Origin of the sequence: Pseudogemmobacter bohemicus (genome assembly GCF_003290025.1) — a bacterium.
In the GTDB taxonomy this organism is placed as follows: domain Bacteria; phylum Pseudomonadota; class Alphaproteobacteria; order Rhodobacterales; family Rhodobacteraceae; genus Pseudogemmobacter; species Pseudogemmobacter bohemicus.
The window spans coordinates 289,787-344,937 of sequence record NZ_QNHG01000002.1; the positions used below are offsets into that span (position 1 = coordinate 289,787).

The following is a 55,151-nucleotide window of genomic DNA, read 5'->3' on the forward strand; positions in this document are numbered from 1 at the left end:
AGGATTATGATGACAGAACGCCTTAACCTTTCCGATCTCAAGGCCAAGACCCCGGCCGACCTTCTCGCCATGGCCGAGGAGTGGGAGATCGAGAATGCGCCCTCGATGCGCAAGGGCGAGATGATGTTCCAGATCCTCAAGGAACATGCCGAGGAAGGCTGGGAAATCGGCGGCGACGGTGTGCTTGAGGTGTTGCAGGACGGGTTCGGCTTTCTGCGCTCGCCCGAGGCCAATTACCTGCCCGGCCCCGATGATATCTATGTCTCGTCCGAGATGATCCGTCAGTTCAGCCTGCGCACCGGCGATTCCATCGAAGGCGTGATCAAGGCGCCCTCGGAGAATGAGCGTTATTTCAGCCTGGTGAAATCGACCCGGATCAATTTCGACGATCCCGAGCGCGCGAAGCACAAGGTGCATTTCGACAACCTGACGCCGCTTTATCCCGAAGAGCGGCTGAAGATGGAAATCGAGGATCCGACGATCAAGGACCGTTCGGCCCGGATCATCGACCTGGTGGCGCCGATCGGCAAAGGCCAGCGTGCCCTGATCGTGGCCCCGCCGCGCACAGGTAAGACGGTTCTGTTGCAAAACATCGCGCGCTCGGTCGCGGCGAACCACCCGGAATGCTATCTGATCGTGCTTTTGATCGACGAGCGCCCGGAAGAAGTTACCGATATGCAGCGTTCGGTGAAGGGGGAGGTTGTGTCCTCGACCTTTGACGAGCCCGCGACGCGGCACGTCGCTGTTGCCGAGATGGTGATCGAGAAAGCCAAGCGGCTGGTCGAGCATAAACGCGATGTGGTGATCTTGCTTGATTCGATCACCCGTCTGGGCCGCGCCTTCAATACGGTGGTGCCGAGCTCGGGCAAGGTTCTGACCGGTGGTGTCGATGCGAATGCGCTGCAACGCCCGAAGCGCTTCTTCGGCGCGGCGCGGAATATCGAAGAGGGTGGTTCGCTGACCATCATCGCGACGGCCCTGATTGATACCGGCTCGCGGATGGACGAGGTGATCTTTGAAGAGTTCAAAGGCACCGGCAACTCGGAACTGGTTCTGGATCGCAAAGTGGCCGATAAGCGTGTCTTCCCGGCGATGGATATTCTCAAATCCGGCACCCGGAAAGAGGATCTGCTGGTCGATAAATCCGATCTGCAAAAGACCTATGTGCTGCGCCGCATCCTGAACCCGATGGGCACCACCGATGCCATCGAATTCCTGATCGGCAAGCTGAAACAGACCAAGTCGAATTCCGAGTTCTTCGATTCGATGAATACCTGATGATCGGTAGCTGATAAGGCGCCAGCGGGGTTGCGATGGCCGATACGATCTATGCCAGCGCGACAGCCCGCGGCAGAGCCGGCGTCGCGGTTATCAGGGTTTCCGGACCGGAATCCTTTGCCATAAGCAGGCTTCTGACAGGCGCGGCTCTAAAGCCGCGCCTTGCCAGTTTGCGCAACATCATGTGGCAAGGTGAGCATCTGGATCAAGGACTGGTATTGGGCTTTCTGGCCGAGGCCAGCTTTACCGGCGAAGAGGTGGTTGAGTTCCAGATCCATGGCGGTCTGGCTGTGGTCAATGCGGTGCTGCGGGCAATCGGCGAAACCGGGCTGGCGCGCATGGCGGAGCCCGGTGAATTCACCCGGCGCGCGCTGGATAACGGGATGCTGGATCTGACTCAGGTAGAGGGCCTCGCGGATCTTATTGATGCCGAGACCGAATCGCAACGGAAGCAGGCGCTGCGTGTGCTCTCGGGTGGGATTGGGAAAAAGGTTGATCAATGGCGTTCCCAGCTGATCCGTGCTGCCGCGCTGATCGAGGCGACGATTGATTTCGCTGATGAGGATGTGCCGGTTGATGTGACGCCAGAGGTGCGGGAGATCCTGACAACGCTTGCCGGGCAGTTGCAGCAAGAGGCTGCGTCCGTTTCAGCCGCAGAGCGGATTCGCGAAGGCTTTGAGGTGGCGATCATTGGTCCGCCCAATGCAGGGAAATCGACGCTTTTGAACCGGTTGGCGGGGCGGGAGGCTGCGATCACCTCGGAAATCGCCGGCACGACCAGGGATGTGATCGAGGTCAGGATGGATCTTTCTGGCCTTGCGGTGACCTTGCTGGACACTGCCGGGCTGCGCGAAAGCGAGGATCCGGTCGAACGCGAGGGGATTCGCAGGGCGGTGCAACGCGCCGAAGCGGCGGATTTGCGGTTGTTCCTGGGGGTTGTCGATCAGGGTATCGCGATACGGGATGGTGATATCACCCTGAACGGCAAGGCTGATCTTGGTGCGGACGGCCCTGGTCTTGCTGTGTCCGGTCTGACCGGCGAAGGTGTTGATTCGCTTTTGCGCGAGATTACCGCGCGGCTCTCGGAAAAAGTTGCCGGAGCCGGTATCATGGTGCGCGAAAGGCATCGCAGCGCGCTGCAGCAGGGTAGTCGGACGATTGGCAATGTCCTGAACATGCTGAACCATGGTTTTTTGCCCGAAATCGTGGCAGAAGAGCTGCGTCAGGTTTTGCGCTCGCTGGATAGTCTGGTTGGCCGCGTCGATGTCGAAGAGTTGCTGGGTGAAATCTTCTCCAGCTTCTGTATCGGAAAGTGAGGGTGTTTCACGTGAAACATTTTGATGTCCTTGTGGTTGGGGGTGGTCATGCGGGTGCCGAGGCGGCTGCTGCCGCGGCGCGGATAGGTGCCCGGACAGCGCTGGTGACAATGCGGGCGGATACGATTGGGGTCATGTCCTGCAATCCTGCGATTGGCGGCCTTGGTAAAGGGCATCTTGTCCGCGAAATCGATGCGATGGACGGGATTATGGGCCGCGCCGGGGATATGGCGGGAATCCAGTACCGACTTCTGAACCGGCGCAAAGGCCCTGCGGTGCAGGGGCCACGGACCCAGGCCGACCGCAAGCTATACCGCCAGGCCGTGCAGGAGTTGCTGTCGGCTGAGCCGCAGTTGCAGATCGTAGAAGGAGAGGCCGCCGGTCTCATTATCGACAAGGCATGCGTGATTGGGCTGCGGCTGGCGGACGGGTCCGAATTGCTTGCTTCAGCTGTTGTACTGACGACCGGAACCTTTCTGAATGGTCTGATCCATATTGGTGACAAAAGCCATTCGGGCGGGCGTGTGGGTGACAAGGCCTCGGTTGCTCTGGCGCAGCAGATCCGTGATCTGGGGCTCGAGACGGGGCGGCTTAAGACTGGCACTCCGCCCAGGCTCGACGGCCGGACGATTGACTGGGCAAGGCTGGAGATGCAGCCGGCCGATGACGACCCGGTTCTGCTGTCCTTTATGAACAAGATGCCGATTGCCAGGCAAATTTCCTGCGGGATCACCCATACATCCGGGGCCACGCATCAGATTATCCGCGACAATCTTGGCCGTTCGGCGATGTATGGCGGCCATATCGACGGTGTCGGTCCGCGCTATTGCCCCTCGATCGAGGATAAGGTGGTGCGCTTCGCCGATAAAGACAGCCATCAGGTCTTTCTGGAGCCGGAAGGCCTCGACGATCACACCGTCTATCCGAACGGCATTTCGACCTCGCTGCCCGCAGATGTGCAGGAGGCCTATGTCCGCACCATGGTCGGACTTGAGAATGCCGCCATTCTGCAACCCGGCTATGCGATTGAATATGACTATCTCGACCCGCGCGGGTTGAAATCGTCGCTTGAGGTCAAGGCGCTGGAAGGGCTGTATCTTGCGGGTCAGATCAATGGAACCACAGGATATGAGGAGGCTGCGGCCCAGGGCATGGTTGCCGGCCTTAACGCGGCCCGGGCGTCGAAGGGCAGGGAATCGGTGAATTTTTCGCGCAGCGACAGCTATATCGGCGTGATGATCGACGATCTGATCACCCGTGGGGTGACTGAACCTTATCGTATGTTCACGTCCCGCGCCGAATATCGGCTCAGCTTGCGGGCGGATAACGCCGATCAGCGTCTGACGCCGAAAGGGCTGGAGATTGGCTCGGTTCGCGAGGCGCGGGCGCGGGCCTTTGGTGAGAAGATGGAGGCATTGGCGGCGGTTACCGATCTGCTGACAGGCGCCAAATTCACCCCGAAAGCGCTCTCAGCGGTGGGAATCACCGTCAGCAAGGATGGCGCTCGGCGCTCGGCCTGGGATCTGATGGCTATGCCTGATTATGACAGGTCGGTGTTGGATGGTCTTGTGCCCGGGCTTGCGGCACATCCGGAACCTGCGCGTTTGCAGGCTGAGATCGAGGCGCTTTACTCGCAATATTCCGACCGCCAGGCCGCTGCCGCAGAGGAGCTTCGTCGCCACGAGGCAATGAAGATTCCAGCCGATTTCGACTATGCTGCTCTCTCGGGGCTATCCGCAGAGCTGACGGGAAAATTGCAGCGCAAGCGGCCGGAGACCATTCAGCATGCGCGCCAGATCGAGGGCATGACCCCGGCTGCGATCATGCTGTTGATCGCATCGCTGCGAAAGGGCGCAGCCGGCAGACTGGCTGGGTGACGCTTGGACAGGGATCTCTGGTTACAGCTGGGCACCAGCCCGGAATACATTGAAAAGCTTCGTCTTTTTGAGGCTTTGACACAGAAATGGACACAGCGGATAAACCTGATTGCCCGTTCGACAACCGGCGAGATCTGGTCGCGGCATATCGAAGATTCGGCACGGATCTTTCTGCTGGCGCCGGGTCAGCCCCGGCTCTGGGCGGATTTTGGTTCGGGTGGCGGATTTCCCGGGATCGTTGTGGCAGCTTTGCTTCAGGATCGCGGAGTTTCGACCCGGGTAACCCTGGTAGAATCGGATCAGCGCAAGGCAACATTCTTGCGGGAAGCGGCGCGTCAGATGGCGCTTTCTGTTGATGTAAGGGCCGAGCGGGCCGAGGCAATTGCGCCGCTTGGGGCAGATGTTGTGTCAGCCAGGGCGCTGGCCCCCTTGGATATGCTTTGTGCGATTGTCGAGCGCCATGGCTCGCCCGATACAACCTGTCTTTTCCCGAAAGGGGAAAGCTGGGCTGACGAGGTTGCTGCGGCACAGAAAAACTGGTCCTTCGATCTGGAGGCGGCAGACGATCCGGGGCATAAAGGATCAGCCACCCTGAAACTGAGGACAGTGCGCCGTGCCAGCCGCGATTCCCAAGACTGACGCCATGCCCTTTCCGGCCCATGTCATTGCTGTTGCCAACCAGAAAGGCGGCGTTGGCAAGACCACGACCGCGATCAATCTGTCGGCTTCGCTGGCTGAACGGGGGCTCAGGATTCTGCTGGTCGATCTGGACCCGCAGGGCAATGCCTCGACCGGCCTTGGCGTTGCCACCAATGACCGAAAACTGACCACTTACGACCTGATTCTCTCTGACGGAGCACCGGAGTCTATTATTCAGGCGACGTCGGTTAAGAATCTGTGGATCAGCCCGGCAAATTCCGACCTTGCATCGGCCGACATTGACCTTGTGGCCAATGAAAAACGCAGTTTTCTGCTGCATGATGCGCTGCGGCACCCCGAAATCGAGGCGATGGGCTTTGATGTGGTGCTGATTGACTGTCCGCCCTCGCTGTCTTTGCTGACGGTGAATGCGCTGGTGGCGGCAAACTCGGTGCTGGTGCCGCTCCAGGCGGAGTTTTTCGCGCTGGAGGGACTGTCGCAGCTTTTGCTGACGGTGCGGGACGTGCGGCGCTCTGCCAATCCGGATCTGCGAATCGAGGGTGTGGTCCTGACCATGTATGATGGGCGCAACAATCTGGCGCAGCAGGTCGAGAATGACGCACGCGAAAACCTTGGTGATATGGTGTTCCGCACCATTATTCCGCGCAATGTGCGGCTTTCCGAGGCCCCGTCTTATGCCAAGCCGGTGACGGAATATGATCCGGCGTCGCGCGGGGCCGAGGCTTATCGCGCGCTTGCCGAAGAAATCGCCGCGAAACTGCGGTCCTGAGAACTAGAAGAAGAGGCAGAGCATGGAACGCAAAGGGCTTGGGCGTGGTCTTTCGGCATTGATGTCGGATGTGAATTTGCGTCCCGAAAGCGAAGGGCCGCGCCGGGCGGATACAAAGCTGCCTGTGGTCAAGTTGCAGCCCAATCCGGATCAGCCGCGCAAGGATTTTGACCAGGCGGCCCTTGAAGCGCTGGCCGATTCGCTGCGGCAAAAGGGTGTGATCCAGCCGCTGGTGGTGCGTCCCAGAGGGGATATTTACGAGATCGTCGCCGGTGAACGGCGTTGGCGCGCGGCGCAGATTGCCCAGCTGCACGAAGTCCCGGTGGTTATCCGGGAGCTCGACGATACCGAAGTGCTGGAAATCGCGATCATCGAGAATATCCAGCGCGAGGATCTGAACGCGATTGAAGAGGCACTGGGTCTGCGGCAGCTGATCGACCGTTTTGGCCATACGCAGGAAAAGGTTGCTGAGGCGCTGTCGAAAAGTCGCAGTCATGTCGCAAACCTGCTGCGGCTGCTGAATCTGCCGGATGACGTGCAGAAGATGGTGCGTGAGGGCGCGATTTCTGCGGGCCATGCACGGGCGCTGATCAATGCGCCGGAGCCGCTACGGCTGGCTCAGACGGTGGTAGCGCGCGGTTTGTCGGTGCGGGAGACCGAAAAGCTGGTTCGCGACGCTCAGGAGCCGGCGAAGGCAGCTGCGCTGGAGCGGAATAGCCCGCGTGAGAGCAGCAAGGACGCCGATACGCGGGCGCTGGAGGGTGATCTCTCGGCGCAGCTGGGTATGAGCGTCCGCATTGAGCATAAGGGGCAAGGCGGAAATCTGGTGATTTCCTATCGCGATCTGGAAGAGCTGGATCTGCTTTGCCAACTGTTGTCCTCGGGCCCTTCTGGCCTCGCCCGCGACTGATCAGGCTTCGGACAGTTCGAGAATCAGCCGGTTCAGCAAAAGCCGCCCTGTTTCAGTCGCGGCCAGTTGGTCTCCGGCCAGTCTGATAAAGTCATTCTGTTGCAGATCGTTGATTTTGCCCATGTTCAATGAGCGACCAAGCATCCGTGTATAGCGTGGCATGGACAGGCCCTCTGTCAGACGCAGGGACATCATCAGATATTCCAGCGCCTGATCCTGAGGTGAAATTGTTTCACGTGGAACCTCGCCGCGGCCGGTCTTGCGCAGCGATTCCAGCCAGAGCTCGGGTGATTTGTGGCAAAGGGTGGCATGGCGCCGACCGGCGAGGGTGAGCCGCCCATGGGCGCCGGGACCGATGCCAAGATAGTCGCCCATCCGCCAATAGGTCAGATTGTGTCGGGATTCTGAGCCCGGAAGGGCGTAGTTGGACACTTCATAGCCCATTAGCCCGGCATCGGCGCAGAGCGCAGTGGTCAGGTCATACATATCCGCCGCCAGGTCTTCGTCTGGCAGCCCGCGCAGCTTTCCGGCATCGTATAGTCTGGCGAAGACCGTGCCCTCTTCCACCGTCAGCTGGTAGAGGGAGATATGATCTGGACCGCGGGCAAGAACATGCCGCAGCTCACCGCCCCAGGAGGCAAGGTCCTGATCCTGGCGGGCATAGATCAGATCACAGGAGGTGCGGTCAAACAGGCTGCGCGCCAGATCAAGCGCGGCCAGCCCTTCGCTGGCGCTGTGCTGGCGGCCAAGCCGTCGCAGATCATGGTCGTTCAGCGCCTGGAGGCCCAGCGAAACCCTGTTCACGCCTGCGCTGCGGTAGCCCGAAAAGCGTGAGGCTTCGACCGAGGTGGGGTTCGCCTCAAGGGTGACCTCGAAGTCATTTGTCATCCGCCAATGGCGCGACACGCGGTCAAGGATCGCGCCTACCGTGTCCGGGTCCATCAATGATGGCGTACCGCCGCCAAAGAAGACCGAACGCAGAATGCGGCCGCCAGTTTCCTCTGCGGCCCGATCCAGCTCCTGAAGATAGGCCGCCTTCCATTCTGCCTGATCTATGGCATTGCGAACATGGCTGTTGAAATCGCAATAGGGGCATTTTGCCTTGCAGAAGGGCCAGTGGATATAGAGGGAGAAGCCTCCCTCATGCCAGTCCTCTGCCGGCTCCTGTTTCACGTGAAACACTTTTCCATCATCGCGGCGACGGCCCGCGCCCGATGGCTGATCGCATTCTTGGTCGCAGCCGACATCTCACCGAAGGTTTGCGAATGGCCGTCGGGCTGGAACATAGGGTCGTAACCATGACCTTCGATGCCGCGCCTTGGCCAGATCAACTGTCCTGGACAGCTGCCCTCGACATATTCGTCACGCCCATCCGGCCAGGCAAGTACCAGGGTACAACGGAACTGCGCCAGACGAGGCAGCGGGGCTTGCTTCTCCTCCAGCAGCGCCCAGGTCTTTTCCATTGCCATGCCGAAATCGCGGCCATTGGGTGTTTCCGCCCAGTCGGCAGTATAGACGCCGGGCGCGCCATCCAGAGCATCGACGGTCAGGCCGGAATCATCGGCCAGCGCAGGCAGGCCGGTTGCCTTCGCCGCAAAATGGGCCTTGATGCGCCCATTGCCGACAAAGCTTGTTTCGGTCTCGGCGGGTTCACCAAGACCGAATTCACCGGCGGAAATGCAGGTCACACCCAGAGGCGCCAACAAGGTGCTGAACTCCTCCAGCTTGCCCTTGTTATGGCTCGCGATCACAAGCCGGTCGCCGGTGAATTTACGTGTCATGCACCGATGGCCCTCTTCTGGGCTTCGACCAGGATCGCAGTGCCTTTCAGGCCAAGGCCAAGCAGCGTGGTCAGGTCTTCGACCGCAAAAGGCGCACCTTCGGCAGAGGCCTGAACCTCAACCAGCTTGCCCTTGCCGGTGATCACGAAATTGCCATCGGTGCCGGCGGCGGAATCCTCGTCATAATCGAGATCCAGCACGCTCTGTCCCGCATAAATGCCGCAGGAGATCGCCGCGACATGGTCAAGCAGAGGATCGCTGGTCACGAGACCTTTCTGCATCAGTTTGTTCATTGCCAGCCGAAGCGCCACCCAGCCGCCCGTGATCGAGGCGCAGCGCGTGCCGCCATCGGCCTGGATCACATCGCAATCCACCGTGATCTGCCGTTCGCCAAGCGCCTGACGATCCACCACCGCGCGCAGGCTGCGACCGATAAGGCGTTGAATCTCTTGTGTTCTGCCGGATTGCTTGCCCGAAGCGGCCTCCCGGCGCGAGCGGGTATGGGTCGAGCGCGGCAGCATGCCATATTCCGCCGTCACCCAGCCCATGCCGGAATTCCGCAGGAAGGGCGGCGGCTTGTCTTCGATGGAGGCGGTGCAAAGCACATGCGTATTGCCCATTCGGATCAGGCAGGAGCCTTCAGCGTGAAGGGATACTCCGGTTTCAATCGAAACCGAGCGGAGCTGGTCGAGTTCTCTTCCCGAGGGGCGCATGACGGATCCTTTCAAAGATTCGCGGTCAGATATGCGCGGCCGGCCCCCGGATGCAACCCTGATCGCCGGCAGCCCGCATCACCGGCGGCAATCGGGGGCAGGCGGATTGACGGCGGGCGCTATTGGTTCTTAATTCAAAAGAAAGACGGGCCGGGATGTAATGGCGGACAGAAAAGAGCTGCTGGCGCAAATGAGTGACAGGTCGCGCGAAGTGTTCCGGCGCGTGGTCGAAGGGTATCTGGAAACCGGCGAGCCGGTTGGATCACGCACGCTTACCCGCAGCCTGAGTGAACAGATTTCGGCGGCGACGATCCGCAATGTCATGCAGGATCTGGAATATCTTGGCCTCTTGGACAGTCCACATGTTTCGGCCGGCCGGGTGCCGACGCAACAGGGGCTGCGGCTGTTTGTGGACGGGTTCCTTGAGATCGGCATGGTCGACCAGGCGGATCGGGCGCGGATAGACGCGACACTCAGCCGGGAAGAGCAGGATGTCGGCGCCGCGCTGGATCATGTTTCGGCGGCGCTGTCCTTCCTGACCGGCGGTGCCAGCATCGTGATGACGCCGAAGCACGAATCCGCGCCAATCCGGCATATCGAATTTGTCTCGCTCGCGGCGGATCGGGCGCTGGTGGTGTTGGTCTTTGCCGATGGTCAGGTCGAGAACCGGTTGTTCCAGCCCCCGCCTGGGCAGACCCCTTCCTCGATGCGCGAGGCGGCGAATTTCCTCAACGCCATGGCCGAGGGGCGGACGCTCTCGGATCTGCGGCATCATATCCGCGCCGAGATCACCACGCGCAGGCAGGAGGTCGATGTGCTGGCGCGCGAGCTGGTGGAAAGCGGGCTGGCGGTCTGGGAGAATGCCGGTCTTGCCTCGGAGCGGCTGATCGTGCGGGGGCGGGCAAACCTGCTGGATACGGCAGGCTCGGAGGATGTCGACCGCATCCGCAGCCTGTTCGACGATCTGGAACGCAAGCGCGATATCGCGGAATTTCTGGAACTGGCGGATGAGGGCGACGGAGTGCGCATCTTCATCGGCTCCGAAAACAAACTCTTTTCACTTTCGGGTTCAAGTCTGGTCGTTTCCCCCTATATGAACGCCGAGCGAAAGATTATCGGTGCCGTTGGCGTGATCGGGCCGACCCGGCTGAACTATGGGCGGGTGGTGCCGATTGTGGATTACACGGCGCAGCTTGTCGGTCGGATGGTTTCTGATCGCGGGCGCGGCTGAGGTGGAAACGGGTTTCGACCCGAAGGAATTGAGGAGTGGTTATGGCGCAGGAAGACAACGCCGCCCAGGACAATGGTGACGGGGCCGATTTGCCGGAATTCGAGGAAATCACGCTTGATGACCTGGAAGCGCTTCGGCTGGAGCGCGACGAGTTCCGTGACAAATTCATGCGCGCACTGGCCGATGCCGAGAATTCGCGCAAACGGGCGGATCGTGACCGGCGTGAGGCGGAGCAATATGGCGGCACCCGGCTCGCCCGCGATCTTTTGCCGGTCTATGACAACCTGAACCGGGCGCTGGCGGCGATTCCGGAAGAAAGCCGCGCCGCGTCAAGCGCGCTGATCGAAGGCGTGGAGCTGACGCTGCGCGAATTGTCCAAGGTGATGGACAAGCATGGCGTCAAGGCGGTGACCCCGGCTCTGGGCGATATGTTCGATCCGCAGATGCATGAGGCAATGTTCGAGGCGCCGGTGCCGGGGACGAAAGCGGGGCAGATCATCCAGGTGATGACCGAAGGTTTCCTGCTGCATGATCGCTTGCTGCGGCCGGCGCAGGTCGGGGTTTCCTCGACGCCGGGTTGATTTTCGGCCTGGCGCGTGGTGGGGGCCTTGCCCCCACACCCCCAGAGTATTTCAGTCAAGAGGAAGTCAGCTCATCAGGGCTTTGAGTTCGTAGACAAGATTGAGGGCCCCGATCGGCGTAAGCTGGTCGGGGCTTATCTCTTTCAGGCGGGCCTCAATTTCGCTCTCTTTTGTGGTCCGTGCCGGGGCGGGTGGCGGCGCCGCGCGGAAGAGGGGGAGGTCGTCGATCAGGGCGGCTTGTTTGCTGCCCTGGCGGTCGCCCTGTTCCAGCGCTTCGAGCACGGTTTTTGCGCGTTCGATGACCGAGGCGGGAAGGCCGGCGAGGCGGGCGACCTGGACGCCATAGCTGCGATCAGCGGCGCCGCGTTTGACTTCGTGTAGGAAGATCACCTCGCCTTCCCATTCGCGGACCGTCACGGTGGCGTTCTCGACTCCATCGAGTTTCGCTGAGAGCTGGGTCATCTCGTGGTAATGGGTCGCGAAGAGGGCGCGGCAGCGATTGACTTCGTGCAGATGTTCCAGCGTGGCCCAGGCGATGGAGAGCCCGTCCCAGGTAGCAGTGCCGCGGCCGATTTCGTCCAGGATGACGAGGGCGCGGTCATCGGCCTGGTTCAGGATGGCGGCCGTTTCCACCATCTCGACCATGAAGGTTGATCGCCCGCGCGCCAGATCGTCCGAGGCACCGACGCGGCTGAAAAGCTGGCTCACGAGGCCGATATGGGCGGCCCGGGCGGGGACGAAACTGCCGGCCTGGGCCATGAGTGCGATCAGCGCATTCTGGCGCAGGAAGGTCGATTTACCCGCCATATTGGGGCCGGTCAGCAGCCAGATCGCCGGGGAATTGCCGGTGGTCAGGTCGCAGTCATTGGCGACGAAGCTCTGGCCGCCCTGGCGGCGCAGGGCGCGTTCGACCACCGGGTGGCGGCCAGCGGTGATCAGGAAGGCGCGGCTGTTGTCGATGATCGGTTCGACCCAGTCCCCCTCGGCGCTGAGATCGGCAAAGGCGGCGCAAAGGTCGATTTCAGCCAATGCGCGCGCGGCGGCTCCAATCGGTCCGGCCTGGTCGAGAATTGCACGCTTCAGGCCTTCATAGTGACGCTTTTCCAGCTCCAGCGCGTGGTTCGACGAATTCAGAATCCGTGTTTCAAGATCCGAGAGCGCCACGGTGGTAAAACGCACCTGACCCGCCGTGGTCTGGCGATGAATAAAGAGGTCAGGATGGGCGCGGAGCTTGTCTTCATGGGTCGTGGTGACCTCGATGAAATAGCCCAGCACGTTGTTGTGCCTGATCTTCAGCGCCGGAACGCCGGCATGCTCAGAGTATTGCGCCTGCATAGCGGCGATCACACCCCGGCCTTCATCGCGCAGCTGGCGGGTCTCATCCAGTTCCCGGTCGAATCCGGTCGCGATGAAACCGCCATCGCGGGCCAGCAGCGGCGGTTCGGCGACCAGCGCCTCTTCAAGAAGGCCGACAAGGGTGTCATGACCGCTCAGGGCGCGGGCGGCGATTTTCAGCAGGGCGGGTGCGTCCTCCAGCTTTCCGACAAGACCGGTTGCCTGGGTCAGCCCGGCGCGGATGGCGGCAAGGTCGCGCGGCCCGCCGCGATCCAGCGCAAGCCGCGACAAGGCGCGGTCCATATCGGGGACGCGGCGCAGATCCTCACGCAGATCCTCACGCAGGCGGCTTTGGTCCAGCAGGTGGCGCAGCGCATCATGGCGGGCGCGGATCACCTCCAGATCGCGGGAGGGCGAGGAAAGCCTGCGCTCCATCAGCCGTGCGCCGGGGGCGGTGACGGTGCGGTCGATGGCGGAAAGCAACGAGCCCTCGCGGCCGCCCGACAGGCTTTGGGTGATTTCCAGATTGCGCCGGGTCGAGGCGTCGATCTGCATCGTGCCGCCAGGCAGTTCCTTGACCGGCGGTCGCAAAAGCGGCAGACGCCCCCGTTGCGTCAGGTCGAGATAGTCCACGAGGCCGCCCATCGCGGCGATCTCGGCACGGGAAAAACTGCCGAAGCCTTCCAGAGATCCGACCTGCCAGAGCGCGCAGAGCCGCTTTTCTGCGCCGGTGGAATCGAAACTGGCCCGGGCCAGCGGGGTCAGCGCGGCACCGGAATCCGTCACCAGGCCGGCGATTTCGCGCGAATCTTCATCCGGAACCAGCAGCTCTCGCGGTGAAAGCCGTGCCAGTTCAGGGCCAAGCCGCGGCAGTGGGCAGGGCATCACCCGGAACTCGCCGGTGGAGATGTCGCACCAGGCCAGCGCGCCCTCATCGCGCAGTGCCACAAAGGCAGCGAGGTAATTGTGACGTCGCGCCTCAAGCAGAGAATCCTCGGTCAGGGTGCCGGGCGTTACCAGCCGCACCACATCGCGTTTCACCACCGATTTCGAGCCGCGCTTCTTCGCTTCGGCCGGGTCTTCCAGCTGCTCGGCAATGGCGACGCGAAAGCCCTTGCGGATCAGCGTCAGCAGATAGCCCTCGGCGGCGTGATAGGGGACGCCACACATGGCAATCGGCTCGCCCTTGTGGAAGCCGCGTTTCGTCAGAGCGATATCCAGCGCCTCAGACGCCGCCAGCGCGTCGTCAAAGAACATCTCGTAGAAATCGCCCATCCGATAGAACAGCAAAGCACCCGGATTTTGCGCTTTGATTTCCAGATATTGCGCCATCATCGGCGTGACGGTTTCGTCTGACATGGTTCCCCCGGGCTTCCGTGCCGACCCTACAAAAACGAAGGCGTGACGAAAAGGCCATCATCCGGGCTTTTCATTTCATGCGCGGCAGGGCATGTGCAGGGTAACTTTAATTCGCAACATGGCCCCCCCGATGACCCGCTCCAGAACCACGCCGGAAGAAGCGCTTGCCTATCATTTCGAACCGCGCCCGGGGAAATATGAGATCACCGCCTCGAAACCGATGGCGACGCAGCGTGATCTGTCGCTGGCTTACAGCCCGGGTGTTGCGGTGCCGGTTCAGGCCATCGCGGATCGGCCCGAGACGGCTTATGATTATACGGTGAAGGGGAATATGGTCGCCGTTGTTTCGAACGGGACGGCCATTCTGGGGATGGGCAACCTCGGTGCGCTGGCGTCAAAGCCGGTGATGGAGGGGAAGGCGGTTCTCTTCAAACGCTTCGCCGATGTGAATGCGATTGATATCGAACTGGATACCGAAGACGCCGATGAGATCATCAAGGCGGTCAAGCTGATGTCGCCGACCTTTGGCGGCATCAATCTGGAAGACATCAAGGCGCCGGAATGCTTTATCATCGAGCAGCGGCTGAAAGAGATCTGCGATATCCCGGTCTTCCATGACGACCAGCACGGCACGGCGGTGATCTGCGCGGCGGGGCTGATCAACGCGCTGGAGATTTCGGGCAAGAAGATCCAGGATGTGAAGATCGTGCTGAACGGGGCAGGGGCCGCCGGGATCGCCTGTCTGGAACTGCTGAAAAGCATGGGCGCGCGGCATGAGAATTGCATCATGTGCGATACCAAGGGCGTGATTTACCAGGGCCGTACCGAGGGTATGAACCAGTGGAAATCAGCCCATGCGGTGAAGACCGATGCCCGTAGTCTTGATGAGGCGATGATCGGCGCGGATGTGTTCCTCGGCGTTTCGGCCAAGGGCGCGGTGACGCCGGAGATGGTGGCCTCGATGGCCGAAAATCCGGTGATTTTCGCGATGGCCAACCCGGATCCCGAGATCACGCCGGAGGAGGCCCATGCGGTCCGTGCAGATGCGATCGTGGCAACCGGGCGCTCGGATTATCCGAACCAGGTCAATAACGTGCTGGGCTTCCCCTATCTGTTCCGCGGTGCGCTGGATATTCATGCCCGCGCGATCAATGACGAGATGAAGATCGCCTGTGCCCAGGCACTGGCCAAACTCGCCCGCGAAGATGTGCCCGATGAGGTTGCGATGGCTTACGGGCGCAAGCTGTCCTTCGGGCGCGATTACATCATCCCGACGCCCTTCGATCCGCGTCTGATCTATGTGATCCCGCCCGCCGTGGCCAAGGCCGGGATGGATACCGGTGTCGCGCGGCGCCCGATCATCGACATGAAATCCTATGAGGCGAATCTCAAGGCACGGATGGATCCGACGGCCTCGATCCTCCAGGGCTTGCACGCGCGGGCGCGGCAGGCCCAGGCGCGGATGATCTTTGCCGAAGGGGATGACCCGCGTGTGTTGCGCGCGGCGGTGGCCTGGCAGCGCTCGGGCTTGGGGAAATCGCTGGTGATAGGTCGCGAAAGCGATGTGAAGGAAAAGCTGGAAGCCGCTGGCCTTGCCGATGCGGTGCGCGAGCTGGAGGTGGTGAATGCCGCCAATTCGCGCCATCTCGATCAGTATAAGGACTTTCTTTACAAACGCCTGCAACGTCAGGGCCATGACCGCCAGGATATTCACCGGATTGCCGCGCGCGACCGGCATGTCTTTGCGTCTCTGATGCTGGCGCATGGCCATGGTGACGGGCTGGTCACCGGCGCGACCCGGAAATCGGCGCATGTCCTTTCCCTGATCAACAATGTCTTTGACGCCAAGGCGGTTGATGGCGCGGTGGGGGTGACGGCGCTGCTGCATAAAGGGCGGATCGTTTTCATCACCGATACGCTGGTGCATGAATGGCCTGATGAGGAGGATCTGGCGACCATCGCGACGCGGGCCGCCGGCGTGGCACGCTCGATGGGGGTTGATCCGCGCGTGGCTTTCGTCAGCTTCTCGACCTTTGGCTATCCGGTGTCCGAACGCGCGACCAAGATGCATCGCGCGGTTTCGGTACTGGATAAACGGGGCGTCGATTTCGAATATGATGGCGAGATGACCGTCGATGTGGCGCTGAACCCCGATCAGATGGCGCATTACCCGTTCTGCCGCCTGACCGCGCCGGCGAATATCCTCGTTGTGCCGGCCCGGCATTCGGCCTCGATCTCGGTCAAGCTGATGCAGGAAATGGCCGGCGCCACCGTGATCGGCCCGATCCTGTCGGGGGTGAACAAACCGATCCAGATCTGTTCGACCTCGGCCACCGTCAATGACATCCTGAATATGGCGGTCATGGCGGCGTGCAAGGTCGGCTGATGGCGGAGCCCGATCTCTCAGCCGCCCTGGCCGAGGCGCTGCCCGAATTGCGGCGCCTTCAGCGCAAGGTCTGGGTCTGGATCGCCGGGCTTGCCGCTGGTGGCTGGACGCTGATCTGGTTGCTGACCGAAGAACTGACCAGGTTCAGCATCGGCGTGCCGGTGGTGGTGGTCCTGTTCATCACCTTTATCGGCAGCGCCAGCCACTGGCTGCGGCTGAAGCGTGAGGCTGCCTTGCTGCCTGCCGTCGCCTCGGCCTTTGGGCTGGCACATAAAAAGAAAGATCCTGAATTCATCGCGGATATCCCGGACCAGGTCTTGCCGCAGCAGGGCCATCTGCGTGAAATCGACGATGTTTTCGCGGGTGAGTGGGCCGGCCATGCTCTGCGCTTTGCCGAGATGCAGGCCGCAAGGCTGAAAGAGATTTCACCGACCAATGCCTCGACGACGGTTTTCAGAGGGTTGGTGATCGATCTGAGCCTGTCCGAGCCGTCCCCGCCGCTCCTGGTGGCTGACAAGCATCATGTGGCGCAGGGGCAGGGCAAGGGTGAGGGGATCAGCACTGGTGGAATGACATTGCGCGAAAGCCATGATCATCTGCGGGCGGAGTATGGTCTCTGGGCCATCGGGCAGGAGCGTGAGGGGGCAAGACGCGCGTTTCTGCGCCGGATTGTGGAACTCGGCCCCGAGATTTTCGACAGGCGCGCCTTTCTCGTTGCGGCTTTGCTGCGCGATCAGCGGCTCTGGGTCTCGCTCAGCTACAGGCGGAACTTATTCCGCGCGAGCGGGCTTTTCGCCGGGCGGAAGCGAATGATGGAGGATCTGCGTCAGACGAGCGAAGAGATCGGCCTTGTGCTGCGCTTCGCGACCGAGGCGCTGAAGGCAGAGCGGGGCCTGTCCGGTCCCGCCCTGCAAGGGGTGTATTAGGCCTTTTTCGCCACGCGGGCGTTGCGGGTGGCGATCAGGCGCAGGCGCAGCGCGTTCAGACGGATAAAGCCCGCCGCGTCTTTCTGATCATAGGCACCGGCATCTTCCTCGAAGGTGACGTGCTTCTCAGAATACAGCGTGTGATCCGACCAGCGGGCGACGGTGCGCGCGACACCTTTGTAAAGCTTCAGCTTCACGGTGCCCGAGACATGTTCCTGGGTCTTGTCGATCAGGGCCTGGAGCGCCTCACGCTCGGGCGAGAACCAGAAGCCGTTATAGATCAGCTCGGCATAGCGGGGCATGATCGAGTCTTTCAGATGGCCCGCGCCCGAATCCAGCGTGATCTGCTCGATGCCGCGATGGGCTTCCAGCAGGATGGTGCCGCCGGGGGTCTCGTAGACGCCGCGCGATTTCATGCCGACAAAGCGGTTCTCGACGAAATCCAGCAGACCGATGCCATGCTTGCCGCCCAGCTCATTCAACCGGGTCAGCATGGTCGCGGGCGACAGTGCCTCGCCATTCAGCGAGACGGCATCACCCTTTTCAAAGGTGATCTCGATGAATTCCGGCGTATTCGGCGCGTCTTCGACAGCCACGATACGCGAGGCGACGTAATCGGGCGCCTCTTCGGCCGGGTTCTCCAGTACGGTGCCCTCGGACGAGGTGTGCAGCAGGTTCGCGTCAACCGAGAAGGGCGCCTCGCCGCGCTTGTTCTTCGCAACCGGGATCTGGTTCGCCTCGGCGAATTCCAGAAGTCTGGTGCGCGACGACAGATCCCATTCCCGCCAGGGTGCGATCACGCGGATCGACGGATCCAGTGCGGCCACGCCAAGTTCGAACCGCACCTGGTCATTGCCCTTGCCGGTCGCGCCATGCGCCACTGCATCGGCGCCGGTGGTCTGGGCGATCTCAACGAGGTGTTTCGCGATCAGCGGCCGGGCGATCGAGGTGCCCAGCAGATAGAGCCCCTCATAGACCGCATTGGCGCGGAACATCGGGAAGACGAAATCGCGGACAAACTCCTCGCGCACATCCACGATATGGATGTTCTCTTCTTTGATCCCCAGCAGCAGCGCCTTCTGGCGCGCCGGTTCCAGCTCTTCGCCCTGACCGAGATCGGCGGTAAAGGTCACCACCTCACAGCCATATTCGGTTTGCAGCCATTTGAGGATGATCGAGGTGTCGAGGCCGCCCGAATAGGCAAGCACGACTTTCTGCGGCTTTTTCATGGAAGGGCTCCGTAGGTTTCGCAGGCGATTATCGCCAAACCCCCCGAAGAGCAAGCGAAGCGCGGCCGGATGGTGCCGGGCTATTGCGAAAATCGCAACTTTGCGCCAGGGCTTCTGCCATGACCGATTTTGCCCAAGCCGCCGAAGCCGCCACGCGTGAGTTGCGCCAGCTGTTCCCCGAAACGCCTTTGCTGCGCAACGAACATCTGTCGTCGCGTTACGGGGCCGATATCTGGCTGAAACGCGAGGATCTGACGCCGGTGCGCAGCTACAAACTGCGCGGCGCCTTCAACGCGATGCGCAAGGTGCGGGCGACGCAGCCGGATCAGCAGAATTTCGTCTGTGCCAGTGCGGGGAACCACGCCCAGGGGGTGGCTTTCGCCTGCCGGCATTTCGGAGTGAAGGGCATCATCTTCATGCCGGTGACGACACCGCAGCAAAAGATCGACAAGACCAGGGTTTTTGGCGGCCCGAATGTCGAGATCGTGCTGACCGGCGACTATTTCGACCAGACGCTGGCGGCGGCCCAGGCCTTTTGCCTTGAGCGCGGCGCTTATTTCCTGGCGCCGTTTGACGATGCGGATGTGATCGAGGGTCAGGCCAGTGTCGGCGTCGAACTGCTGGAGCAGCTGGGCCGGATGCCGGATCTCGTCGTGCTGCCGGTGGGCGGTGGCGGGCTGGCGGCGGGGGTGACCTCTTACCTGCATGAGGCCTCGGCCCAGACCGAATTCCGCTTTGTCGAGCCGCTGGGCGGCGCCTGTCTTGCCGAGGCCGTGCGCCATGGCGGGCCGCAAAAGCTGGCAAAGGTGAACAGTTTTGTCGATGGGGCGGCGGTGGCGAAACTGGGTCAGATGACCTGGGAGCGGCTGAAACATGTCCGGGCCGATCAGGTGCTGCTGGCGCCGGAGGACCGGGTCTGCATCACAATGCTGGAAATGCTGAATGTCGAGGGGATCGTGCTGGAACCCGCCGGCGCGCTGTCGATTGATGTGCTGCCGGAACTGGCCGATCAGATCCGTGGCAAGACGGTGGTTTGCGTGACTTCGGGCAGCAATTTCGATTTTGAGCGCCTGCCAGAGGTCAAGGAACGCGCGCAGCGCTATGCCGGGCTGAAGAAATATTTCATCCTGCGTATGCCGCAGCGGCCTGGCGCCCTGCGGGAGTTTCTTTCGATGCTCGGCCCGGATGATGACGTGACCCGGTTCGAATATATGAAGAAATCGGCGCGGAATTTCGGCTCTATCCTGATCGGGATCGAGACGAAAGAGCGGGGCGGCTTTGATGCTTTTACCGCGCGGATGGACGAGGCAGGCTTTGCCTATCGCGACATCACCGACGATGAGGCACTGGCCGAATTCCTTATCTGACCGCCTCTTCATCCAGCGCGGCGCGCAAGGCGAGTTTCGAGGCGTCATAGACCGCGAGGAAGATCACCGGATTCAGCGGTGTGATACGGCCACAGGCATTGCAGCGCTCGGCATCGTGGCAGATGCCGGCCAGCGCCGCGAGGCCGAGATTGAGCGCGCAGCCCTTCAGAAAATGCAGATCCTCGGCCATTTGCGGCCCAGCCCCGGCATTGACGATCCGGCTGATGACGGTATCGGTCTCATCGAGGAACAGATCGGTGATCGAGGCGAGATCCTCGCCGCCGATTTCTTCCATCAGCTCTTGCAGGCGGGCGAGGTCGATCAACCGGTCGAAATCCGGTGCCGGGTCGCAACTGCTCTGGCAAGAGGGCGTGACCCGCAGTGAAGAGGCGGGATCTGCCGCTGGGGCGATCAGGGCCATGGCTATTTCCTTTCGGGACAGAGTCGCTGAGGGCGCGGCTTTGGCCATCCTGCACGGGCCAGCCTTAACAGGAGGTAAGTGGCCGCGCATTTTTTCCGGTTTCATCTTCATCCCGGATTAACCCGCAGGGGTGAAAACTGCGGGTGATCATTTTTGGTGACCCTGTGGAATGGCAGCTTCAGACCGAGGGCGATTCGCCCGATGCCGGCGCAGACCGGAGGCAACCGATGGTGGACTCCATCGGCCGGGCGCCGCTTGTTCTGGTGGTCGATGACAGCCGGGCGCAGCGGCAATTGTCGTCGATGTATCTGCGGCGCTGGGGATATGAGGTGATGCAGGCCGCCAGCGCGGCCGAGGCGCTGGAGATCTGCGCCCGTGCGCCCGTCGATATGGTGATCTCCGACTGGATGATGCCGGGGATGAACGGGGTTGAATTCTGCCGCCGATTCCGGGCGCTGCCACGGGAGACCTATGGCTATTTCATCCTGGTGACCTCGAAATCAGATAAATCCGAGGTGGCGAGAGGGCTTGAGGCCGGGGCGGATGACTTCCTGACGAAACCCTTCAGCTCGGATGAGCTGCGCGCACGGCTGAGGGCCGGTCAGCGTATCCAGGACATGCAGGCCGAACTGGTTGGCAAGAAACGCGTGGTGCAGGAGACGCTGGGCGAACTGCAGCGGCTTTATGATGCGCTGGATCGCGACCTGATCGAGGCGAGGAAGCTGCAAAGCACGCTGCTGCGTGACCGGCACCGGAATTTCGGCGCCTCACGCGTGGCGATGATGGTGCGGACGGCGGGGCGGATTGGCGGCGATCTGGTCGGCTGTTTCCGCCTTGATGCGCGGCGGATCGCGGTCTGGTCGGTGGATGTCTCGGGGCACGGGGTTGCCTCGGCGATGATGACGGTGCGGCTGGGTGGCTATCTGTCAGAGGGCGCGCCGGATCAGAACATCGCCTTTACCACCGGCCTTGTCGGGCAGCGCCATATCCGCGGCCCGGCGGAACTGGCGGCGGCCTTCAACCGGCTGATGCTGGATGAATTGCAGGTCGAGCAGTATTTCACCCTCGCCTATGCCGAGCTGGATGAGACCAACGGCGCGCTGCGCCTTGTTCAGGCCGGGCATCCGCATCCGCTGATCCTGCGGGCGGGCGGCGGGGTGGAGCGGGTGGGCCAGGGCGGGCTGCCGGTCGGGTTGATCGAGGATGCCCGCTATGAGGAGATTTCGCTGCACCTTGCGCCGGGTGACCGGCTGGTGCTGATCTCGGATGGCGTCAGCGAATGCCCCGATCCTTCGGGCACGGAATTGGGGGAGGAGGCTGCGGCAGAGCTGATCCGGCGTGCCTCGAACCCCGATCCCGGTATCTTGCTGGAAAACCTGGTGGCCCTTCTGGCGGAATTCGCGGGCGTCGATCAGTTTCCCGATGATGTCTCGGGGCTTGTGCTGGATTATACCGGGCCTGGTTCAGCCCGCTGACAGCGCCAGCAACGCCTCATGGCGGCTGATGAAATCGCGGCGCACCTCGGCCGGCGGGCGCAGGCGGATCTCAAGCCCGCGCGCCAGAGCCGGATCGGGGCGGCCGAAGAAGCGGTTGGCCTCGGTCTCGGCAAAACCGGCGATCTGCACCGCCTCCAGCCAGGCCGAGATATTATCCGCCGCCTTGACCTGTTTCTTGATCGCGGCGGGCAGCGAGGCAGGCAGGCCAAAGCGCAGATGCACCGCCGCGGTCAGCCTGGTATCCAGCTCGCCATAGGCCGGGCCGACCGCCGCTTTGACCGGGCTGATCATATCGCCGATCACATATTCCGGGGCGTCATGCAGCAGCGCCGCCAGCTGCCAGCGCGGCGCGATGCCGGGATTGGCGCGGGTGAAAATCGTCTCGACCAGCAGCGAGTGTTCGGCCACAGAATAGGGCCAGTCGCCGCGTGTCTGTCCGTTCCAGCGCGCCACAAAGGCAAGGCCATGGGCGATATCGGCGATCTCGATATCCATCGGCGTCGGATCCAGCAGGTCAAGCCGGCGCCCTGAAAGCATCCTCTGCCAGGCGCGCGCCTGTTTTGCCGCCATTTCCGCCTCCTGCCGCGCAGATATTACCGGATCAGACCGCTGCGCCGCGTCGTTCCGGCTGTTACCGGCCACCTGTAAAAGCACCTTATTGCCCGCTTCTGTCGCCGATGGTAAGGGGGCGCCGACAAGGTTCAGGAGAGAAGAATGGCAACGGACTATATCGTCAAGGATATCGGCCTCGCGGAATTCGGCCGCAAGGAATTGATCATCGCAGAGACCGAAATGCCGGGGCTGATGTCCTGCCGTGAGGAATTCGGCGCGTCGCAGCCGCTGAAAGGCGCGCGCATTGCCGGCTCGCTCCATATGACGATCCAGACCGGCGTGCTGATCGAGACGCTGAAAGCTCTGGGCGCCGATGTCCGCTGGGCGTCGTGCAACATCTTCTCGACCCAGGACCATGCCGCTGCGGCAATCGCAGCCTCGGGCACCCCGGTCTTTGCCGTGAAAGGCGAGAACCTGGAAGAATATTGGGAATATACCGATAAAATCTTCCAGTTCGGCGGCGAAGGCGGCACCTGCAACATGATCCTCGACGATGGCGGCGACGCCACGCTTTACATCCTGATCGGCGCCCGCGTTGAGGCAGGGGAGACCGGGCTGATCGAGAACCCCGGCTCGGAAGAGGAAATCTGCCTCTTCAACCAGATCAAAAAGCGCCTTGCCGCGACCCCCGGCTGGTTCACCAAACAACGCGCCGAGATCAAGGGCGTGTCGGAAGAAACCACCACCGGCGTGCATCGTCTTTATGAGCTGCACAAAAAGGGCCAGCTGCCCTTCCCGGCGATCAACGTCAATGACTCGGTCACCAAGTCAAAATTCGACAATAAATACGGCTGCAAGGAATCGCTGGTCGACGGTATCCGTCGCGCCACCGACACCATGCTGGCCGGCAAAGTCGCGGTCGTCTGCGGCTATGGCGATGTGGGCAAAGGCTCGGCCGCTTCGCTGCTCGGCGCCGGCGCGCGGGTGAAAGTCACCGAAGTCGATCCGATCTGCGCGCTGCAGGCTGCGATGGACGGGTTCGAGGTCTGCACGCTCGAAGACGCGATTGCCACGGCGGATGTGTTCATCACCACCACCGGCAACAAGGACGTGATCCGGCTGGAGCACATGCACGCCATGAAAGACATGGCGATCGTCGGCAACATTGGTCACTTCGACAATGAAATCCAGGTCGCCGCGCTGAAAAACCACAAATGGACCAATATCAAGGATCAGGTGGATATGATCGAGATGCCCTCGGGCGCCCGGATCATCCTTCTGTCGGAAGGCCGTCTGCTGAACCTCGGCAATGCGACCGGCCACCCGTCCTTCGTGATGTCGGCATCGTTCACCAACCAGACGCTGGCCCAGATCGAGCTTTGGACCAAGGGGCAGGACTACCAACCCGGCGTCTATATCCTGCCGAAAACGCTGGATGAGAAAGTGGCCCGCCTGCATCTGAAAAAGATCGGCGTGAAACTGACAGAGCTGAAGCCCGACCAGGCCGCCTATATCGGCGTCAATGTCGATGGGCCTTACAAGGCCGAGCATTACCGCTACTGATCCGCACAACCTGCGGCATGCGCGCCCCGTCTCTTTCTGAGGCGGGGCGTCGTTTTTTCCCATTGCCGTTTGGGGCTGACCGCCTAAACTCTGCCCCGGCCCCGCAATGCGGGGATTTCTGGGAAAATAGCGAGGACAGCTATGGGCAAGCGGGATGAACTGATCGCCAAATATGCGGACGATCTGAAGACTAAATGCGGCGTGACGCCGGATCTCGACCTTCTCACCAAGGTCACCATCGGCTGTGGCCCGACCATCTACAGCGCGGATGCCTCGACCGTTGCAGCTTCTGACCCGGAAGAGCTGGCCCGCGTCAAGAACAACTTCCTCATCAAAAAGCTGGGCCTGGCCGACAGCGCCAAACTGGATGAGGGCATCAATGCCGCCATCGAGACCTATGGCAAATCCGAGCGCAACAAGTTCCGCGCCGTGTTCTATTATCTGCTGGTCAAGCATTTCGGCAAAGAAGCCGCCTATGCCTGACATCTGGTCGGGATTGTAACCGTATCAATCCGACAGATTGTCATTCCCGGAAAGCCGCGTCATGGTGACGCGGCTTTCTGTTTTCGCGCAGGTCGTCATGTCCACCACCAGTCAGAGCGCCGCCCCCGTGGAATCCACGGTCGTTCCGGTCGTGTTCGCCGTCTCAATGGGTCATTTTCTCAATGACCTGATGCAGAGCCTGATCCCGGCCTCTTTCCCGCTGTTCGAGCAGAAATTCGGGCTGAGTTTCACTCAGATCGGGCTGATCACCCTGGTGTTCCAGGGGGTTGGCTCGATCCTGCAGCCGCTGATCGGATTTTACACCGACCGCCGGCCGATGCCCTATGCGCTGTCGGTGGGGATGTTCTCGACCGGGATCGGCCTTGTCTCGCTGGCCCATGCGACCAGTTTCGCGATGATCCTGTTCTCGGTGGCGCTGGTGGGGCTGGGTTCGGCGATTTTCCATCCGGAAAGCTCGCGCATCGCGCGGCTGGCTGCGGGGATGCGGCCGGGCTTTGCGCAAAGCCTGTTCCAGGTCGGCGGCAATGCCGGCACCGCGCTCGGGCCCCTGGCGGCGGCCTTTATCGTGATGGCCCAGGGGCAGCTTTCGATCCAGCTTTTCGCCGGTGTGGCGCTGGTGGGGATGATTCTTCTCGGCGCGGTCGGGCGCTGGTATACCCAGGTCGGCGCCGGCCGGCTGGTTGCACGCAAGACCCGGCTGCGCACCGTCGTGCCGCTGCCGCCCGAGGTGGTTCGGCGCGGCATGTTCCTTCTGATCCTCCTGATGATGTCGAAATTCATCTACTCGGTCAGCTTCTCCAGCTATTACACCTTCTACCTGATGGAGCAGTTTAAGATCACCGCCGAGAATGCGCAGATCTGCCTTTTCATCTTCCTCTCTGCGGTGGCGGCGGGGACGATCATCGGTGGCCCGATCGGCGATAAGATCGGGCGCAGAAAGGTGATCCTCTGGTCGATCTTCGGCATTCTGCCGCTGACCGTCATCCTGCCCTGGCTGCCGCTGATCCCGAATGTGATCGTGGCCTCGGTTGCCGGGCTGATGCTCGCCTCGGCCTTCCCGGCGATGGTTGTCTATGCCCAGGATCTGATGCCGCAAAATACCGGCATGGTGGCTGGGCTCCTGTTCGGCCTGGCCTTTGGCATCGCAGCCATCGGGGCGGCGGCGCTTGGGGTGCTGGCCGATCAATACGGCATCATCACTGTCTATAAGATCAGCGCCTTCCTGCCGGTGATCGGCGTGGTAGCGATCTTCCTGCCCAATCCGCGCGTCACCCATTAAAGGTGCCGGCCCATTGAACGTGTTGGATTTGCGATAAATATTGGGCGCTTCGGATTTGCCCGGGGCGCCCATTTCTGTCACAGTGATCCTGTCGGCGGCAGAAGCCCGGGACCTCAGATTTCAACACGTGCGGGGAGCATGTGGGGTGGAAGGAGGGTCCCGTAGGGGTGCGGGGCCCTCCGCTTGGATTACGGATCAACGCCCCCCATGCGGCAGATGATTTCCCATTCCTCGGGGCTGACCGGCTGCACCGAAAGCCGGGTATTGTTCACCAGAACCATCTTTTCCAGACCAGGTGTCACCTTGGCCTCATCCAGCGTGATGAAGCGCTTCAGGGGTTTGATCGCCCTGATCCAGACGCAGTCCCAGCGGGGGTCTTCGGTGGTGCTGTCGGGTGTGCTTTCGCGGCAGACTTCGACAATGCCGACCACTTCCTTGCCGATATTCGAGTGGTAGTAAAAGCCGCGGTCGCCGATCTTCATCGCCCGCATATTGTTGCGCGCCTGGTAGTTGCGCACGCCGTTCCATTCCTCGCCGGTCTCGCCTTTGGCGACCTGCTGATCCCAGGACCAGGTGTCGGGCTCGGATTTGAAGAGCCAGTAATTCATCCGATCACCTTCTTCCATTCGCGGATGGTGACGGTGTCAAACAACCCGGCTTTGGCATAGGGGTCGGCATCGGCCCAGGCCTGCGCCTGCGCCAGATCGTCAACGGTCAGGATCACCAGGCTGCCGATCATGCCGCCATCCGCATCCAGAAACGGGCCAGCCATTTCGACAATGCCGCTTTCCGCGATCCAGGCCAGATGGGCGTCACGATTGGCCTTCCGCACCTCAATATGGCCCGCTTTGTCGATGCAGATCAGGGCTGCGCGCATGTCTCACTCCTGTTTCAGCGGGCGCGACATCAGTTCCCTGACCGCTTCTCCCAGATTGGTTTCGCCGGCGACCAGCCGCGCGACCATAGCGGTCACCGGCATGTCGATCTCTTTTTCCTGCGCCAGCCGGACCGCCGCGAGCGCTGTGGCGAGGCCTTCGACGGTGGCCTTCGGGGCCTCGCGCCCCTGGCCAAGCGCCAGCCCATGCGAGAAATTCCGCGATTGTTCCGAGGTGCAGGTCAGGATCAGATCGCCCAGGCCCGAAAGCCCCGCCAGCGTCTCGGCGCGCGCGCCGAGCGCCACGGCGAGCCGGCTCATCTCGGCATAGCCGCGCGTGATCAGCGCCGCGCGGGCGGAATCGCCGAAACCTGCACCGATCACCACGCCTGCGGCAATCGCGATCACGTTTTTCAGCGCGCCGCCCAGCTGCACGCCGGTTACATCGTCGCTGCGGTAAAGCCGCAGCGACTGGGTGGAAAGCAGATGCTGCAGCGCCTCGGCGCGTGGGCCGTCGCAGGCCAGCGTCAGCGCGGTCGGCAGGCCGCGCGCGATATCGACGGCAAAGCTCGGGCCGGTCAGCACGGCTTTGGCGGCCAGCGCGCCGGCGGCTGTCATCACCTCGGCCGGGCCTTGCAGAGTGGTCAGGTCGATGCCCTTGGAACAGGCGACAAGATCGGTGCGCAAGAGCTGCGGCGCATCTGACAGAAAGCCGCGCATCGCCTGCATCGGCATCGCCAGCAGCACCGCCTCGCACCTCGCGAGGTCTGACAGATCATCGTGGATCGCGATGCGTTCGGGCAGCGTGATCCCCGGCAGTTTCGCCGCCTCGCGGCTTGCTCGCATCGCCTCGCGCGCGGCGGCATCCCGCGCCCAGAGCCGCACTTCGCGCCCATCGGCGGCGAGCGTCACCGCCAGCGCCGTCCCGAATGCGCCAGCGCCTGCAATTCCGATCATGCCTTCGCCCCCCTTTTGCCAGATCCCAGCATCGGTGCGGCGGCCTCGTCAAGCGGCCAGCGCGACCGCGCCGGCATATCCGCACCATCGGCCGCGCCCGCCAGATGGAGCTCGATCCCGGCCCAGGCGATCATGGCGCCATTATCGGTGCAAAGCCGCAGCGGAGGCGCCAGAAAGCGTGCGCCTGCGCTTTCACAAACCGTCTCTAACCTTGCCCGAATGGCCTGATTTGCCGCAACGCCGCCAGCCACGGCCAGCACGGGCGCAGGGAAGATCTCCAGCGCGCGGCGGGTCTTTTCCGCCAGAACCGAGGCCACCGCCTCCTGAAATCCGGCGCAAAGATCGCGGCGATCCTGGAGCATCAGCCCGCCTTTCTCCGTGATGATCGCATCGCGCGCGCGCAGCACGGCGGTCTTCAGCCCCGAGAAAGACAGATCGCAGCCCGGCCGGTCCAGCAGCGGGCGCGGGAAACGGAAGCGCTTCGCATCACCCAGGGCAGCTTCGCGTTCGACATGCGGGCCACCGGGTTGCGGCAGGCCAAGGAGCTTTGCGATCTTGTCAAAAGCCTCGCCCGGGGCATCGTCGATGGTCGAACCCAGCCGGCGGAATGTCTCCGGCCCCTTGATCGCCAGAAACTGGCAATGGCCGCCCGAGACCAGCAGCATCAGATAGGGGTAAGCGATGCCATCGGTCAGGCGCGGAGTCAGCGCATGGCCGGCCAGATGGTTGACGGCGACCAGCGGAAGGCCGGTGGCGGCAGAAAGCCCGCGCGCCAGCATCAGCCCCGAAAGAAGCCCGCCGATCAGCCCTGGCCCTGCCGTCACCGCGATGCCGTCCAGATCCTGCATCCCCAGCCCGGCCTCGCGCAAAGCGGCTTCGACGGCATGGTCCAGCCGCTCGGCATGGGCGCGGGCGGCGATTTCGGGCACCACGCCGCCAAAGGGCGCATGGAGGGTCGCCTGGCCCTCGACCACGGAAGACAGGATCTCGGCCGCGCCTGTGGCATGGCGCCGCACGACCGCCGCTGCCGTATCATCGCAGCTGGATTCAATCCCCAGAAAGATCGTCGTTTCCGTCATGTTCCCGCCACGGTGCCTGGCTGTATCCGGGCCGCGCGGCTTGTGGCGCGGCCCCCGATGCAGGTAGCATTGGCCCTGGCATCAGACAATGCCGGAAGACAAAGCCAGCCAGGAGAGGCCCCGGCTCATGCCGCCCCAGATGATCCTGAACACCCGCCCCGAGCCGCAGGCCAGCCGTTTCGCCACTGAGCTCGGTACCGTATTCGGGGGGAGGGCCGAGGTGCTCACCGCGCCGCTGATGCGGGTGGAATTCCTGCCCCTGGCGGTCCCCAGGGGTGATTTCCAGGCGCTGGTTCTGACATCCGAGGCCGGAGCCCTGGCGGCGCAGCGGTTGCTGGATGAGGGTGAAACCCTTCCGAAACGCGCCTTCTGCGTCGGGGACCGCACGGCAGAAGTGGCCGATCAGGCCGGGTTAGAGACTGTTTCTGCCAGGGGCGATGCCGGCGATCTGGTGCGGCTGATCACCTCGCACCAGGCGGATCCGCTGCTGTATCTGCATGGCGAGGACCGCGCGGCGGATCTCCAGGCCGCGCTGGCGCCTTTGGGGCGGCGGGTGGTCTCGCTGGTGGGTTACCGCCAGCAGCCCCAGGCGCTGACTGTCGAGGCGCGTGCGGCGCTCGCCTCGGGTCGTCGGCTGATCCTGCCGCTTTTCTCGCCGCGCTCGGTGCGGATCTTTCTGGCGGAGGCGGGGGATATGCCGCTGGCGCATCTGCAGCCGGTGGTGATCAGCGAGAATGCGCGGCTGATTCTGCCCGAGCCTCTGGCCGCCCGGGCGGAACTGGCGGTGCGCCCCGACGGTCCGTCGATGATCGCAGCGATTGCGCGCTGCTTTCCTCCGCCAGTGACCTGAATCTGGGGTGAACTGCGGGTTGAACAGAGGGGCCCCTGGCGCTTACCTTGCAGGCTGATCGCCATGCGCTGATCGGACCTTGACTGGCGGAGTGACCCTGAATGGCAGAGGAAGAAAAGCCGGCCCCGGTTCCGGAAAATGCCGGAGCGGCAGTGCCCGAACCGGTGCTGGCGCAGGAGCCGCTGGCAGAACCCGTCGTTGAGCCAGCCCTTGCGCAAGAGGCAGGCGAGCCTGCCGATACGGGCATTCATCGCCCGCAGCCCCTTCGACGGGGCGGCTTTGTCGCGCCTTTTCTGGGCGGCGTGGCGGCCGCGGCGCTTGGCTTTGGCCTGTCGCATTTCAACGTCTTTGGCCTGCGCGCCGATCTCGATACCGCAGCGATCACCGCCGATATCGCGCGACTTGAAACACAGATCACCAGCCAGGCCGGGACCACCGCTGCCGCTTTGGCAAAGGCCGGGGACGCGGCGGCGGCGGCCAATTCTGCGGTCGGTGCGACGGATGAAAAGCTGGCTGCTCTGGTCACGCGGCTGGATGGCCTTGACCAGCAGATCCGCGCCCAGGCCGAGGCTTTGCCCGATGGAACCATCCCGCCCGCCGCCTTTGCCGCGCTGAAAGCCGAGGTCGATGCGCTGAAAGCCGCGCCCGCCGGCCCGCTGGATGCTGATGCCTTGCGCCAGCAGATCGAGGCCGGGCTTGATGCCCGCGCGGCGGAAGTCGCGGCCGAAGCCGAACGCACGGCCGAGGCCACCCGCCAGGCCGCCCTGCACGATGCCGCCTGGATCGCGCTGAACGAGGCGGTGAAGAACGGCCAGCCCTATGCCGATTCGCTGACGGCGCTTGGCGCGACCGGCGTGCCCGAGGCGCTGGCTGCCCATGCCGCGACCGGCCTGCCGGGCGTGACGCAACTGACCGAGAGCTTCCCCGAAGCGGCGCGCCTCGCGCTTGAGGCCTCGCTGCGCGCCGATGAGGGCGGCGGGTTCGGCGACCGCGCGCTGTCGCTTTTGCGTGTCACCACCGGCCAGCGCTCGCTGACGCCGCAGGAGGGGCCGGATCCTGATGCCGTGCTGTCGCGCGCCGAAGCTGCCGTGCAGGCCGGCGATCTGCCGGCGGCGCTGAGCGAGTTGCAGGGCCTTCCACCCGATGGTCAGGCTGCGATGGCCCCCTGGGTGGCGCAGGCCCAGGCCCGCATTGATGCCGAAGCGGCGCTGGCCGCGCTGAAGCCGTAAGGAGGGCATCATGCTCTGGTCGCTTGTCAAAATCGCCGTGTTTCTTGGTTTGGTGGCCGTGCTGGCTGTGATTGCCGGCGGGCTTTCCGAGACAGGGGGCACGGTGCGGCTCTGGGCCTTTGACCAGGAGTTCACGCTGAACCCGCTGGCGGCGCTGGTGGTGCTTTTGCTGGCGGTGGTGCTGGTCTGGCTGGGGCTGAAACTGGTCGGGCTGATCTTTGCAGTGCTGCGCTTCCTGAATGGAGACGAGACCGCGATCAGCCGCTATTTCGACCGAAACCGCGAGCGTCGCGGCTATGCGGCTTTGTCCGAAGGGCTGATCGCGCTGGCTTCGGGCGAGCCGAACACCGCGCTGGCCCGCGCCCGCACCGCCGAGCGCCTGCTGCATAAGCCGGAACTCACGCGCCTGCTGACCGCCCAGGCCGCCGAGGCCGCCGGCGATGGCCGCGCCGCGACCGAAGCCTGGAAGACACTTCTGGGCGATGAACAGACACGCTTTGTCGCCGTGCGCGGGCTGATGCGGCAAAAGCTGGCCTCGGGCGATACTGCGACGGCGCTGAAGCTGGCGGAACAGGCGCTGGCGCTGAAGCCAAAACATTCCGAGACCCAGGATGTGTTGCTGAAGCTCCAGGCCGAGGGCGGCGACTGGTCCGGCGCGCGCGGCACGCTGTCGCGAAAGCTGCGCTCGGGGGAATTGCCGCGCTCGGTCTATCGGCGGCGCGATGCGCTGCTGGCGCTGCAAGAGGCGAAGACGGTGCTGGATGAGGGCAGCACGATCGAGGCGCGCGAGGCGGCGATCGAGGCGAACAAGCTGTCTCCGGACCTGATCCCGGCGGCGGTGATCGCCTCGCGGGCGCTGGTAGCGAAGGGCGATTCCAGGGGCGCGACCCGGGTGCTGAAAAAAGCCTGGGAGGCGCAGCCGCATCCCGATCTCGCGGCGGCCTTTGCCGCGATTGATCCCTCGGAAACGCCTGAGCAGCGGCTGAAACGGTTCCGGGTGCTGCTGGCCTCGCGCCCTGACCACGAGGAAAGCCGGCTGACCGAGGCGGAGCTATTGCTGGGCGCCGAGGATTTCCGCGCTGCGAAGGCGGCGCTGGCCACGGTGCCGGTGGATCATCCGACGCAGCGGTCGCTGGCGATCCTTGCTGCGGCCGAGCGCGGCATGGGGGCACCCGATGAAGAGGTGCGCAGGGTCCTGACCCGGGCGCTGAACGCCTCGCGCGGGCCGGAATGGGTCTGCGACAAATGCGGCACCGTTCATGCGCAATGGGTGCCGATCTGCGCCTCGTGCAGCGGTTTCGACACCTTGTCCTGGCGCGAGCCCGAAGGCGTCCAGGGCAGCCGCCCCGCCAGCAGCGCCAGCCTCGCGCCGCTGCTTTTCGCTGCAAGCCGGCCTGCGGCCCTGTCCGATACCGTCTCATTGCCAGAACCCGAAGAGGCGGAAGTGATCGCTGCCAGCGATCCGGTGGTGTTGCCTGATGAAGCCGAGGATATCCCCGATCACACGGTGACCCCGGATGAAATTCTGCGCCGGGCCACCTGAGCGCGAAAAATGGGGCTACACAGCGGCGGGTTCCGATGCTATCAGCAGCCCGGATCGGGCAGCACCCTGATCAGCGCCGCTGTAGCTCAGCTGGTAGAGCACGTCATTCGTAATGATGGGGTCGGGGGTTCGAGTCCCTTCAGCGGCACCAGTAACTTACTGGAATACCAGCACAAAATGGCCGTCCTTCGGGGCGGCCTTTTGCTTTGGCAAAGTCATGGAACCACGGCGGAACCAATTCAGAAGCGAAGCCAGCTGGGGCGTGATCGCGAACATGTGAAGCCTTCGAGGTGTCTGCTGGGTCAGAGAAAGGCGAAGCCGCGCCCCTCATAGGGTGATGGCGTCACCTCATTGGCGATGATTCTGCCAACCGCCATTGCGGCCGCAACCGCTCCGTCGATCCTGCCGCGCGCCTTGGCCTTGGTGAACTTCTCATTCTCGTGGGCATCCTTCTCGCCCACCACGTTCCCGAAGCACATGCGCAGAAGCGGGCTGCCGCCGTGGCGGAACTGCCCAGACAGGATCGCCCGCTTCAGCTCCTTCACCGGCGCTGACATCGAGGCCATGCCCTGGCCGAACTGGTTTACCGTAAAGCCCTCTTCCTGAAGGGCTGTGTTAACTGCCGTCGAGTTCCAGCGGTCAATGACGACCTCCTGGACCGCGAAGCGTTCTGCCAGATCGTTCAGGTAGGAGATGACCGCCGAGTGGTCGACCACGTTGCCCGGCGTCAGGATGAGGTAGCCCTCGTCTGCCCAGCGCAGATAGTCCGCCTGATCCTTCTCGCTCTTCATGGCGATGTTCGCCTCAGGCAGGAAAAACATCGGCAGGACATCATAGCGGCGCGCCTCACCATCACCCTCGGCGAACACCGCAACGGCGGCGGTCAGATCCTCGACGCTGGAGAGGTCAACGCCAATCCAACACGGCCGCCCCTCGAGCGCTGTGACCGGCGTCATAGCCTCAGCCCTGTCATAAACCTCCAGAGCAAGCCACGGCTCGGCCGCCCCTTCCTGCCAAAGGTTCAGGTGAAACCGTTTAAAGTCGGCGATCTCAGACGGGAAATGTTCGATCCGGCGGGATTTGGTCTGAAGCTCCTCCATCGAGAGAAAGCCCGCCTCGATGGCCGGGTTTGCCATGCGCCAGCCCTGCTCGTCTCGCCAGTCCAGTTTCGGGTCGGCAGCCAGGATGATAGGTGCGAAGCTCGGGTCTTCGACCTCTCCGGTCGCCACCTTGTGCGAATAATTCCACATATCCCAAGCGAGCCCGCCCTGACCTTCGCCAGCGGTGGTGATGATCACGCTGAGAGGGTTCGAGCGTTTCACCATCGAGTCGGTCACGGTCTTGAATAGTTTGCGCCCCTCGGCGGCAGGCCATGCGTGGATCTCATCGGCAAGGAAGAATGAGACGTTCAGGCCATGCTTGGAATACGCCTCGGACGAGATTGCCTTGAGCGTGCTTTTCGACTTCGGATGGATGAGCGTCTTGCGGCTCTCGAGCGGACGGACACGCTGGCTAAGGGCTTCCTCCTGAAGCACGAACTGATGCGCTGAGTTGAAAGCGATTCCGGCGTTCTCGCGGTCGGCCGCCGCCATGACAACCTGGCCGCCTGCCTCGGTCTCCGGCCCCATGAAATGCGCAAGGCCCAGAGCCGCCGCCAAGGTGGTCTTGGCATTGCCCCGAGGAATCCAAATGCAGGCAATCTTCACGGCCCTGCCACCATCCTCTTTGGTGGGGCCATAGATGCGCCGGATAATGGCCTCCTGAAAGGGATGCAGGGCGAAGGCGCTGCCAGCGAAATCCCCCTCCCAGAGGGTGAGGTTGCGGACGAACCGGCACATGCGATCCGCCCGCCCCGATGGGTCGGGATAGAGCGCAGGATCGGGAATGAATATCGGCGAGCGGTCAGCTTTTCTGGTCATGTCTTCACCTGCGATCAGGCGAGAAGCCCATCGCCCCATTTGTCTTCCTTAGGAGATTCAGCAGGCTTCGAGCCTTTTCGATGCGGGGTCAGCCTCAGCTCGGCGGCCAGCAATCGGGCTTCACGCATGGCGGCGCTCTGCATTCTGAAGGCCGGATGAGGGGCCATTCCCTTTTCGGTCTGAACCATGCGGCCATCGCGTCCCATCATTTCCTCGGCTTCGCGCACCATGCCAGCGGCGACACAATAGCTTTCCAGCATGGCGGTGGTGTCGGGCGTCAGCAGATTCCGGCTAAACAATTCAGGTGCCGCCCGCTTCCATTCAGCCTTCGCCTGTGCTGTCAGCCATGCCGGTGCCGAAGGGCATTTTCCCCGGACTGAGCCCCCATCGATTGCGGTCAGTTTTGGCTTCCGGCCCTTCATCCCCAGAAATCCCATTTTCCAGATGTTTGCGCGCAAGATTGAGGCGCGGGTCCGGCAGCAGGAGGGTCAAATTTCCGATCCCCCCTGGCCGGTCGACCAAAGCCGCCGTCCTCAGTCGCGGTCTTGCGGTTGTGGCAGGAGGCGCAGAGCGGCTGCCAGTTGGACCGATCCCAGAACAGCTTCTTGTCACCCTTGTGCGGCACGATGTGGTCAACCACCGTGGCGACAGCGCCGCAGGAACAGGTCGGATGCGATCCGAGAAAGCCCAGCCGCGCCTTCTCCCACTTGCTGTCATAGCCGCGCTTGCGGGCTGTGGGGCGGGCAGCATCCACCCGGGCCTGAGCCGCAGCAGCACAGACAGGACAGCGGCGGCCGGTGAAGGACGGGTGACCGGCGGCGCAATGGCGGGGTGCAGCCCAGGGCATCAGAACCCCCAGACGCGATAGTTGCGGATCAGGTCATCCTCGCCCAGCGGTAGTCCAGCCACGCTCTCGCCAACGACCACGCTTTCACGGTTGGCGAAGAGATGGCCCACGCGGAGGAGGATGGCGGCGCGGATCGGCTCGGGCGTTACATTATAACTCGCCGTGAAGATTATGCTGGCGCTGTCCGCCTCAGGCCAGTCACCAACCGGATTGATCCGGGCGACATCGCCAATCCCCCTGACACGATACATGGCGGGGGCCAGCGCCTGCTGCTCGCCATCCTTGTCCAGATAGGTGATCGAGGTCACCTCTTGGCAAGGCGGCAGGGGAAGGGTGATAGTCCCACGCAATTCATCCAGATCGAGCCGCCACACCTGAGGCATGAGGCAGCGCCCCAGATATCCATCTGGCCCATCGAGGCGCCCCACGGCGGCGGCGATCATGGCGGCAATAGAGGTATCATCATCGTCGAAGTCGACGCGCAGATGAAGCTTAGCCTCGGCCAGTAGGACCGGCATCTCGACTGAAGGGGTGATCAGGTGCAGCATGGGGCATCCTCGTAAAGGGGAAGGGCCGGTCTCCCGGCCCCTCGGTATCAGGTGATGCTGGTGGCAACCTTCAGGAGCCTGATGGCCTCGGGCTTCACCACATCGCCACCGACACGGCGGCGGGCGTGGAACCGGGTCTGGCCGGTGGTTGCCAGCGAATAGGGATCGCGCATCACTGAAAGGCTGAGGCGATCCACGATGCGATAGCCCTGCTTCAGATCACCGAACATGATCGGCAGAGCATTCGCAGCGATGCTGGGCATATCGGGCAGCTCGACCACGGGGCGACCAAGGATCGTCGCCGGGTTCCCCTCGCTCAGGGCATCTCGCCACAGGTAATCACCGCCCGAATTCTTCAGCTTGCGAACCTCGCCGATGGTGGTGCGGTTCATGCCCCAGACCGCATTGGCGGCGTAGAAGCTGGGAAGCCCGTGGAAGAGGTTGATCAGAGCATCGGCATTGATCGCCGCCGCTGCACCACCTGCGATCTGGGGAATGTCGGTATCGGTCAGGATCCCGCCGGGTTGGCCGGTGCCGGTGCCGGTCACGAAAGCCAATCCCTCGAGCCGTCCGAACTCTTCGGCGAAATCAGCCGCCAGTTCGCCCTGGAGGTTATACTGGTTGTCCTCCAGCAGGGCGTTCGACACGTCGACGTAGCAGGCTGCCTCGTGCGGGGTGAGCGTGATCTCCCCATAGGTCGGCTGGGTCGCGGGACGGGCGCCGGTCTCGGTGACCCAGGCAGCGGTCAGGGTGCCGGTGCGCTTCGGCATCCGGGCTTCGCTGGCACCAATGGACATGACCCGGGCATGTTGGCGGATCGGCGAGAACTGAACGAGGTTTTTCACCACCTCTTTCACGAACTCGGTCGGGGCCAGATTGCCACCGCCGTTTGCCGCAAGGGTCAGGTTCTTCAGCTCGGCCCCAGCAGCGGCCTCGCCCTGGCGAACATAGGTGCCGAAGGCCTTGGCCTCGATGTTTTCCGGCTCGGCCGCTTTGGTCTGGATCAGGCCGGGGCGCGCCAGCTTCTGCTCGATGCGGCCCGCCGCCTTGGCGACATTGCCAACGCTCTCCTCCAGGGCCGTCAGCCGGGTGTCGATGCCAGCAACGGTTTCTTCCAGAACGCCCATGCGGTCATCGTCATTTTCCGCCTCGGGGGCGGCAGTCTGTTGGTCAGCCATGATGCTGCTCCTTTTGAAAGCCACCTTCGTGGCGGGGGTCTCGGCGGATGCCGATTTGACGCTGGTGATCCGGGCAGCAGATGCAGCGGGGATCGAGACCAGTGAGATTTCGATGAGTTCGATTTCCTTCAGGAGCCGCCCGCCGCCTGGCAGACGCTCGAAGTCGATGACGCGGTATCCGATGGACAGGCCATTGAGCGCCCCTGCTTTCAGAAGGGCGTGAGCCTCTCTGCCCTTCACCGTGTCGAGGACCAGCTGGCCGGTCACCTGAAGACCGGTTTCATCTTCCTTCAGATCGAGCCAGCGCCCGAGGGGCTGATGCGGATCATGCTGCCAGAGCATCAACGGCGCGGTGCCCGCTTCGCGATGAGCCTTCAAGCTGGCGGCATAGGCACCGGGGGCAATGATGTCGCCATGGCTGTCGGGCTTGCCGCCGAAGACAGAGGCATAGCCGGACAGAAGCCCGGCGCTGATGGTCTGAAACTTGGTCTCAATCTCAAGCCGCTCCATTGGCGGTCCTCGCATCTTCAGTGTTCAGGGGAAGGCGGAACTGATCACCGCCGGGATACGGGGTGCGGTTCTCGGAGGCCCTGATCTCGTTCGGGGAAAGCAGGCCGTTCGTGACAGCCTGGGCATAGGCGGCGAAGCGGGCAGCCAGATCGGCACGGGCCAGATCATCCGTCAGGAACTCAGCGAAATAGACCTTCCGTTCCTCGGGCGTCAGCAAGGCGCGGCGGATGCCGGCCTCCCAGATCTTCAGCCACGGAAGCAGGGTCAGGGACAGGAACTGCTGACCCATCGCCTCGGCATTGTTATGGGTAGCGCGTTCGAGTTCCTGAAGGAGGTGCAGCGGGATCCGGAACACACGGGCGATCTCGGCGACCTGATGGCGGCGAAGCTCGAGAAACTGCATGTCAACGGCTGTGAACTGAAGCGGCGCGAAATCCATGCCGTCTTCCAGGATCAGCGTTCGCCCGGCGTTCTCGCCACCGGCATGACCGGCGTTGAAGCTGTCGCGAAGCCGCTGCATCGCATCAGGCCCAAGGGTCTTGGAATATTTGAAAACGCCCGATGGGCGCGCGCCCTGCGAGAACAGCTTGCCCGCGTGTTGTTCCATAGCCATCGAAAGGCCGATGGCGTCCCGGGCCTGCATCACCGGCGAGAGGCCCACATTCGGCTCTGTGCCCAGGGTCTTCAGATGCAGGATGTCAGCGAAGGAATAGTCTCTAACACCGCTCTCCGAGCTGATTCTATAAGAAGGCTCCAGGGTCAGGCTGTCGGTCATAACCGTCACGGCGCGGGTGGGGATATGGATCAGTTCGGTGATCTGGCCGCCGCTGCGATTGATGAAGGCGAAGGCGTTTCCGTGCAGGCACAGGGCGGTCTGCATCGCCAGCCGAAAGTCGGCGGCATCGGTCCATTCATTGGCCATGCCGTTCAGGAGTTCCGCCAGCGGATGGTCGGAAGCCCGATCCTTCCCGCCATCATCGGTGCGGCGGTAAAGATGCAGGGGGAGCTGCGAAACGGATTCTGCCAGCACCTTCACGGAGGCATAGACCGTGGGGCAGCGGAGCGAGGATTCAGGGGTAACAGTCACACCGGCAGCGGATGGGGCACCACCGAAGAGCGCGATCAGTTCAGGCGAAGGCTGGGCAATGCCCGCCGATTTCCTTTGGGTGCCGGAGAAATGGAAAAAACGCCTTAGCATCACGCCCCCACGCATGACTGTTACAACATAACAATTTCATGCTTAGCCGGGGTCGGAAATAATATAACACAATGGCGCGCGGATCAGCTTTGCGCGGGCTTGTCCGGGCTTGCGGGAAGCGGCACCCAGCAACGGGTCAAGCCATTCCAGAGCATCCCGGTTGACCCATGCCTGTCCCAATCTGACAGCTCGGCCCATTGGGCCGGGGTCACCAGGCGGCCGCACCAGGTGCGCCAGAGGCCACCGAATGACTGTCCATAAGGGGAACAGTCAGCCGGGATACGGGGCTTCCGGTCTTCCCATTTAACCCTTTTAACCTCTTTAACCCCTTGGGGCGGACTGATGGGAGCGGGTGGAGGAGTATCAGGGATAACCGATTTAACCCTTTTAACCGATTTAACCTCTGCCGCCTCGAGCGGTGGTGGGGTTGTTGGGGTTAATGGGGTTAAATCGGGTGCCGCCTGTCCGAACTCTTGGGCGATGGTGAACCACTTGCTCATGGCTTCTCATGCAAGGCTGGGTTCACCACGAAGCGCCTGGACGGGCGTCCGCCTTTGGGCGCGCCGGGGGTGGGGACAAGACGGATCAGGTCACCCACAGCCAAAGCATCGAGGGCGGGATCGAGCTCGGCCTTCGTCGCGATCCCGGAGCGGTCGAGGCGAAGCACATCGGTGGTGCTGAACGCCTCCCACCCCTGTTCGATGATCAGGGCCGCCAACTTACGCCCAGCGCGATCTTCCTTGGCAATCGATCCATCGGCATAGGATCGGATTGCCATCGGCAGGAGGTAGGCCTCGATGAACCCAGCGGCCCGGCCAAAATGGTTAGGGCTGATCTCGGTCACCTCGGGCGCGCCAGCCAGCCAGTCCAGAACAGCGAAGATGAGCGACAACCGCACCGCCATGCCCGGCAGCTTGCCGATGAAGGACAGCAACAGGCCTTCGTGTTGGGCCTCCCAGTCCCGACACACCAACCGGAAGTCATTCAGGTGATCACGGGTCGGCTCCATGAAGGGGATGAACCACGGGCGCAGCTCGCCATCCTCATCGGCCACCATCGACAGCCCCACGAGGCGGCGAAGGGCGGATTCAATGAAGGCTGCATCCGGAACATGCTCGGGCCGCTTGATCGGCGCCGGGTTGGGCCAGATGGGGAGGAACCGGGCCAACAGGCCATCGTCATCGGTCTTCATCAGCAAGGTCTTCAGCTTGTCGGGCTGAATACCACCAGTGACGCCAATCGTCAGGCGATTGATCCAGACCGGATCACGCCCCATGCGCTCGACCGAGTATCCCTTTCCGCCATAGGCTTCGAGCCAGAACGGGCGGTCGCTACCACCGGAATATCTGGACATGTTGCCCAGCCAGCCAGACAATTCATCCCGGAAAACCAGGGTGCCCCGGGGCTGTCCGGCGACGATCACTGCCAGCTTTTCCGTGGTCGCATCGGCAAGGGCATAGCGCGGCATTATCGGCTCGGGGCCGGGATCGGCTTCAGCGGGCTTCTGCGGGATGTCGTCACCGTCACGGATGGCGGCCTTCACCGCCTCTTTCCACGCGGACTCAGCCAGCTTTGCCACCTCGGCCGCCGCTCGCCATGCGGTCAGCCTGCCCTCGACCTCCTGGCGGCCCTCACGCTCGACAACTTTCAGGGCAGCCATGACGGCATCAAGCCCCGGGCTTTTCCCGGCGCTCGGATTGCCGATGGCCATAGACCAGAGGATCGGCGGTTCAGACCAGCCCTCCCAGGGCGCGACCCAGCGGGTGTTGCCGAGGAGCGCGCCGGTGACGCTCAGAAGCGCCGCAACGACATAGTCGGCGGGCGCTCCCTTGGATTCCGCAGCCGTGCGTATCCAGCTGCACCACGCGGGTGGAAAGACCTGCTCAAGCGGCAGGGTGGGAGCCTCGGGCAAGATGGTGCGGAGATACCTCGGATCAGGCGCCCCCCACACGGGCTCTGCATCCCTCCTGCCGGGGTTGTCCCCAGGCGCGGCCCTATCATCCCGGCGGTCAGCAGGCCGGGTATTGGTCAGGCGTGCTTCCTCGGCATATTCCCGAACAGCGGTAACGAAATCACCGCTCTTCTCATGGTGAACATAGAGGTCGAATGCATCTCCATAGCGATGGCCATCCGGAGTGGCGCGACCGACACCGGCCGCTGCATCGCTGGAGGAAAGGCTGACCCAGTATTCGCCAAAGTCTTTGGTGGCATAGCTGCCCGAGGTCTGCATGGGGCTGCGCCAATCACGGGAGCGCCCGGCCTGCTGATATCCATAGCGGGTGAACAGGTCCGCAATGGTGTGGGCCTGATTGAAATGATCGACCGGCTTGGTATCCGATCCTGCGGGCGCATTGCTCGGGCGGCGTTCACGCTCTTTGCGGGCAAACTCTTGGGCCGCGCGGATCTGGGCGCGATTTTCTTCCCGACGAATGACCACAGGATTATCAGGATCCATGACAGCAGCCCGTCCGGCGTGCAGGCGGAACTCGTAGAACTCGCCCTTGTTGGGCAGATAGATCAACTGGCCAGGTCGGGCCAGCGCGCGATCCGGGATCAGCGTGCCTGCGCTCGCCGCTTCCAGAAGATCATAGAAAGCCATCATCGTGTCGCTGTAATCGGCGCCGGGGATGAAACCTTTGAGCGGGATCAGGGCGCGCCACTTCTTGTTGTCCTCAGTGGACGAGCGCGACGAATAGATCATGCACCGGGCGTCCGGCAGCACGGCATGGACGGTGTCCAAGATGTCGCTGAGCGCCAGATTGTTCTGGTCCACATCAATGGTTGCCCAGAAGAATTGCCCGTTCAAGCGCTGAGCCTCATGCGCGCGGGCATCGGAGCCATGGTAGGTCGACGGAATGAACCACCGGGCCTTGTCCTTCGGCACCGAGGGCGGGTTTTTCACCATGGCAAGGATCTGCTGCCCGTCCACGGTATTGTAGGGCTGACCGGCCAGCTTCGCGGGATTGGGACGGCCATCGCTCAGGGTCGGCACATGGGTATCGCTCTGGCCGAAGCCGCTGGCGAAGCTGAGAGCAGGTTTGGTCTGGGCATTCATGGCTCACTCCTCCGAGGTCGAGTCGCGGAGCGGGCCAAGCTTGCCCTGCGCCCAATCATCAACCGCCACCCGGGGATAGAGCGGGGTGCGGTTCACCTTCTGAAAGGGCGGGCCGCCGCCACGGGTCGCCAAGGTGGCCAGCGTGGAGGGTGCCATGATGATCCCATGTGCCAGCTCCAGATACTGGCTCACCTCGTCACGGCGAAGGCGGGGCTTGCGCAAGGCAGGCGGCAGGCTGATCGGGGTCGTTCCCGCAAGCGGGTTATTTTGCTCGATAGTCATTTGTTTCTCCGGCAGGAGGACGCTCGGGGAGGGCGCCTATTGGTGGTGCATGCCTAGAATCATGTGGTGGAGTAGTGAAAATCCAAAGAGGTTGATTTCAGTTATCCACAATTGCGCGACATAGGCAGAAACCCGGGCTCCTATTCGGCGTCCGGGGTATTCTCTTCTTTGAGTTCCGACACGATGCGATACAGCGGACCATCGACGGCCTTCTTGACCGCATCGGCAAGCAGCCGGTGGTCAATGATAAGGCAATGGAAGCTCCCGTCTTCGCTCAGCCGATCCGTGATGTAATTCAGATCACCGCACCGAAAGACGCTACCATAAAAATTATCCGAAGGCGGCAGAGGGGCAACCAGATAGCGGCTGTTTTCTGCGCCGTGAACTCGGCTGAACAGGATCCGCTGCTTGATGCTTTCGGGCATTTCATCGCCCTCAAACTCAAATGCACCCTCCAGCTCTCCGAACTCCCGATGCATCGGAAGAAGCGAAAGTCCGGCGATGCTTTTGGCCATGGTGAGGCTGAAACCACTGGCAGAGAGCATCTTGATGATCATCAGCTCGACGATCCCGTTGAGATCGAAAACCGTCCAGCCATCGCCCTGCCGTTCAGCAAGGATGCCACGGCGGCGCCAGTCACGTTGAACCGACACCGAGACGCCGGTGACTTCGGCAGCTTCCTTGGGCGAGAACTCCCGCCCGATAGTTGTGACAGTGTAACCCATGTGCGCCTCCTGATCGTGAGATCATCACACGGTTTTAAAAGCGTGTCAACGTCACACGGTTTTCATCACTCTGGGCGCCGGTCACCCCTCCCAGTCGGCATCATCGATTGGTGCCAACAGCGGCATCAGCATTGCCAGAACAGCTTGTAGGGGATGGGACTTGTAGAAGTGATCCCGCCCAAACACGATTTCCGGGTTCCAGTCGTGATCCGACGCCAGGACCAGCGACTGGACGATCCCGATGGCCGCCATGAGATTGTCGGATGGCGTGTGCATCCGGACCTCAGTGAATTTGAAGGTGCTGTCGCTCATGCCGCGGCCTCCGGGAGGTTGATGCTGTCGAGGTTGTGGTTCAGCTTCTCGGCCAGTTCACCGGCCACTTGGATGAGCGCGGTGACAGCCGTGCCTTGGCCCCGTCCCTCGTTGTCGAGGATGGCGATGGCCTCGATCACACCGCACAGGGTGCAGGACATGTCCTGTTGGTTCTGGATGTGCTGGCGAAGGGTGGTCATGCCCTGTCCTCCTTCTTCCAGATGCCCAGACCGCGCGCCCTCTCGTGGGCTTCGTTGCCATCGATGACGACTGCCTGCATTTCCTCTGCGACCTCCAGAGTGGTTGCGACACTCCCCAGCCTCACCGGATCGATGCATCCGCCTCCCCCATCGGCTTCGAGGGCGATCCTTGCCGTTCGGATCAGAGCGGCAACGACATAGGACAGATCACCGGCCCACTGCTCGGCCGGGAGACCTTTGAACATTTCGCGCCCAACGATCATGCTGCGCCTCCGATCAGCTTCTCGATCTGGCGGCGGGCAGCACGGACATAAGACCGGAACTCGCGCTCGGTCTGGCTATAGCCGCCCGGCCGTTCGCTGGCGTCCAGGGCGAGGGAAAGGCAGTCATGGGCCTCAGCGAGGCGGGCAGAAGGCAAGCCGGTATCGGCTGCCGAAACGCAGGTGCGCGGCATTGTCAGGACTCCCGATAGGGGTTATCAATACTAAAAGTATCATATTGAAGGTCGCGCCATGTCAATACTAAAAGTATCAATAGAGCAGGTTAAGGCCGCGCGTGCGCTGCTCCGCTGGTCGCAGTCGGATATGGCCGAAGCCTCCGGGGTGTCCCTCCCGACCATCAAGAGGCTTGAGGCTGCGACTGGCGCCATAGGCGGGCGAGAGGAGACAGGAACCATGATCCAGGCTGCCCTCGAGGCTGCTGGTGTCATCTTCCTGGCCGATGGCGAAGAAGGCCCCGGTGTCCGGCTTCGCAAGGAGCACTTCTGATGTTCTGGCGGCTCAAGATCCTCGTAGTTCGCCTAGCAATCGGGCTTGCGCTGAAACGCCCGACTCCGGACACCATACCGTTGTCAGGCGAGGACCAGCTGCGCGCAAGAAACTACTGCCGGGCTTATATCGGCACAGTTCACACTGATCTTTATATTGCGGTCACTGGGCGCTCGCGTAAGGGCGTGACCGGGCTGCTTTGGAATGGCACGGCCCAAGGGGGCAATGTCTCATCACTACAGAACAAATTCCTTCCGTCGTATCCCGTTGTAATTCAAACATATTACGGCGAGGCTGAGATCCACTACAGCCCAGGGGTATTCCTGCTTAGCCATGTCGTCCCGCTGTCTTGGCTAAACCTCTATCGAGGGAGGTTCCTTCAGTGGATGTTTAACCGAAAGCCCCTTGTGCGCCGTGAGCGCTATGATGTCCTGCGGTGGGCGTATGACCGAGGCCTTGCGCAAGGCACGACAGACATTAGCCCAGAGACCTTCCTGAAGGAAACGAGCAGCCTGCGCTGGATGCGGCACCCAAAGGGCGGCGAAACACTGCGCTACTACAGCCTCGTCTTCGAGTCCCTGCTTGGATCGGGAGACCTTCAACGACCAGCAGGGCAGGGCTACAGGTTGGCACCTCAAGCGCTCGCGACCCTCTCCCGACTGGAGGAAGACAACCGGCGGCACAAGGACAACCTCCGCCAGCAATCCATCATGGCTGTGCTGACCTTTGCTCTCATACTGGTGGGGCTTCCTGCGGCGCTGGATGCGGGGCGAAAGCTGATCCGGCCTGAAGTGGAACAGCGCGACGAGCAGGCCGTCCAAGGCAGCACCACCGCTCCCACCCAGGAGGCACCGGCGCCTGACTGAGCCGGTTAAAGGGGTTAAAAGGGTTAAATCGGTTACCCCTGATGCTCGTTCAGCCCCGGCTCCCTCCCTCTCTGGTGGGTAAAATAGGTTAAAAGGGTTAAATGGGATTTCCCGGTAACCCTTCTAACACCCCCCTCCGTCATCCCGGCGAGCGATGGCCAAGGCTCGTTTCGCGTTGAATAAAGGCCCTCGCCCCATATTATCGAGCCAGTAAAGACCACGCCCGCCCTGGAGCCACCATGACCGACGACACGCCCAACATTGTGCATTCTGGAAAGAGCCAGTCGGTGGTGGTCGACGGCCTTCGGTTCGACATCCAGATCTACAGGGGCGAGGACGAGAAGGACTGGATCCTTGAGGTGGTCGATACCGAGGGCACCAGCCACGTCTGGGAGGATCGGTTCGCCAGCGACCGGGACGCGCGCAACGAGGCGATCCAAGACCTAGAGAAGCACGGTGCCAGGGCGTTCATGCGTGGCGATGAGGCGGGGAACGTGGTGCCGTTCCGGCGGGGATAAGGCCGCGTAAGGCATGATTCTCACAGGCGGGGGCACCACGAGACCGCACCTCTTGAGACGTGTTGCCGTTGGATGTAACAAGAGTGACACTAGATCTTGTCAGATCTCATGCCGCTTCGCATGGTGTTGGTGCTGACGAGTCAAATGGATCACACTTTATGTATTCGCCGTGCGCTGTGTTGACACTTGTCAACGCTTTATTAGATAAGAAGGCATAGACGTTGACGAGACCAAGGCACCCGAACAAGCACATTGAAGCGGCGGTATCCTACGCGGAAGAACGCGGATGGATCTACAAGGCACCCGGCAGCAGTGCGCATGTGTGGGGGCGGCTTCTCTGTGCCTTCTCGGATCGTGAGGGCTGTCGCGTGTCCGTGAACTCTACGCCTCGGGTGCCAGAACACCACGCGGCAAAAATAACCAAGGCCGTGTCGGCCTGTGAACATGAACACTGCCCAGATAAGAAAGGGGGCCCAGAAGATGATCTATGACTTTGCGTTTGTAGTTGACGCTGACCCTCATGACGAGAGCTTCGAGGATCGCTTCATTGAGGCTGGTTGCGATGATGCAACCTTCTTTTTGCTGCGTGGAACTGCGACGATTAGCTTCGACCGCGAGGCTTCCTCCTACAAGGAGGCCGTATTTTCTGCATACCAGCAGATTATTGCAACCGGGTCGCAAATCTTGCGCTTTGAACCAGATTTCCTCGTGAGTGCTACGGATATCGCTGAACGCAGTGGCCTCACGAAGGCAGCAGTCAGCCTTTACATAAAAGGGGAGCGCAAAGAGGGATTCCCTGCCCCTAATGCGCGGTTTCATTCATCTACTCCCCTTTGGGACTGGGTCAAGGTTTCCAAATGGCTTGTGGAACACAAGCATTTGCCAATGGAAGCGTATCGCGAGGCTTTGATTTCCCGTATCATCAATGCTGGCGCACAGATCAATCAAGTGGATCCGGATTGCCAGTTTGATATTGCCGGAGCACTCGAGGCCGCTTGACCCACTACATTGTTCAAGCCGTCCAAAGCCCCAGATATTAATCTGGGGCTTTTTGCGTCCGGAGCACTACGTCCAACATCCCTGACCAGAAATGAACGACCCGATATGTTTTCGGCGCATCAAGCGGCCCAGTCCGGAAAGATCTCGCCCTCGACATCCTCACCCGCCAGCGCCCGCGCAATGACATCCGAGACGCGGTTCGCGGCCGAGACAAGCGCCACATCGGCCATATGGGCATAGCGGCCCGTGACGCTGCCTGCGGTATGGCCCAGCAGCCCGGCGATGGTGAACTCGGAATAGCCCAGGGTGGTGGCCACCGAGGCGAAGGTGTGGCGCAGGGTAGCCTATGTGATGATTCAAACTGATGTGCGAAATGGATTGCGCGCGCCTTCCACTGCCAGGTTCCCAAGCAGGTACAACAAAGGCACAGGGCATGTTGGTGACTGCGTTTATCAGGTCTATGGTCAGTTTGATGCCCAGAACGGTTTCGGCGCGATGCTGCGCGGCACCTTCTCCGGAACAATCCGTTACTTCCCTGAGCGTGAACAGTGGCGGACCCTAACATTGGACATAAATGGCTAGGGCTGCGCTGCGCGCGCGGGTTAGTGCACGGGGCGGCAAACACCACGCTGCTATACCGGCGCGGCTAAAGGGCCTGCTGTGCCGTACAACCGTTTAACATGGCAGGGTTTGGCCGGTTTAAGGGGTTATTGCAGGTAACGGCACATAGGTGGGCCTGCAAAACCCTTTATACCCTGCAAACCAGCAGGGCGGGTATCGACCCGCCCGACACAGTGCAGGCAGATATGGGTCAGAACGGACTATCCTGCGGTTCCTCCCCGCTGGAATCGCTGACCCTATACCGCTTTACCCCGGAAGGATCGTCGATACATCTCAGAACACGGCCTCCTACCAACCGGTCTTTGTGACGTGCGAGATACCGACCGATGCTTCTCGCGTTGAAAGTTTGCTTGAGCGTACGGTCGATAAGCGCCTGACGCAAATCAAAGACCCTCCCACGCGAGCTCTTTCCAGCCTCTTCGCTGATTTCCGCGAGTGTCACCGCTGCTCCGCCGAGCGCATCATGCCATAGCTCAAGCAGTTCAGCGAGGTCGCCCTTACGCGGATCATCCGCGATCACCCGCTCACGGGTCACAGTCGGATCATCCTCCCCCAACCAGACCAGCGACTCGCGGACGAGGTTCCAGTCTTCGAAAGACCCCATAGGAGTTAAAGGCTGCGGCTTGCCAGCCGTCACATAGGCCCGAAGCACGGTCAGTGCAGCGGCGACAAGCTGCGGGCGCATCCGCATGGCCTCGTCAACAGGGCTGAAACCATGTGCCTCCTGATCCGGCCGCTCCTTCCCCGTATCGATCCGGCATACGAGAGTGCGCCGCCCGAGATCCCCAACGACTTCCAGATTGTTGCCCGTGGCCATGACGAGGGCATTGGTCGGCAGGCGTTTCACCTCAGACTTACCAAGTACGCGCGAGGCGATAACCTCCTGCGTCAGCATTGAGCACAGAGTGTCACCGCCAAGGGGACGTTCGCAATTGTCGATGACCAGCACCGCATCGCCAGCCATGAGGACGCTGGCAAGGCGTTTTTCGTCCTCTTCCGGCGTCTTCCCCTGCGAGATAATGGTAGGCTTGTAGCCTGCCGCAATAACCCCAACTGTCTCACAGAGCAGGGTTTTTCCAGATCCGGCAGTTGGCGCATCGACAGCTATCAGGGGTGCTGATGGCAAAATGCGCCTCATCACCGCCGTCAAACAAGCGGAAAGCAGGACAGCCCGGTCAGCGCGGCTTGGAAACTTATACTCGCGGAATGGTGCGTAAAGGATTTCCAGAGCCGTCTGCGCGTCCAGTTTGCTCGGAGTTTCAGGGATCACGGGAAAGACTGTCCCACCGGGATCATAGAGTAAGCCGGAAACCTGATCGTAACCGGGCGTCTGCAATATCGTACCGTCTGCCCGAATGGTAGGACATGATACCACACCGCGCAGGACCGGCGCTCTCCACTCTCCAACCCGCGCCAGCAGGGCACTTGCATGGCTCACGGGTGGGTTGATCGGCCTGTTTCCAGACTCATTCTGAAAGTACCAATCAGCGGTGCGAGCAAAGTTTTCGCGCAGCCAAGCTCCGCTAATCGGATGAATCAGCAACGCACCGCTCGGACGGGACACACCATCCTTGCCTTCGCTAAGCGGCAATCTGAGAACCCGAACCAGATTCTCGCCGCGCTGATATACACCCAACCGACCCTTGAGCAGTGCCTCCTCAGCTTGATCCACTTCTTCCGGCAGCCGCCCACCCTGAACAAATATCTCCGACCGTCCGTCGCTGCGCTTGCCGGGTTTCGGTTCGGCCTGACCAATCCATGCCCGCAACGTCTGTTCGAGGCCTTGCAGGCCGAGGCGATTGCAGAGTTCAGGAAGACCCCACACGGGTTCACGAGCGGCTATCCGTTCACGCGTGGCTGCCGCTTTCCCTTTACGTTTCGATGCCTCCTCGTCCCCTGCCAAGGCCGCAACTTTCTCGGTCAGCAGGTCAACAGTTTCAACATCGAGACCCGCACGGACAAGCACGCCCGAGAGGATCATGCAAATCTCATCGCGCTGACCGGCACCAGTAGGATAGACTGCCGCAACGACCGAAAGGAAGGCGAGCAGGCCACATCGGCGCTTGAGATCGGCGGCCTCGATAGTGGGAATCACGGCAGGGCTATCAATCCACAGAACCCGTTCGCCGCTGGCCTGCACGACTTTGCGGCTTCTGGCCGGGTCTTCGGTCGGCGGCACGAGTTCTTCCCGCTGTCGATGGGCATGGGCAGAAGGTTACTTTTTGGCTGCCGATGGTCCTCGCCATCGACGAGCAGGCCAGCGCGATCTTCATCGAACCGCGCCGCAATCGTGGCTTGAACGCAGGGGGCCGCAGGTTCGCCTTCTCCATGATGCACGAGCGCATCCGTACGGCAGACGAGGACTTTGCCGAAGTGCGGTTGACCATCGCCCAGTTTGGCGACCCGTCCGATGATCGGCGCGCGGTCAGGCTCCACACGGATGAAGGGCTCGAACTCTACTCCCGCGAGGAGTTGGAGCAGATGGTGGCTTCGACCTATGAGATGTGGCGCGAGGTGCTGGAAGAACGCGAGCGCAAGGCGCGCGATCGTACGACGGGGACTGGCCCGCTGATCTGATGCGGTCTTGCAAATCGGCAGATGGCCCCTGCGAGACTATTTCTAAACCGTAAGGTCGCGTGTTCGAATCACGCTGGAGTGCAGATTTTCCTCTCAAGTGCTTGAAGAATTTCACCTTCTGGAGAGGCTTGAGAGCAGCGGAAGATCGCTGTCGTGCGAGGCTTTGGAGATTGTCGGTCTAACGTGCCCGATGTATTTCCTTCGTTGTCCTGCGTTCATGTAGGCTTCCGGCTTTTCATTTCTAAAGAACCGAGCCTGTACCACTCTACTTCCGACCACCAGCTCAATCGGCACATTCGAGTGGTTGAACAGCTCCAGCGAGACACACCCGCGAAAGCCAGGCTGGAACATCGAATTGATGCTTATGCCGAGCCGGTGGTAGCTGCTCTGCTGATGATGTCAGCATACACGTCTGAGGGCAATCCGATGTACTCAAGAGAGGTTGCTAGGACAGTCTGCCCGGGATGGACTAGGAAAACGTCACCGAGGTCGCGTCTGGTGGACTGAAAGAATGCTTCTGGCCCTGATCGGTTATTTTCCGGGTGTAGGCTGATACTGGGTCTTTGATTGAGGACCGAAACGAGGAAGTCATAGCCAAGGCGCAAGTCTACAGAGACCGCCCCAACCTGATCACCCCCTAGCAACGGGTCGATGAATATCTGTCCATCTTGCCCACTGTTAATCCTTGCCGTGAGCTCCTCTCTAGTTAGAAGTGACACTGTTCCATCTCTCTCTGACTTCAAAGTTGCGGATCGACTTTTCCACTAAGTCATTGACCGTCCTTTCGATCCCATGCACATCAACCCCATCGTCTATCCATGGCGCGGCACGGTTGTTAATCTGGTCAAACAGATAGTCCCAACCGCTAGGGAAGACGCCATAAAGCTCTGCGTCTTCTGAAAATCGGTAAGGCAGGACATCATTAAAAGGGGCTGCGAGGCTCGGCAATTTGAAGCGCTGGCTCAGCGCTGGCAGCTTTCGTACAGCCAACGTCGTTTGGAACAGACCAACCATCGGATCTTGCTGGCCGTTAAGAAAGTGCTCGATCACCTCGACACGTCTTGCTGTCGCGGGGTGGGTGTGGCTGGCCCCATGGTCTGGTGCAATAGCCAAAAGAGACTTCCTGCTGCCCTCGCCCGTATAGCAGGTGGAAAATAGGTCCGCAAAATGCTCCATCCGATGATTCAGATTTGCTTCTCGCCAGATTGCAGGATGCAGGTTTGCCGGAGGCGGCCCAGGCGGGGCGAGCAACAGGGAAAACTCAGATACTTTATAGTGGTGATCCACAAAGTGCCCAAGCTCATGAAAGAGCGGGATGCAGAATATTGGGCGATGCTTGAATGCCTCCGGCGCACCTATTCGGACCAAGAGGGGTGCATAACCATTTGTGTCGAATTTATCCAAGGCCCGCGCGATGTGCGACCAAAGGTCCGCAGGGTTGACGACCGTCTGGCGGGGTTTGAACGCAGCATCCGCGATTACTCCGAGGTGGTGGATTGCTGGCTGATGACCGGCAGTTTCGACTATCTCTTGCGCGTGGCGGTGGCCGATCTGGTAGAATTCGAGACCTTTCTGACCGGCAAACTGACCAAGGTGCCCGGGGTTGCGCTGATCGAATCCTCGATCCCGATCCGGCGGGTGAAGACGAAACTCAGCCGGATCAGCTGAGGGATTTTCGGGTCTCGGCCACGACATAATCAATCAGGCTGCGCACCTTGCGCGGCAGAATGCGCCCCTCTAGCCAGACCATCGAGACGGGAGAGACCGGGCCGTCATAATCTGGCAGCAGCCGCACCAGGCCCAGCGCAGCAAGGTCTGGTGCGGTGACGAAATCCGGGCAAAAGGCGATCCCCAGCCCGTCTTGCGCGAGGCCCAGCGCCACATGGGCCGAATTGACCATGAATCGCGGATGGATCTGGGCCTCGACCGTCATGCCCTGACGCGTCAGTGGCCAGAGCGCCGGGTCATGGTGGTTGGTATCGGCAATGCAGTCGTGATGCGCCAGATCGGCCGGGCTTGCCGGAATCCCGCGCCGCGCGATGTAATCCTCGGATGCGATCAGCAGGCTGGTGATGGTGCCGATCCGCCGCTGCACCAGCAGGCGCTGGCTGGAGGTGCCGATGCGGAAGGCCACATCCACCCCCTGCGCCGCCAGATCGGCATAGGCATCATCCAGCCGCAGGTCGATCACCAGATCCGGATGCGCCAGAGCGAAACCGCGCAGCAGCGCCTGTACATGGCTCTGTCCGTAAGTCACTGGCGCCGAAACCCTGAGATTGCCGGAAAGCCCGCGTTTGCCCTCGGAAATGCCGGCCAGCATTTCGTCGAACCCGTCCAGCAGCGCCGGGGCGCGGCGCAAAAGCTCCTCCCCCTCGGGCGTGGTGCCGACGCGGCGGGTGGTGCGCTGCAAAAGCCGGACGCCCAGTCGCTCCTCCAGCCCCGCCACATATTTCGACGCCAGCCGGTTCGAGATCCCCAGCCGTTCAGCCCCCTGTGCGAAGGAGCCGGCCTGCGCCGTGGCCACAAAGGCCCTGAGCCCGTCGAGAAAATCCATCTGCGCGCCCCATATTGGGAACATTTCGTTCCCACTCATTCCCAATATTCGCCATTTAGTTCTTAAACGCCGAGGAGCATATTCCCGTCAACAGGCGAAAGACTTCGCCCCTGGCATTCCGAAAGGAGAGTTGAAATGAGCTTCGCCAAAGCAATGCAGGACCTGAAAGACCGGCTCTCGGGGTCGGACCGGATGCCGCTGGTGTTTCTCGGCCACGGTTCGCCGATGAACGCGATCGAGGATAACGACTATGCCCGATCCTGGTCGGCTCTGGGTGAAAGCCTGCCGCGGCCTCAGGCGATCCTGGTGGTTTCGGCGCATTGGATGACCAATGGCACCACGCTGGTGGATGTGTCGCGGGTGCCGCGCACCATCCATGATTTCTACGGCTTCCCGCCAGAGTTGCACGCGGTGCGATACCCCGCGCAGGGCAGCCCCGAAATCGCGCAGGAGGTGATCAGCCTGCTCGCCAGCCACCATGCCGAAGGCGATGACACCTGGGGTCTCGATCACGGTGCCTGGTCGGTGCTGGCGCATCTTTACCCCGATGCCGATGTGCCGGTCTTCCAGCTGTCCATCGACATGTCGAAAGACCTCGACTGGCATCTGACCATCGGGCGTGACCTGGCCGATCTGCGCAACAAAGGCGTGCTGATCCTTGGCTCCGGCAATGTGGTGCATAATCTGCGTACCATGCGCTGGGGTGGCAAGCCCTATGACTGGGCGCTGGAATTTGACCAGTTCTTCGCCGACCGGCTGGAGACCCGTGACTTCGCGGCGATTGCCGACCGCGCAAAGATGGGCAGCCTTTTCCGCATGGCGCAGCCGACGCCCGACCATTACCTGCCCGCGCTGACCATTGCCGGCATCGCCGATGGCCGTGACCGGCTGAGTTTTATGAACACCTCGATCGACATTGCTTCGGTGTCGATGCGCAGCTTCATCTTCCACTGATTTCCCCGCGCGCGGGCATCGCGCCGCATCAAGGACCAAAATCATGCTTGACCTTACCACCGCCCCCTGGGGTGTGCTTCTGCTCCGCCTGGCTCTGGCCGCCCTGTTCTTCGCCCATCTTTATCTGAAGCTCTTCATCTTCAGACCGGCGGGCTTTGTCGGCTTTTTCAAATCCATCGGCCTGCCCGCAGGCCTTGCATATCTTACGATCCTGGCCGAGCTGGCCGGCGCCGTGGCGTTGCTTCTGGGCATCTGGCCGCGTGTCTTCGCGCTGCTGCTGGTGCCGCTGATGCTGGGAACCATCATCAAGGTCCACGGCCCTGCCGGTTTCTGGTTCGACCGCCCGAATGGTGGCTGGGAATATCCCGCCTTCTGGATCGTCGGCCTGATCACGCTGGCTTTGCTGGGTGACGGCCCCTGGACCCTGATCGCCAGCCCGTTCTGATCTGCTATAGGGGGAGGTGGCGCGCCCGCCTCCCCGTTTCCATGAGGAGAGACCCGATGCTTGTGAACGGAAAATGGACCGAGGACTGGCAGCCTGTCCAGGCCACCGACGCCAAAGGTGGTTTCGTCCGCCAGACGTCGGGTTTCCGCAACTGGATCACGCCGGACGGCGCTGCCGGCCCGACCGGCGAGGCCGGGTTCAAAGCCGGGGCCGGGCGTTACCATCTTTATGTCGCGCTGATCTGCCCCTGGGCCTCGCGCACCCTGATCGGGCGCCGGCTGAAAGGCCTGGAAGAGGTCGTTTCGCTTTCCGTGGTCGAGCCCGAACTGGGCGATCAGGGCTGGCGCTTTGCGATCCCCGACCCGGTCACTGGCGCCACCTGGATGCATGAGATCTACAGCGCCGCTGACCCCCAGGTCTCGGGTCGCGCCACGGTGCCGGTACTTTGGGACAAAAAGACCGGCACCATCGTGAACAACGAATCCGCCGAGATCCTCAGGATGTTCAATGCGGGTTTTGGCGCGCTGGCTTCCGGCCCCGATCTTTACCCCGAACCGCTGCGCGCAGAGATCGACGCGCTGAACGAGCGCATCTATCCGCGTCTGAACAACGGCGTTTACCGCACCGGTTTCGCGACCACCCAGCTGGCTTATGAAGAGGCGTTCCAGGACGTGTTCACCCAGCTTGACGAGCTGGAAACCCGCCTGGCCTCTGCCGGGCCGTTCCTGTTGGGCGAGACTTTCACCGAGGCCGATATCCGCCTCTTCGTGACGCTGATCCGGTTCGACGCCGCCTATTACGGGCTCTTTAAGACCAACCTGCGGCGCATCGCAGATTACCCGGCGCTGTCGGCTTACCTCGCCCGGGTGATCGCGCTGCCGGGGGTGCGGGAGACCGTCTCCATCGACCATATCAAACGCGGTTACTACTCGATCAGAAAGCTGAACCCGCTGGGGATCGTGCCGGTCGGGCCTGACCTGCCGGGGATCGACCCGGTGACCCTGAAAGAGGCTCTGTGATGGCGATTTCACTGGTTATCCTGCTGCATGGTGTCGGCAGTATGGGCTCGAATATGGCGCCGCTGGCCTCTTACCTCGGCCGCGCTTTGCCCGGTATGGCCTTCGAGACCCCCGATGCGACCGAGCCGAATGATCTGAGTGATTACGGTCATCAATGGTTCTCGGTTCGCGGTGTGACGGCTGAAAACCGCGCCGCCCGGGTCGAGGCCGTGCGGCCGGCTTTTGACGCGCTGATCCGCCGGCTGATTGCGAAGCACGGGCTGACGGATGCGCCGGAAAAGGTCGCCTTCCTGGGTTTTTCGCAAGGCACGATCATGGCGCTGGATGCGGTGGCCTCGGGGCGCTGGAACCCGGGCGCCGTGGCGGGGTTTTCGGGGCGGCTCGCGACCGGCGACCCGCTGATGCCCGCGCCGGATACCAGGGTGCTGCTGGTCCATGGCGATGCCGATACCGCGATCCCGGTCAGCGAGTCTGCCAGCGCGTTTGCCCGGCTGCAGGCGGCGGGCATGGATGTCTCGCTGACGGTGTTCCCCGGACTGGGCCATTCGGTCAGCGAGGCGGGGCTGGATCTGGCGATCCGGCACCTGACGCGCCCTCTGACCGGGCCACTGATCGCCTGAGATCAGAGCGGTGACCAGTCTTCCGCCGGGCCGCTTTCCGGGATCAGATGCCAGCGGGCGCTGGTTCCGGCAAAGGCGGACTCGAACCGCGCGGGGCGCAGATCGCTGCCGGCGACCTCGCGGATGGCGATGGTGATGGTGTGGTCCGGGAAGGCACGGGCGGCCTCGCCATAGAGTTCCGGATCCTGCTCGCCGCTGTCACCGATCAGCAGAAAGCGGCGGGCGGGAAAGTCGCTCAGGATCTGCCGCAGCGTCGCGCCCTTATGCTCTGCCGTGCTGCCCTCACCGGGCAAGAGCCGGTTCCAGGTGGTGCTTTCGCGCAGGTGCAGGCTGCCCATCGGGAAGTCCTCCTCCCCGATAAACCCGAGCAGC

At 62.1% G+C, this 55,151-nt stretch carries 56 protein-coding genes, 1 tRNA gene and 2 pseudogenes (1 of these 59 cut by a window edge); 29 read left to right on the forward strand and 30 right to left on the reverse strand.

The features are described 5' to 3' along the window. Positions 1 to 9: 9 nt before the first annotated feature. From rho to DRF71_RS09405, 6 genes are read left to right on the forward strand one after another with little or no spacing between them, the layout of a single operon-like run. Complete coding sequence (rho, locus tag DRF71_RS09380; protein WP_112311237.1) at positions 10 to 1,278, forward strand: transcription termination factor Rho; 1,269 nt, start codon at positions 10 to 12, stop codon at positions 1,276 to 1,278. 35 nt (positions 1,279 to 1,313) lie between these two features. Beyond that, positions 1,314 to 2,594, forward strand: coding sequence for a tRNA uridine-5-carboxymethylaminomethyl(34) synthesis GTPase MnmE (gene mnmE / locus DRF71_RS09385; RefSeq protein WP_112310320.1), 1,281 nt, complete (start codon positions 1,314 to 1,316; stop codon positions 2,592 to 2,594). A gap of 11 nt (positions 2,595 to 2,605) precedes the next feature. Continuing rightward, entirely contained in the window at positions 2,606 to 4,471 is a 1,866-nt protein-coding gene (mnmG, locus tag DRF71_RS09390; RefSeq protein ID WP_198672128.1) for a tRNA uridine-5-carboxymethylaminomethyl(34) synthesis enzyme MnmG, read from the forward strand. Between the two features lie 3 nt (positions 4,472 to 4,474). Then, the gene (locus DRF71_RS09395) at positions 4,475 to 5,110 is read left to right on the forward strand and encodes a 16S rRNA (guanine(527)-N(7))-methyltransferase RsmG (protein WP_112310322.1); all 636 of its coding nucleotides are present in this window, start codon (positions 4,475 to 4,477) and stop codon (positions 5,108 to 5,110) included. Positions 5,111 to 5,114: 4 nt separating this feature from the next. Beyond that, positions 5,115 to 5,900: a ParA family protein gene (locus DRF71_RS09400; RefSeq protein WP_112310323.1), complete on the forward strand. Its 786-nt coding sequence runs from the start codon at positions 5,115 to 5,117 to the stop codon at positions 5,898 to 5,900. A 22-nt stretch (positions 5,901 to 5,922) separates the two neighbouring features. Beyond that, complete coding sequence (locus DRF71_RS09405; RefSeq protein ID WP_112310324.1) at positions 5,923 to 6,810, forward strand: ParB/RepB/Spo0J family partition protein; 888 nt, start codon at positions 5,923 to 5,925, stop codon at positions 6,808 to 6,810. On the opposite strand, the gene hemW is transcribed toward DRF71_RS09405, so the two are convergent. The 3 genes from hemW to rph are packed head-to-tail and all read right to left on the reverse strand — an operon-like array spanning position 6,811 to position 9,304. After that, positions 6,811 to 7,992, reverse strand: coding sequence for a radical SAM family heme chaperone HemW (gene hemW / locus DRF71_RS09410; RefSeq protein ID WP_232831416.1), 1,182 nt, complete (start codon positions 7,990 to 7,992; stop codon positions 6,811 to 6,813). Next, positions 7,980 to 8,591, reverse strand: a complete 612-nt coding sequence (locus DRF71_RS09415; RefSeq protein WP_112310326.1) for a non-canonical purine NTP pyrophosphatase — start codon at positions 8,589 to 8,591, stop codon at positions 7,980 to 7,982. Before DRF71_RS09415 ends, hemW begins: the two co-directional genes overlap by 13 nt. Next, the gene (gene rph, locus DRF71_RS09420; protein WP_112310327.1) at positions 8,588 to 9,304 is read right to left on the reverse strand and encodes a ribonuclease PH; all 717 of its coding nucleotides are present in this window, start codon (positions 9,302 to 9,304) and stop codon (positions 8,588 to 8,590) included. The genes DRF71_RS09415 and rph overlap by 4 nt, the downstream gene beginning before the upstream one ends. A 160-nt stretch (positions 9,305 to 9,464) precedes the next feature. On the opposite strand from rph, the gene hrcA reads away from it, so the two are divergent. Both hrcA and DRF71_RS09430 read left to right on the forward strand, forming a co-directional pair. Next, positions 9,465 to 10,535 carry a heat-inducible transcriptional repressor HrcA gene (gene hrcA, locus DRF71_RS09425; RefSeq protein WP_112310328.1) on the forward strand — a complete coding sequence of 357 codons (1,071 nt, stop codon included), beginning with the start codon at positions 9,465 to 9,467 and terminating at the stop codon, positions 10,533 to 10,535. Between the two features lie 41 nt (positions 10,536 to 10,576). Beyond that, positions 10,577 to 11,116 (forward strand): nucleotide exchange factor GrpE, encoded by a 540-nt coding sequence (locus DRF71_RS09430; RefSeq protein ID WP_112310329.1) that lies wholly within the window; start codon positions 10,577 to 10,579, stop codon positions 11,114 to 11,116. Positions 11,117 to 11,182: 66 nt separating this feature from the next. Here the strand turns inward: DRF71_RS09430 and mutS are convergent, their stop codons facing one another. Beyond that, on the reverse strand, positions 11,183 to 13,810 hold the full coding sequence (gene mutS / locus DRF71_RS09435; RefSeq protein WP_112310330.1) for a DNA mismatch repair protein MutS: 2,628 nt from the start codon (positions 13,808 to 13,810) through the stop codon (positions 11,183 to 11,185). A 130-nt stretch (positions 13,811 to 13,940) separates the two neighbouring features. On the opposite strand from mutS, the gene DRF71_RS09440 reads away from it, so the two are divergent. Continuing rightward, a complete protein-coding gene (locus DRF71_RS09440; RefSeq protein ID WP_112310331.1) occupies positions 13,941 to 16,196 on the forward strand; it encodes an NADP-dependent malic enzyme in 2,256 nt (751 codons plus the stop codon). Next, entirely contained in the window at positions 16,196 to 17,122 is a 927-nt protein-coding gene (locus DRF71_RS09445) for a hypothetical protein (RefSeq protein WP_112310332.1), read from the forward strand. Before DRF71_RS09440 ends, DRF71_RS09445 begins: the two co-directional genes overlap by 1 nt. Here the strand turns inward: DRF71_RS09445 and DRF71_RS09450 are convergent. Then, a complete protein-coding gene (locus DRF71_RS09450; protein WP_112310333.1) occupies positions 17,119 to 18,351 on the reverse strand; it encodes an argininosuccinate synthase in 1,233 nt (410 codons plus the stop codon). The two genes, DRF71_RS09445 and DRF71_RS09450, sit on opposite strands and share 4 nt — an antisense overlap. Positions 18,352 to 18,470: 119 nt before the next feature. Between DRF71_RS09450 and ilvA the strand changes: the two genes are divergently transcribed. After that, positions 18,471 to 19,718 (forward strand): threonine ammonia-lyase IlvA, encoded by a 1,248-nt coding sequence (gene ilvA / locus DRF71_RS09455; protein ID WP_112310334.1) that lies wholly within the window; start codon positions 18,471 to 18,473, stop codon positions 19,716 to 19,718. Here ilvA and DRF71_RS09460 read toward each other — a convergent pair. Next, entirely contained in the window at positions 19,711 to 20,139 is a 429-nt protein-coding gene (locus DRF71_RS09460) for an Hpt domain-containing protein (protein ID WP_157971011.1), read from the reverse strand. The two genes, ilvA and DRF71_RS09460, sit on opposite strands and share 8 nt — an antisense overlap. 227 nt (positions 20,140 to 20,366) lie before the next feature. On the opposite strand from DRF71_RS09460, the gene DRF71_RS09465 reads away from it, so the two are divergent. Continuing rightward, positions 20,367 to 21,614, forward strand: coding sequence for a PP2C family protein-serine/threonine phosphatase (locus tag DRF71_RS09465; RefSeq protein ID WP_112311238.1), 1,248 nt, complete (start codon positions 20,367 to 20,369; stop codon positions 21,612 to 21,614). On the opposite strand, the gene DRF71_RS09470 is transcribed toward DRF71_RS09465, so the two are convergent. Then, complete coding sequence (locus tag DRF71_RS09470; RefSeq protein WP_112310336.1) at positions 21,603 to 22,205, reverse strand: HD domain-containing protein; 603 nt, start codon at positions 22,203 to 22,205, stop codon at positions 21,603 to 21,605. The genes DRF71_RS09465 and DRF71_RS09470 overlap by 12 nt on opposite strands. A gap of 144 nt (positions 22,206 to 22,349) precedes the next feature. On the opposite strand from DRF71_RS09470, the gene ahcY reads away from it, so the two are divergent. The 3 genes from ahcY (at position 22,350) to DRF71_RS09485 (ending at position 25,533) form a co-directional block, all read left to right on the forward strand. Then, complete coding sequence (gene ahcY, locus DRF71_RS09475; RefSeq protein ID WP_112310337.1) at positions 22,350 to 23,750, forward strand: adenosylhomocysteinase; 1,401 nt, start codon at positions 22,350 to 22,352, stop codon at positions 23,748 to 23,750. Positions 23,751 to 23,891: 141 nt separating this feature from the next. Then, positions 23,892 to 24,233 carry a DUF2853 family protein gene (locus DRF71_RS09480; RefSeq protein WP_112310338.1) on the forward strand — a complete coding sequence of 114 codons (342 nt, stop codon included), beginning with the start codon at positions 23,892 to 23,894 and terminating at the stop codon, positions 24,231 to 24,233. Positions 24,234 to 24,330: 97 nt separating this feature from the next. Further along, positions 24,331 to 25,533, forward strand: a complete 1,203-nt coding sequence (locus tag DRF71_RS09485) for an MFS transporter (RefSeq protein ID WP_112311239.1) — start codon at positions 24,331 to 24,333, stop codon at positions 25,531 to 25,533. Between the two features lie 188 nt (positions 25,534 to 25,721). On the opposite strand, the gene DRF71_RS09490 is transcribed toward DRF71_RS09485, so the two are convergent. From DRF71_RS09490 to tsaD, 4 genes are read right to left on the reverse strand one after another with little or no spacing between them, the layout of a single operon-like run. Next, positions 25,722 to 26,141: an EVE domain-containing protein gene (locus DRF71_RS09490; protein WP_112310339.1), complete on the reverse strand. Its 420-nt coding sequence runs from the start codon at positions 26,139 to 26,141 to the stop codon at positions 25,722 to 25,724. Next, positions 26,138 to 26,410, reverse strand: coding sequence for a YciI family protein (locus DRF71_RS09495; RefSeq protein WP_112310340.1), 273 nt, complete (start codon positions 26,408 to 26,410; stop codon positions 26,138 to 26,140). The genes DRF71_RS09490 and DRF71_RS09495 overlap by 4 nt, the downstream gene beginning before the upstream one ends. A gap of 3 nt (positions 26,411 to 26,413) precedes the next feature. Continuing rightward, positions 26,414 to 27,364 carry an NAD(P)H-dependent glycerol-3-phosphate dehydrogenase gene (locus DRF71_RS09500; RefSeq protein WP_112310341.1) on the reverse strand — a complete coding sequence of 317 codons (951 nt, stop codon included), beginning with the start codon at positions 27,362 to 27,364 and terminating at the stop codon, positions 26,414 to 26,416. Continuing rightward, positions 27,361 to 28,443 (reverse strand): tRNA (adenosine(37)-N6)-threonylcarbamoyltransferase complex transferase subunit TsaD, encoded by a 1,083-nt coding sequence (gene tsaD / locus DRF71_RS09505; protein WP_112310342.1) that lies wholly within the window; start codon positions 28,441 to 28,443, stop codon positions 27,361 to 27,363. Before tsaD ends, DRF71_RS09500 begins: the two co-directional genes overlap by 4 nt. 127 nt (positions 28,444 to 28,570) lie before the next feature. Between tsaD and DRF71_RS09510 the strand changes: the two genes are divergently transcribed. The 4 genes from DRF71_RS09510 (at position 28,571) to DRF71_RS09525 (ending at position 32,216) form a co-directional block, all read left to right on the forward strand. After that, positions 28,571 to 29,293 carry a uroporphyrinogen-III synthase gene (locus DRF71_RS09510; RefSeq protein ID WP_157971012.1) on the forward strand — a complete coding sequence of 241 codons (723 nt, stop codon included), beginning with the start codon at positions 28,571 to 28,573 and terminating at the stop codon, positions 29,291 to 29,293. 101 nt (positions 29,294 to 29,394) lie between these two features. Continuing rightward, positions 29,395 to 30,522, forward strand: a complete 1,128-nt coding sequence (locus tag DRF71_RS09515) for a COG4223 family protein (RefSeq protein WP_112310344.1) — start codon at positions 29,395 to 29,397, stop codon at positions 30,520 to 30,522. 10 nt (positions 30,523 to 30,532) lie between these two features. Next, complete coding sequence (locus tag DRF71_RS09520) at positions 30,533 to 32,065, forward strand: heme biosynthesis protein HemY (RefSeq protein ID WP_112310345.1); 1,533 nt, start codon at positions 30,533 to 30,535, stop codon at positions 32,063 to 32,065. 75 nt (positions 32,066 to 32,140) lie between these two features. Beyond that, positions 32,141 to 32,216: transfer RNA gene (locus tag DRF71_RS09525), tRNA-Thr, on the forward strand. Positions 32,217 to 32,367: 151 nt separating this feature from the next. Here the strand turns inward: DRF71_RS09525 and DRF71_RS09530 are convergent. The 13 genes from DRF71_RS09530 to DRF71_RS09590 all read right to left on the reverse strand — a co-directional run bounded on the left by DRF71_RS09530 (position 32,368) and on the right by DRF71_RS09590 (position 43,293). Next, positions 32,368 to 34,023 (reverse strand): terminase large subunit, encoded by a 1,656-nt coding sequence (locus tag DRF71_RS09530; RefSeq protein ID WP_112310346.1) that lies wholly within the window; start codon positions 34,021 to 34,023, stop codon positions 32,368 to 32,370. Further along, positions 33,999 to 34,442: a phage terminase small subunit P27 family gene (locus tag DRF71_RS09535; RefSeq protein WP_232831418.1), complete on the reverse strand. Its 444-nt coding sequence runs from the start codon at positions 34,440 to 34,442 to the stop codon at positions 33,999 to 34,001. The genes DRF71_RS09530 and DRF71_RS09535 overlap by 25 nt, the downstream gene beginning before the upstream one ends. Further along, positions 34,403 to 34,831: an HNH endonuclease signature motif containing protein gene (locus DRF71_RS09540; protein WP_112310348.1), complete on the reverse strand. Its 429-nt coding sequence runs from the start codon at positions 34,829 to 34,831 to the stop codon at positions 34,403 to 34,405. The genes DRF71_RS09535 and DRF71_RS09540 overlap by 40 nt, the downstream gene beginning before the upstream one ends. Further along, on the reverse strand, positions 34,831 to 35,379 hold the full coding sequence (locus DRF71_RS09545) for a head-tail connector protein (protein ID WP_112310349.1): 549 nt from the start codon (positions 35,377 to 35,379) through the stop codon (positions 34,831 to 34,833). Before DRF71_RS09545 ends, DRF71_RS09540 begins: the two co-directional genes overlap by 1 nt. A 47-nt stretch (positions 35,380 to 35,426) precedes the next feature. Then, positions 35,427 to 37,082: a phage major capsid protein gene (locus DRF71_RS09550; RefSeq protein WP_112310350.1), complete on the reverse strand. Its 1,656-nt coding sequence runs from the start codon at positions 37,080 to 37,082 to the stop codon at positions 35,427 to 35,429. After that, the gene (locus DRF71_RS09555; RefSeq protein WP_112310351.1) at positions 37,054 to 38,280 is read right to left on the reverse strand and encodes a phage portal protein; all 1,227 of its coding nucleotides are present in this window, start codon (positions 38,278 to 38,280) and stop codon (positions 37,054 to 37,056) included. The genes DRF71_RS09550 and DRF71_RS09555 overlap by 29 nt, the downstream gene beginning before the upstream one ends. Positions 38,281 to 38,761: 481 nt before the next feature. After that, a complete protein-coding gene (locus tag DRF71_RS09560; protein ID WP_112310352.1) occupies positions 38,762 to 41,320 on the reverse strand; it encodes a DUF3987 domain-containing protein in 2,559 nt (852 codons plus the stop codon). Positions 41,321 to 41,323: 3 nt separating this feature from the next. Continuing rightward, on the reverse strand, positions 41,324 to 41,602 hold the full coding sequence (locus DRF71_RS09565) for a hypothetical protein (protein ID WP_198672129.1): 279 nt from the start codon (positions 41,600 to 41,602) through the stop codon (positions 41,324 to 41,326). 140 nt (positions 41,603 to 41,742) lie between these two features. Beyond that, entirely contained in the window at positions 41,743 to 42,327 is a 585-nt protein-coding gene (locus tag DRF71_RS09570) for a MerR family transcriptional regulator (RefSeq protein WP_112310353.1), read from the reverse strand. Positions 42,328 to 42,408: 81 nt separating this feature from the next. Then, positions 42,409 to 42,639 (reverse strand): hypothetical protein, encoded by a 231-nt coding sequence (locus DRF71_RS09575; RefSeq protein WP_112310354.1) that lies wholly within the window; start codon positions 42,637 to 42,639, stop codon positions 42,409 to 42,411. Next, a complete protein-coding gene (locus DRF71_RS09580; RefSeq protein ID WP_112310355.1) occupies positions 42,636 to 42,839 on the reverse strand; it encodes a hypothetical protein in 204 nt (67 codons plus the stop codon). The genes DRF71_RS09575 and DRF71_RS09580 overlap by 4 nt, the downstream gene beginning before the upstream one ends. Continuing rightward, positions 42,836 to 43,102 carry a hypothetical protein gene (locus DRF71_RS09585; protein ID WP_112310356.1) on the reverse strand — a complete coding sequence of 89 codons (267 nt, stop codon included), beginning with the start codon at positions 43,100 to 43,102 and terminating at the stop codon, positions 42,836 to 42,838. The genes DRF71_RS09580 and DRF71_RS09585 overlap by 4 nt, the downstream gene beginning before the upstream one ends. Next, the gene (locus DRF71_RS09590) at positions 43,099 to 43,293 is read right to left on the reverse strand and encodes a hypothetical protein (RefSeq protein ID WP_112310357.1); all 195 of its coding nucleotides are present in this window, start codon (positions 43,291 to 43,293) and stop codon (positions 43,099 to 43,101) included. Before DRF71_RS09590 ends, DRF71_RS09585 begins: the two co-directional genes overlap by 4 nt. A 58-nt stretch (positions 43,294 to 43,351) precedes the next feature. On the opposite strand from DRF71_RS09590, the pseudogene DRF71_RS29020 reads away from it, so the two are divergent. The 4 genes and pseudogenes from DRF71_RS29020 to DRF71_RS09615 form a co-directional block, all read left to right on the forward strand. Continuing rightward, a pseudogene (locus DRF71_RS29020) lies at positions 43,352 to 43,474 on the forward strand (helix-turn-helix domain-containing protein); the annotation flags it as partial. Between the two features lie 131 nt (positions 43,475 to 43,605). Further along, positions 43,606 to 44,472 carry a hypothetical protein gene (locus tag DRF71_RS09600; protein ID WP_112310359.1) on the forward strand — a complete coding sequence of 289 codons (867 nt, stop codon included), beginning with the start codon at positions 43,606 to 43,608 and terminating at the stop codon, positions 44,470 to 44,472. Between the two features lie 239 nt (positions 44,473 to 44,711). Continuing rightward, positions 44,712 to 44,990, forward strand: a complete 279-nt coding sequence (locus DRF71_RS09605; RefSeq protein ID WP_112310360.1) for a hypothetical protein — start codon at positions 44,712 to 44,714, stop codon at positions 44,988 to 44,990. Positions 44,991 to 45,470: 480 nt separating this feature from the next. Then, complete coding sequence (locus tag DRF71_RS09615) at positions 45,471 to 45,989, forward strand: hypothetical protein (protein WP_112310362.1); 519 nt, start codon at positions 45,471 to 45,473, stop codon at positions 45,987 to 45,989. 119 nt (positions 45,990 to 46,108) lie between these two features. On the opposite strand, the gene DRF71_RS09620 is transcribed toward DRF71_RS09615, so the two are convergent. Beyond that, entirely contained in the window at positions 46,109 to 46,306 is a 198-nt protein-coding gene (locus tag DRF71_RS09620) for a hypothetical protein (RefSeq protein ID WP_112310363.1), read from the reverse strand. 494 nt (positions 46,307 to 46,800) lie between these two features. Further along, the gene (locus tag DRF71_RS09625; protein ID WP_198672228.1) at positions 46,801 to 48,789 is read right to left on the reverse strand and encodes a hypothetical protein; all 1,989 of its coding nucleotides are present in this window, start codon (positions 48,787 to 48,789) and stop codon (positions 46,801 to 46,803) included. A gap of 53 nt (positions 48,790 to 48,842) precedes the next feature. On the opposite strand from DRF71_RS09625, the gene DRF71_RS09630 reads away from it, so the two are divergent. Further along, the gene (locus DRF71_RS09630; RefSeq protein ID WP_232831419.1) at positions 48,843 to 49,187 is read left to right on the forward strand and encodes a hypothetical protein; all 345 of its coding nucleotides are present in this window, start codon (positions 48,843 to 48,845) and stop codon (positions 49,185 to 49,187) included. Positions 49,188 to 49,298: 111 nt separating this feature from the next. On the opposite strand, the pseudogene dcd reads toward DRF71_RS09630, so the two are convergent. Both dcd and DRF71_RS09640 read right to left on the reverse strand, forming a co-directional pair. Then, positions 49,299 to 49,906, reverse strand: a pseudogene (dcd, locus tag DRF71_RS29385) (dCTP deaminase). Continuing rightward, on the reverse strand, positions 49,890 to 50,591 hold the full coding sequence (locus DRF71_RS09640; protein WP_232831420.1) for a hypothetical protein: 702 nt from the start codon (positions 50,589 to 50,591) through the stop codon (positions 49,890 to 49,892). The pseudogene dcd and the gene DRF71_RS09640 overlap by 17 nt, the downstream one beginning before the upstream one ends. Before the next feature lie 12 nt (positions 50,592 to 50,603). On the opposite strand from DRF71_RS09640, the gene DRF71_RS28540 reads away from it, so the two are divergent. Continuing rightward, positions 50,604 to 50,855 (forward strand): Lrp/AsnC ligand binding domain-containing protein, encoded by a 252-nt coding sequence (locus DRF71_RS28540; protein ID WP_332872058.1) that lies wholly within the window; start codon positions 50,604 to 50,606, stop codon positions 50,853 to 50,855. Here the strand turns inward: DRF71_RS28540 and DRF71_RS09650 are convergent. After that, the gene (locus tag DRF71_RS09650; protein ID WP_112310367.1) at positions 50,848 to 51,741 is read right to left on the reverse strand and encodes a LysR family transcriptional regulator; all 894 of its coding nucleotides are present in this window, start codon (positions 51,739 to 51,741) and stop codon (positions 50,848 to 50,850) included. The two genes, DRF71_RS28540 and DRF71_RS09650, sit on opposite strands and share 8 nt — an antisense overlap. Before the next feature lie 135 nt (positions 51,742 to 51,876). On the opposite strand from DRF71_RS09650, the gene ygiD reads away from it, so the two are divergent. From ygiD to DRF71_RS09670, 4 genes are read left to right on the forward strand one after another with little or no spacing between them, the layout of a single operon-like run. Continuing rightward, a complete protein-coding gene (gene ygiD, locus DRF71_RS09655) occupies positions 51,877 to 52,695 on the forward strand; it encodes a 4,5-DOPA-extradiol-dioxygenase (protein ID WP_112310368.1) in 819 nt (272 codons plus the stop codon). 43 nt (positions 52,696 to 52,738) lie between these two features. Next, a complete protein-coding gene (locus tag DRF71_RS09660) occupies positions 52,739 to 53,140 on the forward strand; it encodes a DoxX family protein (protein ID WP_112310369.1) in 402 nt (133 codons plus the stop codon). 56 nt (positions 53,141 to 53,196) lie between these two features. Further along, positions 53,197 to 54,159, forward strand: a complete 963-nt coding sequence (locus DRF71_RS09665) for a glutathione S-transferase family protein (protein WP_112310370.1) — start codon at positions 53,197 to 53,199, stop codon at positions 54,157 to 54,159. After that, positions 54,159 to 54,779, forward strand: a complete 621-nt coding sequence (locus DRF71_RS09670) for a prolyl oligopeptidase family serine peptidase (protein WP_112310371.1) — start codon at positions 54,159 to 54,161, stop codon at positions 54,777 to 54,779. The genes DRF71_RS09665 and DRF71_RS09670 overlap by 1 nt, the downstream gene beginning before the upstream one ends. Positions 54,780 to 54,781: 2 nt before the next feature. Here DRF71_RS09670 and DRF71_RS09675 read toward each other — a convergent pair whose 3' ends face one another. Then, positions 54,782 to 55,151 carry the 3' portion of a phosphatidate phosphatase App1 family protein gene (locus tag DRF71_RS09675; RefSeq protein ID WP_157971015.1) on the reverse strand. It continues 686 nt past the right edge of the window, so only the last 370 of its 1,056 coding nucleotides appear in the window; the start codon falls outside the window, past its right edge; the stop codon is at positions 54,782 to 54,784.

Coding starts and splice junctions, on each gene's coding strand:
- rho (WP_112311237.1), top strand. CDS start 10: ATGACAGAACGCCTTAACCTTTCCGATCTCAAGGCCAAGACCCCGGCC.
- mnmE (WP_112310320.1), top strand. CDS start 1,314: ATGGCCGATACGATCTATGCCAGCGCGACAGCCCGCGGCAGAGCCGGC.
- DRF71_RS09400 (WP_112310323.1), top strand. CDS start 5,115: ATGCCCTTTCCGGCCCATGTCATTGCTGTTGCCAACCAGAAAGGCGGC.
- DRF71_RS09405 (WP_112310324.1), top strand. CDS start 5,923: ATGGAACGCAAAGGGCTTGGGCGTGGTCTTTCGGCATTGATGTCGGAT.
- DRF71_RS09415 (WP_112310326.1), bottom strand. CDS start 8,591: ATGACACGTAAATTCACCGGCGACCGGCTTGTGATCGCGAGCCATAAC.
- rph (WP_112310327.1), bottom strand. CDS start 9,304: ATGCGCCCCTCGGGAAGAGAACTCGACCAGCTCCGCTCGGTTTCGATT.
- hrcA (WP_112310328.1), top strand. CDS start 9,465: ATGGCGGACAGAAAAGAGCTGCTGGCGCAAATGAGTGACAGGTCGCGC.
- DRF71_RS09430 (WP_112310329.1), top strand. CDS start 10,577: ATGGCGCAGGAAGACAACGCCGCCCAGGACAATGGTGACGGGGCCGAT.
- mutS (WP_112310330.1), bottom strand. CDS start 13,810: ATGTCAGACGAAACCGTCACGCCGATGATGGCGCAATATCTGGAAATC.
- DRF71_RS09440 (WP_112310331.1), top strand. CDS start 13,941: ATGACCCGCTCCAGAACCACGCCGGAAGAAGCGCTTGCCTATCATTTC.
- DRF71_RS09445 (WP_112310332.1), top strand. CDS start 16,196: ATGGCGGAGCCCGATCTCTCAGCCGCCCTGGCCGAGGCGCTGCCCGAA.
- DRF71_RS09450 (WP_112310333.1), bottom strand. CDS start 18,351: ATGAAAAAGCCGCAGAAAGTCGTGCTTGCCTATTCGGGCGGCCTCGAC.
- ilvA (WP_112310334.1), top strand. CDS start 18,471: ATGACCGATTTTGCCCAAGCCGCCGAAGCCGCCACGCGTGAGTTGCGC.
- DRF71_RS09460 (WP_157971011.1), bottom strand. CDS start 20,139: ATGGCCCTGATCGCCCCAGCGGCAGATCCCGCCTCTTCACTGCGGGTC.
- DRF71_RS09465 (WP_112311238.1), top strand. CDS start 20,367: ATGGTGGACTCCATCGGCCGGGCGCCGCTTGTTCTGGTGGTCGATGAC.
- DRF71_RS09470 (WP_112310336.1), bottom strand. CDS start 22,205: ATGGCGGCAAAACAGGCGCGCGCCTGGCAGAGGATGCTTTCAGGGCGC.
- ahcY (WP_112310337.1), top strand. CDS start 22,350: ATGGCAACGGACTATATCGTCAAGGATATCGGCCTCGCGGAATTCGGC.
- DRF71_RS09480 (WP_112310338.1), top strand. CDS start 23,892: ATGGGCAAGCGGGATGAACTGATCGCCAAATATGCGGACGATCTGAAG.
- DRF71_RS09485 (WP_112311239.1), top strand. CDS start 24,331: ATGTCCACCACCAGTCAGAGCGCCGCCCCCGTGGAATCCACGGTCGTT.
- DRF71_RS09490 (WP_112310339.1), bottom strand. CDS start 26,141: ATGAATTACTGGCTCTTCAAATCCGAGCCCGACACCTGGTCCTGGGAT.
- DRF71_RS09495 (WP_112310340.1), bottom strand. CDS start 26,410: ATGCGCGCAGCCCTGATCTGCATCGACAAAGCGGGCCATATTGAGGTG.
- DRF71_RS09500 (WP_112310341.1), bottom strand. CDS start 27,364: ATGATCGGAATTGCAGGCGCTGGCGCATTCGGGACGGCGCTGGCGGTG.
- tsaD (WP_112310342.1), bottom strand. CDS start 28,443: ATGACGGAAACGACGATCTTTCTGGGGATTGAATCCAGCTGCGATGAT.
- DRF71_RS09510 (WP_157971012.1), top strand. CDS start 28,571: ATGCCGCCCCAGATGATCCTGAACACCCGCCCCGAGCCGCAGGCCAGC.
- DRF71_RS09515 (WP_112310344.1), top strand. CDS start 29,395: ATGGCAGAGGAAGAAAAGCCGGCCCCGGTTCCGGAAAATGCCGGAGCG.
- DRF71_RS09520 (WP_112310345.1), top strand. CDS start 30,533: ATGCTCTGGTCGCTTGTCAAAATCGCCGTGTTTCTTGGTTTGGTGGCC.
- DRF71_RS09530 (WP_112310346.1), bottom strand. CDS start 34,023: ATGGGGCGATGGGCTTCTCGCCTGATCGCAGGTGAAGACATGACCAGA.
- DRF71_RS09540 (WP_112310348.1), bottom strand. CDS start 34,831: ATGCCCTGGGCTGCACCCCGCCATTGCGCCGCCGGTCACCCGTCCTTC.
- DRF71_RS09545 (WP_112310349.1), bottom strand. CDS start 35,379: ATGCTGCACCTGATCACCCCTTCAGTCGAGATGCCGGTCCTACTGGCC.
- DRF71_RS09550 (WP_112310350.1), bottom strand. CDS start 37,082: ATGCGAGGACCGCCAATGGAGCGGCTTGAGATTGAGACCAAGTTTCAG.
- DRF71_RS09555 (WP_112310351.1), bottom strand. CDS start 38,280: ATGCGTGGGGGCGTGATGCTAAGGCGTTTTTTCCATTTCTCCGGCACC.
- DRF71_RS09560 (WP_112310352.1), bottom strand. CDS start 41,320: ATGAATGCCCAGACCAAACCTGCTCTCAGCTTCGCCAGCGGCTTCGGC.
- DRF71_RS09565 (WP_198672129.1), bottom strand. CDS start 41,602: ATGACTATCGAGCAAAATAACCCGCTTGCGGGAACGACCCCGATCAGC.
- DRF71_RS09570 (WP_112310353.1), bottom strand. CDS start 42,327: ATGGGTTACACTGTCACAACTATCGGGCGGGAGTTCTCGCCCAAGGAA.
- DRF71_RS09575 (WP_112310354.1), bottom strand. CDS start 42,639: ATGAGCGACAGCACCTTCAAATTCACTGAGGTCCGGATGCACACGCCA.
- DRF71_RS09580 (WP_112310355.1), bottom strand. CDS start 42,839: ATGACCACCCTTCGCCAGCACATCCAGAACCAACAGGACATGTCCTGC.
- DRF71_RS09585 (WP_112310356.1), bottom strand. CDS start 43,102: ATGATCGTTGGGCGCGAAATGTTCAAAGGTCTCCCGGCCGAGCAGTGG.
- DRF71_RS09590 (WP_112310357.1), bottom strand. CDS start 43,293: ATGCCGCGCACCTGCGTTTCGGCAGCCGATACCGGCTTGCCTTCTGCC.
- DRF71_RS09600 (WP_112310359.1), top strand. CDS start 43,606: ATGTTCTGGCGGCTCAAGATCCTCGTAGTTCGCCTAGCAATCGGGCTT.
- DRF71_RS09605 (WP_112310360.1), top strand. CDS start 44,712: ATGACCGACGACACGCCCAACATTGTGCATTCTGGAAAGAGCCAGTCG.
- DRF71_RS09615 (WP_112310362.1), top strand. CDS start 45,471: ATGATCTATGACTTTGCGTTTGTAGTTGACGCTGACCCTCATGACGAG.
- DRF71_RS09630 (WP_232831419.1), top strand. CDS start 48,843: ATGGTCCTCGCCATCGACGAGCAGGCCAGCGCGATCTTCATCGAACCG.
- DRF71_RS09650 (WP_112310367.1), bottom strand. CDS start 51,741: ATGGATTTTCTCGACGGGCTCAGGGCCTTTGTGGCCACGGCGCAGGCC.
- ygiD (WP_112310368.1), top strand. CDS start 51,877: ATGAGCTTCGCCAAAGCAATGCAGGACCTGAAAGACCGGCTCTCGGGG.
- DRF71_RS09660 (WP_112310369.1), top strand. CDS start 52,739: ATGCTTGACCTTACCACCGCCCCCTGGGGTGTGCTTCTGCTCCGCCTG.
- DRF71_RS09665 (WP_112310370.1), top strand. CDS start 53,197: ATGCTTGTGAACGGAAAATGGACCGAGGACTGGCAGCCTGTCCAGGCC.
- DRF71_RS09670 (WP_112310371.1), top strand. CDS start 54,159: ATGGCGATTTCACTGGTTATCCTGCTGCATGGTGTCGGCAGTATGGGC.